Annotated in this window: 52 protein-coding genes, 1 tRNA gene, 2 pseudogenes and 1 CRISPR repeat array (1 of these 56 running past the window's edge); of the genes and pseudogenes, 35 read left to right on the top strand and 20 right to left on the bottom strand. The window is 40.6% G+C overall.

Translation table 11 applies throughout. The features are described from left to right. The 4 genes from RG963_RS05370 to nifB form a co-directional block, all read left to right on the top strand. Nucleotides 1-385, top strand: partial view of a DUF366 family protein gene (locus RG963_RS05370; RefSeq protein WP_310575247.1) — the 3' portion only. It extends 176 nt beyond the left edge of the window; 385 of the gene's 561 nt are visible here — the last part of the coding sequence; its start codon lies beyond the left edge, outside the window; its stop codon occupies nucleotides 383-385. Further along, complete coding sequence (locus RG963_RS05365) at nucleotides 385-1,152, top strand: 7-carboxy-7-deazaguanine synthase QueE (protein ID WP_310575246.1); 768 nt, start codon at nucleotides 385-387, stop codon at nucleotides 1,150-1,152. Before RG963_RS05370 ends, RG963_RS05365 begins: the two co-directional genes overlap by 1 nt. A gap of 70 nt (nucleotides 1,153-1,222) precedes the next feature. Further along, complete coding sequence (gene queD, locus RG963_RS05360) at nucleotides 1,223-1,576, top strand: 6-carboxytetrahydropterin synthase QueD (protein ID WP_310575245.1); 354 nt, start codon at nucleotides 1,223-1,225, stop codon at nucleotides 1,574-1,576. Nucleotides 1,577-1,963: 387 nt separating this feature from the next. Continuing rightward, the gene (gene nifB, locus RG963_RS05355) at nucleotides 1,964-2,935 is read left to right on the top strand and encodes a nitrogenase cofactor biosynthesis protein NifB (protein WP_310575244.1); all 972 of its coding nucleotides are present in this window, start codon (nucleotides 1,964-1,966) and stop codon (nucleotides 2,933-2,935) included. Between the two features lie 132 nt (nucleotides 2,936-3,067). Here nifB and RG963_RS05350 read toward each other — a convergent pair whose 3' ends face one another. After that, entirely contained in the window at nucleotides 3,068-3,244 is a 177-nt protein-coding gene (locus RG963_RS05350; protein ID WP_310575243.1) for a 4Fe-4S binding protein, read from the bottom strand. 394 nt (nucleotides 3,245-3,638) lie between these two features. Between RG963_RS05350 and RG963_RS05345 the strand changes: the two genes are divergently transcribed. Further along, the gene (locus RG963_RS05345) at nucleotides 3,639-4,619 is read left to right on the top strand and encodes a methanogenesis marker 2 protein (RefSeq protein WP_310575242.1); all 981 of its coding nucleotides are present in this window, start codon (nucleotides 3,639-3,641) and stop codon (nucleotides 4,617-4,619) included. A 125-nt stretch (nucleotides 4,620-4,744) separates the two neighbouring features. Here RG963_RS05345 and RG963_RS05340 read toward each other — a convergent pair whose 3' ends face one another. Continuing rightward, nucleotides 4,745-5,050: a hypothetical protein gene (locus RG963_RS05340; protein ID WP_310575241.1), complete on the bottom strand. Its 306-nt coding sequence runs from the start codon at nucleotides 5,048-5,050 to the stop codon at nucleotides 4,745-4,747. A gap of 492 nt (nucleotides 5,051-5,542) precedes the next feature. On the opposite strand from RG963_RS05340, the gene RG963_RS05335 reads away from it, so the two are divergent. The 5 genes and pseudogenes from RG963_RS05335 (at nucleotide 5,543) to RG963_RS05315 (ending at nucleotide 7,776) form a co-directional block, all read left to right on the top strand. Then, nucleotides 5,543-5,857: a DUF5611 family protein gene (locus tag RG963_RS05335; protein ID WP_310575240.1), complete on the top strand. Its 315-nt coding sequence runs from the start codon at nucleotides 5,543-5,545 to the stop codon at nucleotides 5,855-5,857. Nucleotides 5,858-5,921: 64 nt separating this feature from the next. Then, nucleotides 5,922-6,434: a chorismate--pyruvate lyase family protein gene (locus tag RG963_RS05330; RefSeq protein ID WP_310575239.1), complete on the top strand. Its 513-nt coding sequence runs from the start codon at nucleotides 5,922-5,924 to the stop codon at nucleotides 6,432-6,434. A 186-nt stretch (nucleotides 6,435-6,620) separates the two neighbouring features. Continuing rightward, a tRNA-Thr gene (locus RG963_RS05325) sits at nucleotides 6,621-6,692 on the top strand. Nucleotides 6,693-6,759: 67 nt separating this feature from the next. Then, nucleotides 6,760-6,999 (top strand): annotated as a pseudogene (locus RG963_RS05320) (DUF4277 domain-containing protein); the annotation flags it as partial. A gap of 204 nt (nucleotides 7,000-7,203) precedes the next feature. After that, nucleotides 7,204-7,776: pseudogene (locus tag RG963_RS05315) on the top strand (hydrolase). Nucleotides 7,777-8,548: 772 nt separating this feature from the next. Here the strand turns inward: RG963_RS05315 and RG963_RS05310 are convergent. Then, nucleotides 8,549-8,854 carry a DUF2551 domain-containing protein gene (locus tag RG963_RS05310; protein WP_310575254.1) on the bottom strand — a complete coding sequence of 102 codons (306 nt, stop codon included), beginning with the start codon at nucleotides 8,852-8,854 and terminating at the stop codon, nucleotides 8,549-8,551. A 1,098-nt stretch (nucleotides 8,855-9,952) separates the two neighbouring features. On the opposite strand from RG963_RS05310, the gene RG963_RS05305 reads away from it, so the two are divergent. The 4 genes from RG963_RS05305 to RG963_RS05290 all read left to right on the top strand — a co-directional run bounded on the left by RG963_RS05305 (nucleotide 9,953) and on the right by RG963_RS05290 (nucleotide 14,273). Further along, nucleotides 9,953-11,194 carry a cation:proton antiporter gene (locus RG963_RS05305; RefSeq protein WP_310575238.1) on the top strand — a complete coding sequence of 414 codons (1,242 nt, stop codon included), beginning with the start codon at nucleotides 9,953-9,955 and terminating at the stop codon, nucleotides 11,192-11,194. A 604-nt stretch (nucleotides 11,195-11,798) separates the two neighbouring features. Then, on the top strand, nucleotides 11,799-11,972 hold the full coding sequence (locus RG963_RS05300) for a hypothetical protein (protein ID WP_310575237.1): 174 nt from the start codon (nucleotides 11,799-11,801) through the stop codon (nucleotides 11,970-11,972). Nucleotides 11,973-12,732: 760 nt separating this feature from the next. Further along, nucleotides 12,733-13,266, top strand: coding sequence for a hypothetical protein (locus tag RG963_RS05295; RefSeq protein WP_310575236.1), 534 nt, complete (start codon nucleotides 12,733-12,735; stop codon nucleotides 13,264-13,266). Between the two features lie 620 nt (nucleotides 13,267-13,886). Then, entirely contained in the window at nucleotides 13,887-14,273 is a 387-nt protein-coding gene (locus tag RG963_RS05290) for a hypothetical protein (protein WP_310575235.1), read from the top strand. A 302-nt stretch (nucleotides 14,274-14,575) separates the two neighbouring features. On the opposite strand, the gene cax is transcribed toward RG963_RS05290, so the two are convergent. The 10 genes from cax to RG963_RS05240 form a co-directional block, all read right to left on the bottom strand. Next, nucleotides 14,576-15,640: a calcium/proton exchanger gene (gene cax, locus RG963_RS05285; RefSeq protein WP_310575234.1), complete on the bottom strand. Its 1,065-nt coding sequence runs from the start codon at nucleotides 15,638-15,640 to the stop codon at nucleotides 14,576-14,578. Nucleotides 15,641-16,220: 580 nt separating this feature from the next. Further along, on the bottom strand, nucleotides 16,221-16,484 hold the full coding sequence (locus RG963_RS05280; protein WP_310575233.1) for a hypothetical protein: 264 nt from the start codon (nucleotides 16,482-16,484) through the stop codon (nucleotides 16,221-16,223). Nucleotides 16,485-16,565: 81 nt separating this feature from the next. Next, a CRISPR array of direct repeats spans nucleotides 16,566-20,750; the repeat unit is 37 nt; unit sequence GTTTCAATCCTTGTTTTAGTGGATCTTGCTCGCGAAT. A gap of 113 nt (nucleotides 20,751-20,863) precedes the next feature. Beyond that, nucleotides 20,864-21,541, bottom strand: coding sequence for a CRISPR-associated protein Cas4 (gene cas4 / locus RG963_RS05275; RefSeq protein ID WP_310575232.1), 678 nt, complete (start codon nucleotides 21,539-21,541; stop codon nucleotides 20,864-20,866). Nucleotides 21,542-21,559: 18 nt separating this feature from the next. Then, entirely contained in the window at nucleotides 21,560-21,850 is a 291-nt protein-coding gene (cas2, locus tag RG963_RS05270) for a CRISPR-associated endonuclease Cas2 (RefSeq protein ID WP_310575231.1), read from the bottom strand. A 73-nt stretch (nucleotides 21,851-21,923) separates the two neighbouring features. Beyond that, the gene (gene cas1, locus RG963_RS05265; RefSeq protein WP_310575230.1) at nucleotides 21,924-22,895 is read right to left on the bottom strand and encodes a CRISPR-associated endonuclease Cas1; all 972 of its coding nucleotides are present in this window, start codon (nucleotides 22,893-22,895) and stop codon (nucleotides 21,924-21,926) included. Further along, entirely contained in the window at nucleotides 22,883-23,542 is a 660-nt protein-coding gene (locus tag RG963_RS05260; RefSeq protein WP_310575229.1) for a CRISPR-associated endonuclease Cas6, read from the bottom strand. Before RG963_RS05260 ends, cas1 begins: the two co-directional genes overlap by 13 nt. 8 nt (nucleotides 23,543-23,550) lie before the next feature. Then, entirely contained in the window at nucleotides 23,551-25,965 is a 2,415-nt protein-coding gene (gene cas3, locus RG963_RS05255) for a CRISPR-associated helicase Cas3' (RefSeq protein ID WP_310575228.1), read from the bottom strand. Nucleotides 25,966-25,977: 12 nt separating this feature from the next. Continuing rightward, nucleotides 25,978-26,742, bottom strand: coding sequence for a type I-B CRISPR-associated protein Cas5b (cas5b, locus tag RG963_RS05250; RefSeq protein ID WP_310575227.1), 765 nt, complete (start codon nucleotides 26,740-26,742; stop codon nucleotides 25,978-25,980). 1 nt (nucleotide 26,743) lies between these two features. Beyond that, complete coding sequence (gene cas7b, locus RG963_RS05245; protein ID WP_310575226.1) at nucleotides 26,744-27,805, bottom strand: type I-B CRISPR-associated protein Cas7/Csh2; 1,062 nt, start codon at nucleotides 27,803-27,805, stop codon at nucleotides 26,744-26,746. A 2-nt stretch (nucleotides 27,806-27,807) separates the two neighbouring features. Further along, nucleotides 27,808-29,736, bottom strand: a complete 1,929-nt coding sequence (locus tag RG963_RS05240) for a TM1802 family CRISPR-associated protein (protein ID WP_396654689.1) — start codon at nucleotides 29,734-29,736, stop codon at nucleotides 27,808-27,810. 305 nt (nucleotides 29,737-30,041) lie between these two features. Here RG963_RS05240 and csa3 point away from each other — a divergent pair, with 305 nt between their 5' ends. After that, nucleotides 30,042-30,644 carry a CRISPR-associated CARF protein Csa3 gene (gene csa3, locus RG963_RS05235; RefSeq protein WP_310575224.1) on the top strand — a complete coding sequence of 201 codons (603 nt, stop codon included), beginning with the start codon at nucleotides 30,042-30,044 and terminating at the stop codon, nucleotides 30,642-30,644. Nucleotides 30,645-31,283: 639 nt separating this feature from the next. On the opposite strand, the gene RG963_RS05230 is transcribed toward csa3, so the two are convergent. Beyond that, entirely contained in the window at nucleotides 31,284-31,994 is a 711-nt protein-coding gene (locus RG963_RS05230; RefSeq protein ID WP_310575223.1) for a DNA alkylation repair protein, read from the bottom strand. Nucleotides 31,995-32,122: 128 nt separating this feature from the next. Here RG963_RS05230 and RG963_RS05225 point away from each other — a divergent pair, with 128 nt between their 5' ends. Continuing rightward, nucleotides 32,123-32,617 (top strand): GNAT family N-acetyltransferase, encoded by a 495-nt coding sequence (locus RG963_RS05225; RefSeq protein ID WP_310575222.1) that lies wholly within the window; start codon nucleotides 32,123-32,125, stop codon nucleotides 32,615-32,617. A 159-nt stretch (nucleotides 32,618-32,776) separates the two neighbouring features. Here the strand turns inward: RG963_RS05225 and RG963_RS05220 are convergent, their stop codons facing one another. Further along, entirely contained in the window at nucleotides 32,777-33,136 is a 360-nt protein-coding gene (locus RG963_RS05220; RefSeq protein ID WP_310575221.1) for a hypothetical protein, read from the bottom strand. Nucleotides 33,137-33,755: 619 nt separating this feature from the next. On the opposite strand from RG963_RS05220, the gene RG963_RS05215 reads away from it, so the two are divergent. The 5 genes from RG963_RS05215 (at nucleotide 33,756) to RG963_RS05195 (ending at nucleotide 40,390) form a co-directional block, all read left to right on the top strand. Next, nucleotides 33,756-34,583: an ABC transporter ATP-binding protein gene (locus RG963_RS05215; protein ID WP_310575220.1), complete on the top strand. Its 828-nt coding sequence runs from the start codon at nucleotides 33,756-33,758 to the stop codon at nucleotides 34,581-34,583. A gap of 302 nt (nucleotides 34,584-34,885) precedes the next feature. Further along, nucleotides 34,886-35,674 (top strand): DUF1638 domain-containing protein, encoded by a 789-nt coding sequence (locus RG963_RS05210; protein WP_310575219.1) that lies wholly within the window; start codon nucleotides 34,886-34,888, stop codon nucleotides 35,672-35,674. Between the two features lie 215 nt (nucleotides 35,675-35,889). Further along, nucleotides 35,890-37,680, top strand: coding sequence for a glycosyltransferase family protein (locus tag RG963_RS05205; RefSeq protein WP_310575218.1), 1,791 nt, complete (start codon nucleotides 35,890-35,892; stop codon nucleotides 37,678-37,680). Between the two features lie 100 nt (nucleotides 37,681-37,780). After that, the gene (locus tag RG963_RS05200; protein WP_310575217.1) at nucleotides 37,781-38,785 is read left to right on the top strand and encodes a galactose-1-phosphate uridylyltransferase; all 1,005 of its coding nucleotides are present in this window, start codon (nucleotides 37,781-37,783) and stop codon (nucleotides 38,783-38,785) included. Nucleotides 38,786-39,142: 357 nt separating this feature from the next. Next, the gene (locus RG963_RS05195) at nucleotides 39,143-40,390 is read left to right on the top strand and encodes a glycosyltransferase family 4 protein (RefSeq protein WP_310575216.1); all 1,248 of its coding nucleotides are present in this window, start codon (nucleotides 39,143-39,145) and stop codon (nucleotides 40,388-40,390) included. 93 nt (nucleotides 40,391-40,483) lie between these two features. Here the strand turns inward: RG963_RS05195 and RG963_RS05190 are convergent, their stop codons facing one another. The 3 genes from RG963_RS05190 to RG963_RS05180 all read right to left on the bottom strand — a co-directional run bounded on the left by RG963_RS05190 (nucleotide 40,484) and on the right by RG963_RS05180 (nucleotide 42,974). Further along, nucleotides 40,484-41,116 (bottom strand): DUF2150 family protein, encoded by a 633-nt coding sequence (locus RG963_RS05190; RefSeq protein WP_310575215.1) that lies wholly within the window; start codon nucleotides 41,114-41,116, stop codon nucleotides 40,484-40,486. Nucleotides 41,117-41,189: 73 nt separating this feature from the next. After that, a complete protein-coding gene (locus tag RG963_RS05185; RefSeq protein ID WP_310575214.1) occupies nucleotides 41,190-41,639 on the bottom strand; it encodes a UPF0179 family protein in 450 nt (149 codons plus the stop codon). A 264-nt stretch (nucleotides 41,640-41,903) separates the two neighbouring features. After that, nucleotides 41,904-42,974 carry an NAD(P)-dependent glycerol-1-phosphate dehydrogenase gene (locus tag RG963_RS05180; protein WP_310575213.1) on the bottom strand — a complete coding sequence of 357 codons (1,071 nt, stop codon included), beginning with the start codon at nucleotides 42,972-42,974 and terminating at the stop codon, nucleotides 41,904-41,906. Nucleotides 42,975-43,590: 616 nt separating this feature from the next. On the opposite strand from RG963_RS05180, the gene RG963_RS05175 reads away from it, so the two are divergent. From RG963_RS05175 to RG963_RS05130, 10 genes are all read left to right on the top strand, one after another. Next, nucleotides 43,591-44,448 (top strand): DUF63 family protein, encoded by an 858-nt coding sequence (locus RG963_RS05175; protein ID WP_310575212.1) that lies wholly within the window; start codon nucleotides 43,591-43,593, stop codon nucleotides 44,446-44,448. Nucleotides 44,449-44,524: 76 nt separating this feature from the next. Further along, complete coding sequence (locus RG963_RS05170; RefSeq protein WP_310575211.1) at nucleotides 44,525-45,262, top strand: stage II sporulation protein M; 738 nt, start codon at nucleotides 44,525-44,527, stop codon at nucleotides 45,260-45,262. Between the two features lie 359 nt (nucleotides 45,263-45,621). Continuing rightward, nucleotides 45,622-46,785: a formate--phosphoribosylaminoimidazolecarboxamide ligase family protein gene (locus RG963_RS05165; protein ID WP_310575210.1), complete on the top strand. Its 1,164-nt coding sequence runs from the start codon at nucleotides 45,622-45,624 to the stop codon at nucleotides 46,783-46,785. 373 nt (nucleotides 46,786-47,158) lie between these two features. Beyond that, nucleotides 47,159-48,385, top strand: a complete 1,227-nt coding sequence (locus RG963_RS05160) for a translation initiation factor IF-2 subunit gamma (RefSeq protein WP_310575209.1) — start codon at nucleotides 47,159-47,161, stop codon at nucleotides 48,383-48,385. Beyond that, a complete protein-coding gene (locus RG963_RS05155; RefSeq protein WP_310575208.1) occupies nucleotides 48,382-48,747 on the top strand; it encodes a PIN domain-containing protein in 366 nt (121 codons plus the stop codon). Before RG963_RS05160 ends, RG963_RS05155 begins: the two co-directional genes overlap by 4 nt. Before the next feature lie 61 nt (nucleotides 48,748-48,808). Beyond that, nucleotides 48,809-49,393 (top strand): DNA-directed RNA polymerase, encoded by a 585-nt coding sequence (locus tag RG963_RS05150; protein ID WP_310575207.1) that lies wholly within the window; start codon nucleotides 48,809-48,811, stop codon nucleotides 49,391-49,393. 26 nt (nucleotides 49,394-49,419) lie between these two features. Continuing rightward, complete coding sequence (gene spt4 / locus RG963_RS05145; RefSeq protein WP_310575206.1) at nucleotides 49,420-49,605, top strand: transcription elongation factor subunit Spt4; 186 nt, start codon at nucleotides 49,420-49,422, stop codon at nucleotides 49,603-49,605. 1 nt (nucleotide 49,606) lies between these two features. Continuing rightward, entirely contained in the window at nucleotides 49,607-50,194 is a 588-nt protein-coding gene (locus RG963_RS05140; RefSeq protein ID WP_310575205.1) for a GTP-dependent dephospho-CoA kinase family protein, read from the top strand. Then, complete coding sequence (locus tag RG963_RS05135) at nucleotides 50,175-50,480, top strand: 30S ribosomal protein S24e (RefSeq protein WP_310575204.1); 306 nt, start codon at nucleotides 50,175-50,177, stop codon at nucleotides 50,478-50,480. The genes RG963_RS05140 and RG963_RS05135 overlap by 20 nt, the downstream gene beginning before the upstream one ends. Before the next feature lie 21 nt (nucleotides 50,481-50,501). Further along, the gene (locus tag RG963_RS05130; RefSeq protein ID WP_048137678.1) at nucleotides 50,502-50,651 is read left to right on the top strand and encodes a 30S ribosomal protein S27ae; all 150 of its coding nucleotides are present in this window, start codon (nucleotides 50,502-50,504) and stop codon (nucleotides 50,649-50,651) included. Nucleotides 50,652-50,717: 66 nt separating this feature from the next. Here RG963_RS05130 and RG963_RS05125 read toward each other — a convergent pair whose 3' ends face one another. Continuing rightward, entirely contained in the window at nucleotides 50,718-50,879 is a 162-nt protein-coding gene (locus RG963_RS05125; RefSeq protein WP_310575203.1) for a hypothetical protein, read from the bottom strand. A 107-nt stretch (nucleotides 50,880-50,986) separates the two neighbouring features. Between RG963_RS05125 and RG963_RS05120 the strand changes: the two genes are divergently transcribed. The 4 genes from RG963_RS05120 (at nucleotide 50,987) to RG963_RS05105 (ending at nucleotide 56,955) form a co-directional block, all read left to right on the top strand. After that, nucleotides 50,987-51,148 (top strand): hypothetical protein, encoded by a 162-nt coding sequence (locus RG963_RS05120; RefSeq protein ID WP_310575202.1) that lies wholly within the window; start codon nucleotides 50,987-50,989, stop codon nucleotides 51,146-51,148. 438 nt (nucleotides 51,149-51,586) lie between these two features. Next, nucleotides 51,587-54,643, top strand: a complete 3,057-nt coding sequence (locus RG963_RS05115; protein WP_310575201.1) for a tetratricopeptide repeat protein — start codon at nucleotides 51,587-51,589, stop codon at nucleotides 54,641-54,643. Nucleotides 54,644-54,770: 127 nt separating this feature from the next. Then, the gene (locus tag RG963_RS05110) at nucleotides 54,771-56,408 is read left to right on the top strand and encodes a bifunctional N(6)-L-threonylcarbamoyladenine synthase/serine/threonine protein kinase (RefSeq protein ID WP_310575200.1); all 1,638 of its coding nucleotides are present in this window, start codon (nucleotides 54,771-54,773) and stop codon (nucleotides 56,406-56,408) included. Then, entirely contained in the window at nucleotides 56,401-56,955 is a 555-nt protein-coding gene (locus RG963_RS05105) for an XTP/dITP diphosphatase (RefSeq protein WP_310575199.1), read from the top strand. The genes RG963_RS05110 and RG963_RS05105 overlap by 8 nt, the downstream gene beginning before the upstream one ends. An 86-nt stretch (nucleotides 56,956-57,041) precedes the next feature. On the opposite strand, the gene RG963_RS05100 is transcribed toward RG963_RS05105, so the two are convergent. Beyond that, a complete protein-coding gene (locus RG963_RS05100; protein ID WP_310575198.1) occupies nucleotides 57,042-57,401 on the bottom strand; it encodes a hypothetical protein in 360 nt (119 codons plus the stop codon). Nucleotides 57,402-57,671: the final 270 nt, after the last annotated feature.

The following is a 57,671-nucleotide window of genomic DNA, read 5'->3' as shown; positions in this document are numbered from 1 at the left end:
CTGGTCCGAAGATATGGTAAGTTTTATCATTGAACATTTCGACTCCGTTGACTTGAAACTGGTCTATGCGCGGCAGCGTCTTTTTACTGCCATTGTAAGAGAATACCTTGCCGGGATCGGTGTGGAGACGACCAGACAGGGAGATGATCTTTTCCTGAAAGGAAAAAAACTGACAGTATCGATTGCCAGCGCCTCTGCGGTTTCTCAGAAGATCCACTTTGGCATTAATGTTTCTCATGACGTATACGGAAATATGAAAGAAGCAGGGATAGGAGAAGACAAACAGGTTGTAGGCTTCATGCAGGCAATAGGAGAAGCGTATGTCTGTGAGTTTGAGGATATAGAAAAAGACCTGAGAAAGTCCAGGCCTCTGGGAGTTGTGTAATGTCAGCTTCGGACCATACGTTTGCCCCTATAAAAGAGGTTTTCTGCTCTGTTCAGGGAGAAGGCCCGTATGTTGGCACAAGGCAGGCTTTTGTCCGTTTTTCAGGCTGCAACCTCAGTTGCAACTACTGTGACACTGACTTTGCAAACCCTGGAACATGTGATTATGAACAGGTGGAAGGAAGTGGCAGCTTTGAGAAAAGCCCCAACCCCGTAAGTACGGAGGAGCTGGAAGCTATGCTGCAGCCTTTCGAAAAGCTCCATTCAGTATCCCTGACAGGAGGAGAACCTCTCTTGCATGCGAATTTCATAGAAAAGCTGAATTTATCCTCACCTCTTTACCTGGAATCCAATATGACCCTGCCTGAGCATGCCAGAAAACTGAGTGGAAAGGTCACTTACGTTTCAGGGGATTTTAAACTCCCCGAAGCTATTCGGAGTATCTGCCCTGAAACCCGGGAAGCACATGTGGAAAATACAATAGAATGCTTCAGGCTCCTGAGAAAAAATAGCTCAAGAGACTGCTTTTGCAAGATCGTTATAAACAGGGATACAAAATCAGAAACAGTAAATCTGGCCGTAGAGGCTATAGCGGCTTATGTGTCCTGTGTAATTCTCCAGCCTGAGACGCCAATCGGCAGTGAGGTAAGGAATACGAAATTTACACAGGCATCGGTGCAGAACATTCTGAAACTTCAGAAAAACCTGCTTGAAATGATAGATACACGGATCATTCCCCAGACCCACAGGATGTGGGGTTGCTTATAACCGAAATTAGGGAGAATGAAAAGAGCATTAAAATAAGAAAGGGATGCTTGACTGAAATGGGGTGCATCAAATGGCAAAAATGAGATTGGGAGTTATTGATTATATCGACAGTGCCCATTACCTCCCAGGGCACGGAAAATGCGGAAGAATACACGGCCATACGTATAAAATCGAGGTCGTGGTAGAAGGAGAGGTCAGAGAAAATGGGATGGTAATCGACTTTTACGACCTGAAGAAGGGAATCAAGGAAACCCTTCAGGAATACGACCATATTCTGTTAAACGAAATTATAGAATTCCCCAGTTCCGAATACCTCTGCCAGCATATCCACTCCCATCTTCTGGAAAGGTTTGGCTTTCTTCTTAAGGTGAGGGTCTGGGAAGGGGAAGGTAAATGGTGCGAAATGGATAATTTCTCAGAATGAAAAAATTTAACAATTCTTATCATTCCTTTCACTATCTTACTCCGGATAATACCAGGTTTAACCGGGCTCCCGGTAATAAATTCAATCTGGCTATCTCCGTTTCTCCGGATGGAAGAAGAAACTCGATAGTAAGTTTAAAAAAATTCACTGGAAAGCCTGTTATATACCGTGTTGAGATTTTATATAATTAGAGAATTTTAACAACTGGTGTTTTTAGACTTGAAATCGCAGGAATCCCGCGAAGATATCTTAAACATAATTTAGGATTCCGAAGAGATTCCACAATGTATATCAAGGGGCTGGATTATAGTTTGCGTTAGACATCCAAAAACCCCTTTATACTGAGATCCTGCTGTACTTTTAAACTCCAAACGGAGGGGAACACATTTGCCAGAAGAAGAAAATCCTATAAATGAGACAGATAACGGCCCTGCATTTGACGAGGAACTCCTGAGAAAGATTGCAGAGCACCCCTGTTATGACAAGAAGGCCCAGCACAAATACGGGAGAGTTCACCTGGCCGTGGCTCCGAAATGTAATATCCAGTGCAACTTTTGTGTCAGGGAATTTGATTGTGTTAACGAGAGCCGTCCAGGGGTTACGAGTAAGGTCCTGGCTCCGCAGGAAGCCCTTGAAAAGACAAGGCAGATCCTGGCAGACTATCCTTTCATCAAAGTCGTTGCAATTGCAGGCCCAGGCGATCCTCTGGCTAACGAGGCAACCTTTGAGACCTTTGAGCTGATAAGAAAAGAGTTTCCTGAAATCACGCTCTGCATGAGCACAAATGGGCTCTTGCTTACCGAAAAATTGCAGGACATGCTCCGTGTTGGAGTTTCTACATTAACGGTAACAGTAAATGCAATAGACCCCGAAATTCAGGCAAAAATAGTGGACCATATAGTATATCACGGGAAGGTTTACAGGGGAATCGAAGCCGCACAAATCCAGATCAAGAACCAGCTCGACGGCATCAAAGCGGCTGTTGATGCAGGCGTGGTTGTCAAGGTTAACACCGTGCTAATTCCTGGGATCAATGATAAACACGTAGTCGAGATTGCTCGAAAACTCAATGAACTCGGGGTTTATATAATGAATGTTATGCCCCTGATTAACCAGGGGGCTTTTGCAGACATTGAGCCACCTACAGCAGAAGAGAGAAAAGTTGTCCAGGAAGCGTGCGAACCCTATGTTATGCAGATGCGCCACTGCAGGCAGTGCAGAGCTGATGCCTACGGACTTCTTGCTCAGGACATGTCACAGATGAGTGAAGAGCGCAGAAAGGTCATAAAAATCGAGACAAAAGAGGATATGGAAAAAGCAAGAAAAGTTCTTGAGGAAAACGGGAAAGAAAAAGCTTGAGAAAAAATACGAATTTCTAAATTAAATCTCAAATCAGTAATTTTTAGCCCTGGAATTGAAAAAAGTTATAAAATCAGAGATCTAGAAAGGCGGAGTCAGAATACTCCGCTTCTCAGACCGATTTTAAAAACGTTACTCGATAGTGATTGCATTGTTCGGGCAGGCATCTTCACATGCGCCGCAATCGAGGCATTCACTTTCATCTACAACTGCAATATCTTCATCACTGAGGGAAATTGCAGCTGCGGGGCATTCGTCTACACAGCTTCCACAGCCTGTACAGGAATCGGCATCAATTTTTGCTACCATGTTTTTCACCCATAATTTTATCAGTAAGAGATTTTCATATATTTGAAATCATATTAGGTTGGCATAATAGGATAGAATAATTTAATAAAAAGCTGTCGCTTCTTTTCTGCAGAACAAAGAAAAAAGAGATAAAGGATAAACTGGATAAGTACTCACCAAAATATCTCAGGATTCTTTTAACAAAGGAAAAAAGGACAGGTATATTCAGAAGCCATGTTTGTAATTCGGTGTTGATTATTAATTCGATACTGGCACCATGGTTTGGGCATTCTCTTATGATTGATCTATCATCTGTTTTCGTAATTTATTGTGAGTTCATCGATAGTTTACTACCAATGTTGTTTGTATTACTGATATACTCGTATCAATTAAAAAAACAAAAGGAAGCCTGACATTGAATCTGGAAGAGCTTGCAGAAAGGATAAAAAACTTCGAAGGGGTTACCCGAAAAAAACAGATTGAGGACATTGTTTCGATTTTCGAAGCCGTCCGCCCTGAGTATCAGAATGCAATCGTCGATTTCGGAGACGATGCGGCAGTTATCGATATAGGAGGAGACGATGTCATCCTCTTTGCAGCGGATGGAATATGGGGAAGGCTGCTGGATGCCAGCTCCTGGTGGGCGGGCTACGGAGCTGTAGTCGCTAACGTAAATGATATCGCAGCAATGGGTGGAAAGCCTCTTGCTATGGTAGATATAGCCTCTTCAAACTCCGAGACAGCCTGCAGGGAACTCATGGAAGGCCTTGCTGAAGGGGTCAGGAAATTCGGAGTCCCGGTCGTAGGAGGGCATGTCCATCCTGATACACAGTATAATTCCATATCAGTTGCCATTATCGGGATAGTTAAAAGGGACTGTGTAATCCGGAGCGACACGGCAAACCCGGGAGACCTCGTTATTGCAGCTTACGACATGGACGGAAAAATAGGGCCAAATTCCCCTTATAGCTGGGACACAACATCCTTTAAAGAACCGGCAGCAATCAGGGAAACCTACCTTGTAACCCAGGAAATAGGAAAGAGAAAACTTGCCACTGCAGGCAAAGACATAAGCAACCCTGGACTTATAGGGACGCTTGGAATGCTCTGCGAAACAAGCGGCGTTGGCGCGTCAGTGGATTTAGAAAAAGTCCCTAAACCTGAGAATGTAGATTTCGAACAGTGGCTGAAAGTGCACCCCGGAACAGGCTATGTTTTTACAGCAGATCCGGAAAAAGCAGAAGAATGCGTAAATGTATTTGAAAGTGCAGGGCTTACAGCTGTGATTATCGGAAAAATAGAGAGTGGCTTAAAACTCGATATTTATGATAAAACAGGTAGAGTAACCGTATTTGATTTCTCAAAGGAAAGTATTACAGGCATCGGTTCCGAATAACCGGGACCCTCCTGCCTGCTGGCCTTTACCTGTTTTTAGATCTCTTAAAAAGTTGCTATTCGAGTTCTATTTTTCAATCAGGGTAGTTGATGTTCTTCCGGCCATTTGCCTAGAACTTAATAGGATTACTTGTTTTCTATCCAGGCCTGCATTTCTTCGTAGAGGAACTTTTCAGCAGCCTGAACATTCTCAAGAGAGCCACGCAGAGCCAGAAGTTCTCTTTCTTCACTGTTTGCTACGCTCACAAACATTTTCCGGGTTACAGGTTCAAGACCAAATTCTTCAACAATATCATAAATAATGGACAAAACCGTGCCTGGGGGAATTATCAGGTCATACAGTTCTTCGCGTTCCAGATCGCCGTATACTTTTTTGTCTTTTTCAAGCTGCTTTGCGGCAATTAATTCTTCCAGATTTAGTATTTTGTGCATCCTGAGGTCACCGTCTTCCTATTTTTCGATTTATCAGCTTCTAATCTTTCAGACCAGAAGCACATCAAAGTCAAATAAAGCGGGTAAGTTTTTGTATGCGCATCGTTAAAGCAATAGATCAGGGAGATTAAAGTAAATAGTCGATATGTTAAGTACTTAACCTACTCAAATATATTAAATGAATAGTCAGAATATTAAGTAATTAACTAGTCAAATATGTTAAATAAATAATCAGAATATTAAGTACTTAACTAGTCAAATATGTTAAATAAATAATCATAATGTTAAGTATTTAACCAGATATCTTTTTTGAACTCAGGTTAAATTAATAACCAGTGTTAAATATGAGCAGAACTGAACTATTAGAAGATATACCCTGAAATTGTATCCTTTCCGTGATTAATCGGAGGTACAGAATTAAGGAAAAGATTCTAAGCAGATCGATTCTAGCAAACTTTATCTGAGATGAAAATTTCTTATAAGAGGATACCAATGCAATTGTATAAATTAAAACGCGGTTTTAAGCCTGATATTGACAGGATTTACTCGGTAATGGAGGAGTGTTTTCCCGGAGAAATCTCCAGAAACGGAGAATCCCTTGAGACGTCCTACGGAGCTATGTCAAATATAAAGGTCCGGATCGAGAATAAAATGCTTTATGTGGACACGGTTTCCGACAAAGCCGTAAAAGATGACGAAACTGTCCTGCAGACCAATAAGGCCTTCCGGGATTTCCTTTACAAGGCTACCGGATACACTGCAAAAGAGCGCTTAAAAAATGCCAAAAAAGAAGTCGGAGAGGAGTAAAACTCCTGACGACTCATTCCTGTTTTAATGCTTCCATTACCTAACCCTACCTTGAGGTATCTTTTTGAGCATAGATTTTCTGGAAAAACTGAAGAGCTTTGAGATCCCTACCTGCCTTCGGGTCTGCTGCGGTACCGACGGTTCAGTAACCTTTCTCCTGGAGATAATGACCCGAAAACCGGTAAGTGTAATAACCGAGTCCCAGTACACAGTTAAAGCCGACAAAGAAATGGCTACCTTTCTGGGAGTAGAAGAAGGCAGTGAGATAAATAACAGAGTCGTCCGGCTTTCTGCAGGGGGTACGGTCTTTGTCCATGCAAGGTCCCTATCACCACTTGAACGCATGCCTGAAACCATGAAAGAACAGCTTATGCGTGCGGATATTCCTATAGGCCGGATTCTGCGCAGCCACAACCTCGAGACCAGGCGCGACATGGGCGAACTCGAAGTGCTAGAAGGGGAACCTACTTTCGACGGCATACCTGTCCTTTCTCGTTCCTACAAAATAGTTCATAACAACCACATCCTCATGTGGATTAATGAGCGCTTCCCGATAGATGAACGCTGGAATTTATAACGAAGAACGAAAAATGTATAATAAGCTTTAAATATACAGATTTTTTTGAAGCCAATCCCTCAATTTATTTGAGATATATTTGGATATCTTCAGACAGTAAGAGGATATTTTCCCCTATCTTCTGCTGTCAGTCGAAACCTTTATATCTCTGCTGTGATATTTTGGGGATGCTCTTTGAGCAGTAGTGCCTTGGTGGCTTAGGGGTATAGCGCGTCCTTGGTAAGGACGAGGTCGCGGGTTCAAATCCCGCCCGAGGCTCTTTTTACTTATTTTTGTTTTTCATTATATCCTAACTTCCGCAGCTTTCTGATTTCATTATGCTTGTATAACACGTTCTCTTGATCATCACGGGACCGTTTCTGGAATTTATGATGAACTTGAAAATAGAAAAGTGGTTGGCGAAGTGCTGTCCAAACTTGGGCAGCACAAGTTAGTTCATTCTATTGTAGTAAAAGCAATGCTTCTCAATTGTTTTGGTTTCACTAATTGTCCTGGTTTCACTAACAGTCACTTTTACACGTATTTTCAGTACCTTAAAAGTCTTCCAATTGAAAGACTTTCAGGCTTGTAGGCGCAGGGGTTGCAAAACTCAGAGAAAAAGACGAGAGGCAAACTCTAATTGCAGATTTTCCATAAATAAAGTGTTCTCAAAGCAATTGCAAACGTATTATAACTCAGTAATTTTAAGCGTACTCTCTCGACAACGACGTATAATTCATCGCCAGAGTGAATAAAAATAATTTGATGCTAATTCTGATATGGTGATGGTATGCCGGAAATGGTTATTGATAAAGCCAAAACAGCCCTTGTAGTCATAGACTTACAGAAGGGAATGGCTGCACAGCCGACAAAGCCCTATCCTGCACAGGACGTTATAAAAAATGTCTCGAAGCTCCTAAACATATTTCGGAAAAACGGTATGCTCGTGTTCCTTGTGCATATCATACCAACAAAAGAGACAATGCTCAATGTCTTAAGCGACGAGTCCTCCTCGAGTTCCTCAGTCCCGTCTCCAGACTGGTATGAATTTGTGCCTGAAATTTCCCCGACTTCAACGGATGTCATTATCGTCAAAAGGCAGTGGGGGGCATTTTATGGAACCGACCTGGAACTCCAGCTACGGCGACGTGGAATGAACACGATCGTACTCTGTGGAATTTAAACCGACGTTGGTGTCGAGAGTACAGCACGTTTTGCCTATGAGTATGGTTTTCAACAGATTTTTGCCGAAGATGCCATGACCTCCAGGTCTGAGGAACAACACAACGCCGCAGTGAACTTCATATTCAAAAGAATAGGCCGGGTACGGAAAACGGATGAGATCCTCAAAGTTCTCCAATAAGGGCTAATACCAGCGTTGCTTAAACCAGACGCAAAGTAGTTAACTTATTTTTCAGGAGAGAAATCTGAAAATCAGTATCCTGAGGACTAAGCTTCTAACAGGATTTGTTATTTCTCCGATATACAAGGAGCTCACCCCAAAACTCAAAATCAAGTCTCTAACTCCTGTATTCAGAATTATCAATCGAGTTTAAGATTATGGAAAAAATAGTTATGAAACGTTAATGATTTTAGAATGAAATCGGTTTTGGGATGAGCTCATAGTGAAATGTGAATATATAATAAATATAGTCTTCAAAAAAGGATATAATTAATAAACACTGTCTAAATTTTTGAAGAAACATAAGTAATTAATTCTATCCTTTTTTGGATCACTGTTTTACTAATTGGGTAACTAATTCTGCAAGAGATTATCAAAGAGTATATACTCCACTCTTGCAGATTTATGATATTAACATCCCTGTAATTTTCTAAAAAACAGAATTGGCTCCGTGACATCAACTCTATTCTTTAATATATAAGAGCCAATTTTGTTTTACAGTAAAAAATCTGTATCAGACGGAAAAACCTCTGGTGCGCAATACAGCTGGTCTTGTCTGCTTATTTTGGAAGCCTCCATATCTCCAATCTACCAGTTTTTATATTAAGTTGACCAGAGCATCCCAAAACAAGATTCAAGACCTGTAGTCGCACCATGCTTCTTTTGCGTCTCTGCAGGACAGATTAAAAATTCGAACAGTTCTCACCTAAAAATAGACCGCAATAAAAGTGGCTCAGTAATTCTCAAGCACGGAGCCGACAATGTTTTTGTAACTCTCTTTAAGGGAATAGACGTTGTGATCCCCGGTGACATTTATGCTAAGGATCCCGAGCCTTGTGTTCATAAGCCCAACCATAGCTGACACTCCCCGGTAGCTTACCTCGAAATTTCCTTTATCCAGGTAATCGTAAACTTCACCGGTGGTGAACTTGTCTCCGGTCAGGAAGAGGTTGAGCACAACCTTGCGTATCCCGTTTTCATCCCTGCCGAGATACTTTATTAATCTCGCTCTTACCCTTTCTTCCGCAGTTTGCAGTATCGGACACCTCAGTTAATGATAATTGAATTATATTGATCCAGTACTATATTACTCACTATTCTTCTACTTTATAAAAATATGCGACCTCCAAGTAGGGGCGCTAAGAAACGAATACCCTATATCCTTATCGTTTATATATTTTAGGATTGCCTTTTTGAATTATTTATATAAAGTATAAATTTAATGCTCATACAAGAATTTCAGCATGCTGTCAACAGTGACGAATAATCAAGGTTTTATCTGGATTTTCAGCGGATTTGAATTTTTCAATCTCACTACTTAGAAAAGTTCGAGGATTGTGAACCATGTTGAAAAAGGGGGAATTATTTATATGAGATTTAAGTTCACAAAACTTGAGCATAAACGACAATGCATATAACAGGGAAAAACGGGAATGCCACCATTAGGTGTACTCCACTAATTCCAGAGTCTTTTTCCTACCTCTCTCAAGACCCAGGTAAGGGGCAGGAAAGCCGTCAACTTTCCCTATAAAGGTAATAAGTTAAGTTAAAAATATATATTAACTTATAAATTCCTATTTTATAGGAGAATAAAAGGTGTATCTAACCGCGAAAGTTAAAACATATCCAACAAAAGAACAAACAGATGTTCTCTGGAAACTTTCAGATAAATGCAAATTCCTCTAAAATTTTGCTCTAGCTGAAAAGAAAGATGCATGGAAAAAATAGGACAAAAATGGGTCTGTAGATCAAGCAAACCAACTTCCTGAACTTAAAAAGAAATATCCTCAATACAGATAGTTTACTCAAAAGTCCTGCAATCTATTCTAAAAAACTTGATGCAAATTATAAGTCTTTCTGAATCCTTTTCAAATTTGATAAGATTTCAATCACAGGAGAAATATAATAGTTGTTTCATTCATCGATAAACAGTTGGATGAAAGAATCTGTGAGAAGAAAGAGAACGAACTACAGCTCAATAAACAGCCTATTATTACGGATTCATCTTATACGTTTCAGAAAAAAATTGTGAATGCAAAAATATTTACATAACAATTGTTTAGAAGCAATTTATGGAACCATGGCTACATCATTTTCAAAATAGCCAGGCGAAATGTAAAAACATTGGTGGGGTTGTATGGCGCCAACAGATATGATAATATTTTTCCTTGAGATCGCTGTGATGCTTTCTATGGCGCTTATATGCGGTCAGGTGATGAGTAAGCTTCGCTTTCCGGCGGTATTCGGAGAACTCTTTGGAGGTATCATTCTCGGCCCGACGGTCTGGGGATGGCTTAGTCCCGACACCTATAACTGGATATTTCCAGAAACAGGCGCAATTTTTCAGGGAAGGGATGCTCTCATCCAGATTTGCATGCTTTTCTTTTTATTCGCCGCAGGCCTGGAAATGAATCTGAGCATCATTAAGAAAAGAGGCACTAATATAGCTTGGGCCAGCTTAATGGGCATAACGATACCATTTATATTGGGTTTCGGGACGGTTATTCTATTCCCGGACCTGTGGAAAGAACACTTCCACGGCCGGATATTAATTTTCTCGATGTTCATGGGTACTGCACTGTCAATATCGGCCCTTCCTGTCATTGCGAGAACTCTCATGGACCTGGACTTGATGAAAACGGATATGGGAATGATCATTACCGGCGCCGCAACAGTCGACGACCTCGTAGGATGGGCTTTATTCGCTTTTGTATTGAGCAATTTCGCTCACGAGAGCTTTATTAATATTCCACCTTACATGACTTTAATTCTGTTGTTTTTGCTATTTGGTTTCATGCTTACGATAGGCAGGTTCCTGGCGCAGAGAGCTCAAAAATGGTTCAAATCATATCTACCCTGGCCTGGAGCGTTTCTCGGAATAACGACGGTCCTTATATTGTTGGCTGCGGCTTTTTCTGAAGTGATCGGGATACATTCCGTTTTTGGCGCTTTTTTGGTGGGCCTGGCATTTTCCCAGAACCTGGAGAAACGCGACGATGCGCATGAGATGATCTATCAATTCGTCATGTATTTTTTCGCTCCTCTCTACTTTGTCTCAATTGGGCTGCGGGCAAATTTTGTGGCATCCTTTGACCTGACCCTGGTGCTGACAGTCCTTATCATTGCATGTATAGGTAAGATATTTGGTGTGACGCTTGGCTTGATGATTAGTAAGATGCACTGGAAGCAATCTATTACCATAGGTTTTGCTATGAACGCACGGGGTGCTATGGAGATGATACTGGCTACCGTCGCCCGGGATGCGGGACTCATCGATGACCGCTTATTTGTGGCTTTGATTATCATGGCACTGGTTACATCTTTTATAAGCGGTCCGATAATCAGCCGGTTAAGCGGTATCAATCTTTCCGAATTCTGAAACACTATCAAATCTTTTCAGAATCAGAATGTATCAGTTTCAATTCTTGTATTGCGGATCTTGCCTCTTTTAGTAGCTTCTGGATTTTGAAGGTTTACAAGGCATCAATAACTTTTTACCTTTATTGATTACGAAAACTAACATATCGTTTTCTTCCTTGTGGAGTTATCCTTGTGGAGTTATATGTATCCGAATTGTGGAATCAATTTGGGAATTCGACTTCCTCTAGATCTGATATAGAAAGGTTTAACGATGCAACCACTATTCTTACCTTTAAGAATTGTTTAATTTTGTATATTTAGAGCTTGAAGTTAAAACGGCATTTAAAGGTAACTATGTATTCTTTCCCATTGGCTGCCAACTTTGTTTCCTCCAATTGGTGATCTGGTTAAGGAGGGCTCTGTTACAGGCTCGATGCTTTAGCATGGAATCATTAACTATCGTTATTATGTAGCTTTATGCAGCCAGAGCGATAGAGATAATAAGTACAGCAAAGTAAAATTACAGTAAAATGGATATATAAAAGATGCAAACGTATTTGATTTATATGTAAAAGTAGTATCATGACTTAAGGGGCATAAGACGTAGTTATTAGGCGGATACGATGCAAAGTAATGATCTTATTAAAGAGCAGGTATTACAATTAAAAATAGAAATCGCGCAGTTAGAAGTAGAGGCCAATAAACTAGAGACTATGATAAGTGAAAAAAAATATGCTTTGAGTAGATTATGTGAACTTTTAGAAATACGGGGAGTTTCTTTAAACGATGATGGGTGAATGTATTTAAATCGGGTCCTCAAAAAATGATTACTTTTTAAGAGTTAGTAAGCCTTATTTCGTAGATTAGATGTGGCGCTAGTGCTTTCCCAACAAAAACAGATGATAAAAAATATATTTTTCATTACAGAAAGAAAATATCCTTAATTTCCACTTTAAAGCATTTTTGGCCTTCATTTTCAACAATTTATTTTGTAAAACGGAAAAAGGAGCTGTTGCCCTAATTACAAAAAAAATATGATTTGTCCAAAAAGAAATCTCTACTCTTGCCCAAATATTATTTTTAAAGTTTAATCGAGTTTATTTTCCTCGAAATTGGATTTTAAAAGTGAACTTTTATTCAGGGAATTCTGGTTATAGATCTATTACCTAAAATAAGCATTCATAATTCTCAGTTTACACTCTGACTTTGGAAGACCCTATATTTAAAGTAATTTCGATTCTTGTTCTAGTAATTCTTGCTCGCGGGTCATCTGTATAAGTCTCTCTTCACGTTTTTTATATATCAATCTTTTTTAGTGGTTCTTGCCCAGGAACCTTTTAAATTATTTGAGGATTTTTTAGGCAGTCATCAATAGACCTGTTTCAAAGAATATCGTGTGGATTATCTATTTTTGACACAGAAACTAAGGGATTCTCATTTGTTTCTAAGAGATTCTCATTTGCTTCAAATTTTGTAAATATATAAGGAGGGAATAACTTATGATGGAGATTACTTTATAGAAAAAGATATAAAGTTTAATAGAAGCGAGATGAGAAAATGAAACCCTCTATTTTGCTATGTACTGTTTTTGTACTGTGGTGTATGTGCTCGGGAGGAGCAGCAGCCGCGCAGATTACAACAGTTAACCCACATATAGGAAATACATACGAAGTGGGAGCAGATGGACAAAAAATTTCCTTAATAAATTATAAAAATGCTTCTGATCCTACATATACAAAGCTTGTAGAGTTTATTAAGGCAGACAAAACCGATGAACGCCTGTATAGTTCAAAATATATGTGCTCCGACTTCGCGGAAACAGTACACAATAATGCGGAAGCAACAGGAATAAAAGCAGCATGGGCATCAATAGACTTCAAAAAGGGCATTGGTCATGCCTGCAACGCTTTCAATACAACAGACAAAGGATTGGTTTTTATTGATTGCACAGGCTCTCCGCGCAAATCGGCAGGCTGGGATACGACAGTCAAACTGACTGTTGGAAAAAAGTATAAACCGAATTCATTATATCCCCCGATCTATACATATAGCGACATGGGAACTGTGAGAAAATATTGTATTTACTGGTAAAAACCCAGATCAGGAGATTTAAAATAAAATAAGTACGGAATAAGGTTTATAATCATTTTGATGGATCTTGTTTTCGAATGAAGTGGCCTTTCCGGCGCGTTTATTTTGTCACTTTCGATATCAAAAGAATCATTCAGGATCAGAGACGTAGCCGAAATAAAAAAAAGTTTAGAAACCCTAATACAATTTCTGTTATGGTAGGGAGTTTGCCTAATGCCAATAATTCCCTTAATATCACGCACACTCCTGCAGTAAATGACAGTTCAAAACGGAATAAGCGAAACAGCCCTACAATTCTTGTTCTAAACATAACAGTATTTCCTCTCAAAATTTACTCAATATTTGCAGCCCAACTATTGAGTATACGGAGTGTTTCAATCCTTGTTTTAGTAGATCTTGTTTACGAATAGGGGGTTAAAGGAAAGATATGATTAAAGAAATATAAATATTAAAATAGATGTAAACTTTATTTATTTTTTTGTATGAAACCCTTTAACATTTTATTAATCAGCACACTGCTTCTATTCCTTATGGCAGGATACGCTTCGGCTTCCTTTACGACGGTACATCCACATGAAGGAAGGACCTACTGGACTGGTGCGGATGGTCAGTATATTTCTTTGATAAATAACAATGCTGCAAAGAATCCTACTTATGCACAGGTTATAGCATTCATAAAAAAAGATAAAACCGATCAAAGAAAATATGTATCTGAAAAATATACCTGCGGTGACTTTGCAGAAACTGTACACAATAATGCAGAAAAAGCGGGATATAAAGCGGGTTGGGTTCCTGTATATGGGATAAACCACGTCTGCAACGCATTTGATACAACTGATAAAGGAAAAGTGTATATTGATTGCACCGGTTCAAATGGTGAAAAAGGTATCTGGGACACATCAGTAAAAGTAGCAAACGGAAAAACGTATCAGAGAGTTTCTTTGTTTAATACGAAAGTCCATATTTTCCCGAGTGGTACTGTTAAAAAGTATATAATTTATTGGTGAGGAGGTTAAAACCTTCTCAAAATTACTATCCTGTGATTTCTGACACCGGTCAAAAACAACCAGTTCTGTGTATTCATATCTCCCAGCCTCTTCGATTTGAAGAATCAGCCCACAGTTAACCGGTTTCAATCACTTTAAGGGCTGATTTTAACTCTTAGCCGGTTTTAAAGCCTTGAGTAAGGACCAAGTTTCAATCCCTATAAGGGCTCTTATTTGAACAAAGGGCCCATAAAGTCCCAGAAGTTCGGTAATCTTCCCGGTGTGTCCTGACTGTTACGTTTCCGTTTTTTCGTTTTTATATATTATGGATGGAGGAAAAAAACAACGACCATTACTCCATATGTCCCAAGAAGCTGTAATCCTTCAAACCAGTTGCTTTCTCCATCTTCAGTGATGGAATTTACCACAAGTACGGAAAGGATTATGGCCGCAAGTTCGAAATTATTAAAAATCAAACTCATCGGGGCTCCAAGGAACAAGCTTGTAAATACCAGGACCGGTACGACGAACATGGCTATCTGAGTTGCTGAGCCGATGGCAATCTGAAGGGAAAGGTCCATTCTTCCTTTCATAGCGAGGGTAATAGCCGAAACATGCTCCGCGGCGTTTCCGATAATTGCCACAAAAATTACTCCGATGAACAGTTCTGTCCAGCCGAGACTTTCAACAAGCGATTCTATGGAGCCGACCAGAATTTCACTCATAAATGCAACTGAAATGGTTGAGGCGAGAAGAATCGCAACAGATTTTTTGATGCTCCATTTGGCATGGTATTCTGCCATGTCTTCGGTGTACAAATGCTTATGAGTGTAAAGCGAGAAAAGCAGACTCGCAAGATATGATAAAGCCATAACAACAGCAACCGCAAGGCTCAGGTTCTCGACCGTCGCGGGTGAAGGACTGTTTGAGGTAAGAACAAAAACGGCCGGCATGACAAGAGCAGCAATTGCAAGAAGAAGAGTGGAGCCGCTTGCCTTGGCTGCTGTTGCATTGAATTTCTGTTTTTCTTTTCGGAGGCCTCCGAAGAAAAATGCCATGCCTAAAATCAGAAGAAGGTTTCCGATAATAGAGCCTGTAATGGACGCCTTAACCATTTCGGAAAGTCCTGCCTGCAGGGCGAAGATACTAATGATTAATTCCGTTGCATTTCCGAAAGTGGCGTTTAACAGTCCCCCCAGCGCTGAACCGGTATACGCCGACAGTTCCTCCGTGGATTCGCCAATAAATTTCGCAAGCGGAATGATCGCAAATGAGGATAAAATAAAAATTCCGATCGGTGAAATATTAATAAATTCGGCAACAAGCGTGAGCGGTACAAAGATCAGAAGGACTTTGAAGATTTTTTCCAGTATGCTTGTATTTGTCATTTTTAACGAACCTCTTCTGTCACTTGACAGAAAGCGAAATAGACGGGGACAGGAACCAGAGGGGCTTCTTATAAAATGGGGTCACGAAGAAAAGTGTGTGAAAGCCTGTAGTGTCTGTTTGTATGGTGGAAGTAAAATGGTATTAACTGCTGAGTAAATGGCTCTTCCGAGAAATAAAACATAGATTTCAGGGAGAGCTTATTATTTGAGGTATAGTTTTTATTTAATAATAATGTTTCCAATATTGTCCCGGACCCCGAACAGTCAATGTTTCAATCCCTCTAAGGTCTGATTTTAACCGGCTCTTGTTGTGTATTATACTTGGACACACTGACACTTCAATCCTTGTTTTAGTGGATCTTACTCGCGAATAATGAAAAGCAGTTTAAACAGTTGGAACAGTCTTTGTTTCAATCCTTGTTTTAGTGGATCTTGCTCGCGAATTCCTGAATTTTTGGAAGATTGTTATAAAGGCCATTGCGAACAGTGCGAACACAATGACAAACTTTTTGGAGAAATCTGTAACTACAGGACTATCCACTTTGGCTTAACTTAAAAAAAATGATTTAAGTGGTGGTAGTTATACACTTCCGCCACAATCACGTACTGCATCGTTTAATTTTCCGACTATAATCGCACAAGGTAGAACGAATGGCTTATCTGTAACAGCGAGTGTAAGAGTTGTCGTTCCATCCCATAAGAAGTGGCCTTTCACTCCATATCCTTCAATTTCTCCTTCATTTCCTGAAGGTACATTTATACCTACTTTTCCAAGCATTGCTTTCAAATTATTGAATACAGTTGGTGTAATTCCTTTATACGTTATTGGTTCACATTCACTCATATTTTCCCCTCCTTAAATTATAAACGTCATTTATAATGTTTTTTTAATATTTATAAATAACTAGTGATAAAAAAGATTAAAAGTTTCAATCCTTGTTTTAGTGGATCTTGCTCGCGAATCAGCTTTCGCCCCCCTCAAAAACTTGACCATTTTATAGGTTTCAATCCTTGTTTTAGTGGATCTTGCTCGCGAATGTCCTCCGATTCTTTCTTGTTTACCAACGTCATTAGTTTCAATCCTTGTTTTAGTGGATCTTGCTCGCGAATTGTACCATTGGCAACATCCGCAGAGAACGTCCGAGGTTTCAATCCTTGTTTTAGTGGATCTTGCTCGCGAATGTGGTCATAAATTTGAGAATATTCCAACAAATATTGTTTCAATCCTTGTTTTAGTGGATCTTGCTCGCGAATATCGACATACGTAATATGCCCACACCGTAGACATTGTTTCAATCCTTGTTTTAGTGGATCTTGCTCGCGAATCACTGTTGCACAGATCGCTTGTCAAACTACATGTATTGTTTCAATCCTTGTTTTAGTGGATCTTGCTCGCGAATTTCCCACGTTAAATTGAAATTAGGAGTCCATTCTTGTTTCAATCCTTGTTTTAGTGGATCTTGCTCGCGAATACTTTCCCCCGCATTAGTGAATACCTCAACATTAAGTTTCAATCCTTGTTTTAGTGGATCTTGCTCGCGAATCCGGTCGTCACTTCAGAGCCAGATGAAAAATATAAGTTTCAATCCTTGTTTTAGTGGATCTTGCTCGCGAATTATGAAACTGAACTGTTGGGCTTCCCGAATACAAAGCGTTTCAATCCTTGTTTTAGTGGATCTTGCTCGCGAATAATGACTAATCGCCCTTCAAGAGATCAAAATTTCTTAGTTTCAATCCTTGTTTTAGTGGATCTTGCTCGCGAATGGTAAACCTGGCAATCACGACACGAAGGACGACTTAGTTTCAATCCTTGTTTTAGTGGATCTTGCTCGCGAATAAAACGATGAATTAATAACCCATCCCAAAACTACATGTTTCAATCCTTGTTTTAGTGGATCTTGCTCGCGAATCTGTGTTTGCATGTGTGTATTTTGCACGGCCCAACATGGTTTCAATCCTTGTTTTAGTGGATCTTGCTCGCGAATGTGATTTTTGGAACTGCCATTACTGCCAGAACCGTAGTTTCAATCCTTGTTTTAGTGGATCTTGCTCGCGAATAGGTTCAAAGTGAGATGCCCGTCTTCCACGTATGTCGGTTTCAATCCTTGTTTTAGTGGATCTTGCTCGCGAATGTCATTTGCAGACTACGCCTTGTGTTTAGAGGAGTTTCAATCCTTGTTTTAGTGGATCTTGCTCGCGAATAACCTGGATAATTAGGGTTATCTCCTGGTTCGGGGTTTCAATCCTTGTTTTAGTGGATCTTGCTCGCGAATATGAAATCGAAGCGATTAAGGAGAGTAACTTTAGGATGTTTCAATCCTTGTTTTAGTGGATCTTGCTCGCGAATTACTTCCCAGTCATCTCCATATTCATTGTTTTGTTGTTTCAATCCTTGTTTTAGTGGATCTTGCTCGCGAATGCTTTTTCAACAAGGAGAAGTCCCCCTGTAGCTGCGTTTCAATCCTTGTTTTAGTGGATCTTGCTCGCGAATTTGAAAATATACAGAGATCAGCATGGAAATTATGGTTTCAATCCTTGTTTTAGTGGATCTTGCTCGCGAATTGACTCACGCTTTAACACTCCTCGAAAATTCATACGTTTCAATCCTTGTTTTAGTGGATCTTGCTCGCGAATAATTTGTCAAGTTGACCGATTACCCCGACACCATCAAGTTTCAATCCTTGTTTTAGTGGATCTTGCTCGCGAATTCATTAGTGTTAAATTTAGTAAGGATATTTTGAAGATGTTTCAATCCTTGTTTTAGTGGATCTTGCTCGCGAATTCGGGGGTAAAAATCCTTTTGTCGTACTTCCAAATTCAGTTTCAATCCTTGTTTTAGTGGATCTTGCTCGCGAATCACATACTATTTTTCCCACACATTAGATCAATTTATGTTTCAATCCTTGTTTTAGTGGATCTTGCTCGCGAATCTGCTCTGCCTAACCCTGCTCCGTAAACATCATGTTTCAATCCTTGTTTTAGTGGATCTTGCTCGCGAATCTTGAGAGGGTGCCTGATATCATTATGCAGATATGTTTCAATCCTTGTTTTAGTGGATCTTGCTCGCGAATTTAGTTTTCTCTTCATCTACGTGAAAACGTTCTAAGTTTCAATCCTTGTTTTAGTGGATCTTGCTCGCGAATAATAACATGGAACTTCCAGAATTACTCTCCAAATTGTTTCAATCCTTGTTTTAGTGGATCTTGCTCGCGAATCGATGGCCTGAATGTATGCCGAAATATCAACGTTGTTTCAATCCTTGTTTTAGTGGATCTTGCTCGCGAATCTGACAAACCGAGCGCGTAGTCGATTCTGTCCGTATTGTTTCAATCCTTGTTTTAGTGGATCTTGCTCGCGAATTATCGCCTGTATAAAGTTGTGCCGACTGTGAATGTTTCAATCCTTGTTTTAGTGGATCTTGCTCGCGAATTCACAGGTCTATGTTAGTGTGTGCTGCTTATATTGGTGTTTCAATCCTTGTTTTAGTGGATCTTGCTCGCGAATGTTGGGCAGAATATCCAGTTCGTGATAGGTACATAGTTTCAATCCTTGTTTTAGTGGATCTTGCTCGCGAATGTAAAGCAACGTAAAATAAAGTTAAACCAATTGTTGTTTCAATCCTTGTTTTAGTGGATCTTGCTCGCGAATAGTCTCAATCAACCATGAAAATAACCACGATTGGGTGTTTCAATCCTTGTTTTAGTGGATCTTGCTCGCGAATATGACGGCGGTGAGCTAAATGGTATCTGGAACACTGTTTCAATCCTTGTTTTAGTGGATCTTGCTCGCGAATCGATCGCCCGGAGATAGGTCAACATGTTAATTCCGGGTTTCAATCCTTGTTTTAGTGGATCTTGCTCGCGAATCGAAGTTACATTTAATGAGAGCACTGGATTCAGCATCAAAGAAGTTTCAATCCTTGTTTTAGTGGATCTTGCTCGCGAATTTTCTTTAAATTTGTCCTCTGTTGAGAATTCCAAATGTTTCAATCCTTGTTTTAGTGGATCTTGCTCGCGAATATCTTCTCTAATATCTTCCCCGCCGTCATTATACAAGGTTTCAATCCTTGTTTTAGTGGATCTTGCTCGCGAATCTCTTGTTCTTCGTCTTCAGCGGCTTGTATACTATGTTTCAATCCTTGTTTTAGTGGATCTTGCTCGCGAATTTTATTACCTGCTTTTCTCCTGTTTGTTTTGCAGTCTGTTTCAATCCTTGTTTTAGTGGATCTTGCTCGCGAATATCTCGTGGAAGTATGAATATGAATTAACCGTAAGTTTCAATCCTTGTTTTAGTGGATCTTGCTCGCGAATAATAATTTCATAACTAAATCATGTTCTCCTATTCTGTTTCAATCCTTGTTTTAGTGGATCTTGCTCGCGAATTCAGTATTGATATTATCATCAGGATAGACAGTATGTTTCAATCCTTGTTTTAGTGGATCTTGCTCGCGAATATAAGCCTGCAAGCCTGAGAGAAAAGCCTTAATTTTTGTTTCAATCCTTGTTTTAGTGGATCTTGCTCGCGAATTTTAAATGGTCAAGTGTCCGTATTAATCCGTTTTCGTTTCAATCCTTGTTTTAGTGGATCTTGCTCGCGAATCACGAAGCAGGACATTATTTAACCGCGAAACTGTTGTTTCAATCCTTGTTTTAGTGGATCTTGCTCGCGAATAACGTGACGAGAAGCTTATTCGAGATTACAACGAAAGTTTCAATCCTTGTTTTAGTGGATCTTGCTCGCGAATTTATGGCTACTTTTCCCCCAGGAATAACAATTGATGTTTCAATCCTTGTTTTAGTGGATCTTGCTCGCGAATTTGGTAATAATGTGGTATCTCTCAACTATGAAGGATTTTCGTTTCAATCCTTGTTTTAGTGGATCTTGCTCGCGAATAGTTAAGTCAAGCTTTGCCATAGTCTGCACTGTTGGTTTCAATCCTTGTTTTAGTGGATCTTGCTCGCGAATAGATTCAAAAAGGTGCTATCAATCCATTTGTGTCGGTGTTTCAATCCTTGTTTTAGTGGATCTTGCTCGCGAATACCGTACTTTGATTTTGGCAGTTCCCGTCAATTTGTTTCAATCCTTGTTTTAGTGGATCTTGCTCGCGAATAGGGCAAAATTTTCCGTTTTTTGACCAGAAAAGGCCTGAAATACGCCCATTTTCGGGACTAAAATTCTTGCTGGGAAATTATCAAACCCTTTATAAATACAAGAAAAATCTATTCATACGCAGATATTTCGATAACAGCAATCTACGCATTTTCTAGAAGATGTTGATGTCTTAGGATATAAGCCTTTTTGAACGATATCGAGTATTTCCTGTATTATTGCTTCGGCTTTTTTGAAATCAGAGGTAGTAACTTCTATTTCTTTGACCAGGCTGTTGCTGCGTGTAAAACAAAGGTATGCACGGTTTACTTCAATATTGTAATTTTCCCTGATTAAAAGTGCCTGCAAGACCAGTTGAAACTTATAGGTTTTAAAAACTTTGTCTTTGTATTCGGCAAATTTGTATTCAAGGGGAGCTGCTGTTCCGTCTTCCAGAAATAGAACCTCATCAACAATTCCTTTTATATGGTTTTGTTTTGAAGCAATAAAAACGTCACTTTCTTTCTTGATACAGTCTAATCTTTTCCGCACATAATCTCTGTTTGTAAGCTTTCTTGTCTCATGAACCTCGCGGCCTTTTAAAACTTTAAACCGTTTCTCTTGATGTTGTGGGATGTCAAGGCAGTACATGTAATAAACGAAGCGGGGGCAGAATAAATACTCGAGTACATCTGAAATTGTAATTATAGTTTCTGTATCCGTTTCGGTACTTGGCTCAACAACCATTTCATTGCCTACTTTAGAGCTTGGTTCAGTACCTTCTTCTTTTTCAAGGAATTCAGAGTTTTCCATAATTTCCTCAAACGGTCGTCAGAAGAATTTTGTTAGCACTTCATCGCTGACAAGTTCCTTGTCAAAGGCCTGACCGATAAGCTGGACTTTTTTAAACGACTGCTCATCCATGGGGAAAATGTATACCGAATCCCTATCAGTGTCGATCAGTTCTTCACATTCAAGTCCAAGGGAGTCTCTGTCGGTTGTGTTCAGGTCTCCAAGAAATACACTTTTCTGGACTCTATAAAGGCCATAACTTTTACAGCGATCGCTGACTTTCTGACGGACTCTATTTTCCGTAATATCATATATTACCCAGACAAGCAAACCCGATTCCCTCTACTCTTATTTTTACCGGATATTACGTTATTAGTTTCACGAACTTGTTATGTTAAAATTTTTATTTCCCAATCAGGCTGTTTGCAATCCTGTGGCAGTCGAACTGAATTGTGTTTCCGATTTTTATATTCCTGCCATGGTAAGTTATGTCTTTTTCAAAAGTTTCATTGACAGCCTGGATCAGGACAGCTTTTCCTTCTTTATTAAGAGTCATTCCGTTTGGAATTTCATCAAAAAAGCTTTCAACCACCTGTTTCTTCGAGAAAAGGTTGAAAACAGTTCTGTCGATGTGGATACGGTACATTTCAATCATGTCAAACACAAAAGACTTTTTATTGTAATCATCAGTGTGATTGAAACCCACATAAGGATCAAGCCCTGCTATAATGCACGCTTTTTCAACCTTGGAATATAAAACCCCATATCCGTAATTCAAAAGACAATTGAATTCATCCTTCGCGGGGTTCCGGCTTCTTCCATTGAATTTCCACTTATCAGGCAAAAGGAAACTCAAAGCCTCAAAATAATGCCTGGAACCCATCCCCTCAAGACCCATGATTTTTCCGCGCAGCTCATCAAGGGTTCCCTCAAGTTCTTCAAGCTGGGCTTTCAGGTCTTCAATTCCAGATATATAATCATCGAGTTCATCCTTATTTTCAGGCCGGTTCTTTTTGAGGTCTTTTAAGAACTGAACCTGATTCTCGACTTTCTGCTCAACCCAACCCTTCGCCAGCCTGAAACCCTCCGGCTTATCAGAAATCTCAAGCTGTTTTCTCCTTATATAAGTCGTGCTCCCAAGCTTTGAATGCCATACTCTCCCATAAGGATCCCCGAAGTTGTCCAGAAAAACGATATCTATATTGTTTTCCACAGCAAATTTGATCGCATCAGTGGTTATGGTTGCAGAAGTCGTAATTAATATACTGTCAACTTTTTTTTCGGAGACTTCAAAGACCTTGTCCTCATTTTTAACCAAAAAACAATTGTTCTGCTTTTTCAGAAATGAACCGTGCGTATTAATTACAAGCTGCATCTTTTCACCGTTCCAAAACCGCGAGATACGGATTTTCCAAGGCCGAAAGAATCAGGAATGAGGAAATTTACCATGAATTCTCCTTTAAACGTGGCAATCTCCACTCCCTTCATTCTACCACTGCTAGGATGCAAATTTGTCTCGCATTTAATTTGCCCCGGAACAGTATAACCAAGGGACTTGGACATAGAAAGGATATTTCCGACCAGAGTTTTTCGAAGTAGTTCTTTTTGTTCGGTGGAACCTATCTTCTTGTATCTGTCAGTGAAATTTTCCTGATTAAGAGCAAACCAGGGAGTTTCAAAGCTGTAGGTGTGAAATTTGTCCGAAAGGCAGAACTCTTCGTTCTTGTATGAAATCCCCCTTTCAACAATTTCATAAACATTGTTTTTAAGCCGGATTTCATCATACTTGTCATAAATTTCAGTTAAAACATCTGCTCCGTCATTGATCCCAATAACTGTTGGCGTTTTGTTGATCATTTTGTACTGAACAAGAGGATAGTTGTAAATAAATTTGTCAGTATTGTGCTGATGAAGAAGAGAATAGTCATTGAACTTTGTGGCAAAGAAACCCCTAAGATGACTTGAAGAGCCTCTTATTGGCTGAGTAGATATGAGAGTCAGGATAAAAGTTTTGAGTAGCATATAAATCATTATACATTTAAGGTATGATTTACTGTATTTTTGAGATCAACATCAAGCCCTACATTACATACATCATAAAATTTAGTATCTAGAACTCTAACAAGTCCTTTAATTTTTTCTTTCGTGATATCATCTGGATCTAAAGGTGTCCATCTCTCAAATTCAACACTTATAGAATTCGCTGCTATTCTTTTCCCAAGCCTTTTCATTTTATAGCGTCTTTCCCATCTGTTTTGTATTGAGAGGGCATTTCTTATTTCTGCTGGCAATTCGTCATCTAACGAAGAAACTATGAACTGTTCTTGATGTACATCTCCTCTTAATAACTTTTTGATACTAACCGTAGAATTATTATACTTATGAGTGTATTGAGCAAAAGCTTCTACAATCTTCATTGATCTTCCTAATCTATTTTTTACCAATTCAAAATACTCTTTTCCATGTTCGTAAAAATCGCCTTCATTTATTGACAATGAGTTTTTCATACTGTAGGCAGTACAATCGAGAAGAACTTCATCATAAATACTTTCTGCAAACAGTTTGTCTTTATCAGATTTAAGCCTGATAATTTCAATTACCCCTTTGCTTTTTTCTCCGTTTCGATTACATCTCCCACAAACTTGAAATATTGAATCTAAAGGCGCCCAGTCACGAATAATATAATCAACATCAATGTCAACACCAGCTTCAATACACTGGGTAGTTACAATCAGAGGGTTTTCTTCCTTTAGCAGATCTTTCATTTTTAAAATTCTCTTACTCCTTTGTGAGGGTGCAACAAGCGACGATAAATAGAGAATTGGTCTCTTAACAATTTGTTTTGTCTCAATCATATCTTTGATTTTTTTAAAGACTAATTTACTTGATTTTTTTGTATTAAGAACAATCATTAAAGACTTATCTGAGTTAGTATCCAAAAAAGAAGGAATTTCAGATATAAAGTCTTCAACTGATTTAGGTGTTGGATTTATATTAAGCGTTACACGTTCTTTGTCTTTAAAATAACTCTCATGGTTCGGAACTCTTTCGATCGGGCCCTGAAAAAAATCAGGCTGTGTAGCAGACATCAATAAAATATGTGAGTTCCCAACCTCTGCAATCTTTTTAAAAAAATATTCGAATGGTTTCCATAGATCAGATGGAAGAGCCTGTATCTCATCAAATACTATTATTGAATTGAATAGATTATGAAATCTCATAAGATGTTTAGCTTTTAAAGAGAATAAAGAATAGAGTAATTGATCAAAAGTCGAAACAATAATCTCAGAATTCCATACATTTAAGAAAAAGTCAATCGAATTATCACTCAGTTCTTTATTGTCAATCCCATTTTTATATTCAAAATCTGCTATTGAATATCGAGGCATATAAAGTTTGCTTTGATGTTTTTGGTATAATTCAGCCAAAAATTCCTTGTATATTTTGTCAGTTTGCTCTATAATAGATAAAAATGGAAGTGATACTATAATTTTAGGCAAGAACCCGCTTTCTGTATTTATTCTATCTCTAAGCTTCAAAGCCCAGGATGCCGATAACAATGTCTTTCCAAGTCCTGTTGGTAATGTAATAGAATGAATTCTTTCATTTAAAGGAAATGTATATAGAGATGAAATAGTTTGAGTATATGCTTTATTACGCTCTTCATCTATTGATTTCTTGCTTTCAACTGTTTTTAGATAATTATCTACGATATCACTTGGTATGTCTATAGGTTCTCGATTGTACTGTTGTGGATCGTCTAAAGCTAGGTAGGCTTTGTCGGATTCTAGAAGAACTGAATATAGAAGTAACGCTAAGATTCTATGCTCAATTTGAGATTCGATATTCATTCCCTTATATTTTCTATCAAATTTTCTTAACTTGCTACCTATTGATTCAATTGTTTCAATAGAAAAATCATCACATTCAAATAATTCTAATCCAGAAAATTCGTAAGTAAATATTTCAGCAATTACATTGTTAATTTGAGTATTTAATAGATTAAAACTTGAATCTATTGTGTTTAAAACATCGTCAATGCTTTTATATTTTCCATGATGCCCTTCTATCGCTACAAATACAGCGAATGGCAAAAAATGCTTCCAGTGATCTTCAAGTTCGGGGTTTTTCGAAATCCATTTCTCTGTCATATACCAACCAAAAAAAGCCGATATAAGAGAATGAGACTTATTTTCCTCCTTTCCGATGTACTTTGTCCCATTTACTTTACTTAAGATATACTCTTGAAAAAAAGACGTACTTTTTCCAAAGTCGTGTGAAACAGCAATTAGAACACTTAGATCCTCAATTTGCTTTTTTGAAATTCCATTAAAGTTAAGTAACTTATTGCTAAGAAGATACTTGCTCGCTTTACTAACCTGAGTTATATGATCATATAACTTTAATGGATTATCTAATGAATGAGATATCAAAATGTGTTCCAATTACATATCACCTTACAAAAAAGTAATTACCTTATCTTCAAAAATATAACCTGAATTTTTCATCTTTACAGGAATTGGATTTGAGGTCCAATTCACAAGATAAGTTTTATAATTGAATGTTCTTTCGGGCGTACTAACATGAGGTACCTTCAACTCCTGAATATTATATCCATTAGACGAGTTTATTTTATCAATCCACAGTGAGCAATCATCTTTATTAATAACTGTAGAAACTTCAGCTTCTCTTGCTCCCAAAGGCTGTGCATAACCCTCCGAAACATATTCTATTTGTGCTAGAAACTCTGACAAGCCCATGCATGGAGTATAAACATATCTTTGTGCCTTAAGGCGGGATATTAACTCATCCATAAAATTATCCATGCTGACATAAATCAAGTATGATGGATTTTTCAAGAGCTCCATAGGGATTATTGCGACTTTATTTGAGTCAGAAATACAATTTGGTATTTTTAGCTTTTTACTCTTTTTTGAAATTTTTATTGAATAATTTATATCGCCAGAACTAGTTTGTCTAAAATTAGATACGTGAGTGAAAGTTTCAACCTGCTTATTGAGTGAGATTCCAATCTTTGATTTTTCGGTTGAAAAAGTCTCTGATACCTTTTCTTTATTAATACCAAGAATCGCTCCAAGTAATCCTGCAATGGCGGTTCTTGGCGGAAAAGGATAAGAAAAAGAAGATACATTGCTATAAGGTCTACGAAAGTGACCATTCCTCGAGAAAAAATTAAAAGAGACTATCGGAATTTGCTCCATATTATGCCTCAGTTTCAGAGAGTTCATCTATATTTAGATCTTCTACTCTTTCCTCACCCATAATTTTTTTTAAGTTTTGGACAAAATCTGTAATGTAGAGTTCCTTAAATTCCGGACAAGCACAGTATTCGACCCTCTCAATTTTATTTTTGGCTTTTGTTATGGATTGAGTCAGCCTTGTGAAATCAAGAGTGTACTCCCCAGTCTTTCTAATATTAATATCCTCTTTAATATCTGAAATAGGTTTCAGAGTAACTTTTTCTTCTAGAGCACCGATATGGTATTCAGTTGAAACTTCTCTTTCTTTGCCATTTTCCTTGATTATTACCTTCTCTTTATAAACGATATTTAAGAGAAGCCTTGGTTGCTGTCCTTTTTTTGTACGGGTATTAGCAGATGAAGATTCTCTGACTCCTTTCCAGAGAGCAACCTTGAATTTATGTAAATCTTCCTCTGATAATCCAGTTGTTGCCGCCGAATTTTCATTAATGACCCCATGAAAAGCTATTAATCCATAAGGAATTGCATAATAGGTTGTAAAGGTTCCTTGCTTTTGCTCAGAATCATCAGCTTCACCCTTAGATCTGAATATGCTTGTACCGTTAAAGTTTATTTCTTCTACTTGATTCAGAGTTTCACCAAAATTAATCTGAATTGGGCCGGTTATTTTGCTAGTTTCACCCCATTCAGGTGGAGCGCTTTTGAAGGCGAGAGGGCTTCCAAACATCCTAAGATCGATGAAAGTACTCGTCAGAATATTCATCAGATCTTTACCTTCAATTTTTCCATCTTTTATTTTAGACTCATTTTCTGTCAGGCTATCTGTGACTCTGTCCGTAAGGTTTACAGTTTTGGTACCCAACTTAGTAACCAAAATATATTTTTCACCTTCAGTTTGTATTAGATAATCTCTTATAAATCGTTTAAGTCTCACATCCGTAACATAACATTTTCCAGTTACGTTATCTATACGTGGTCGGTTTTCATCAGGGTCTCCATTAGGATTACCATTTTTAATATCATACAAAAAAAGAAACTCGTTTCGATTCTTTATTTTTTCCATTGTTATTCACCGTCCTTTTGAATATTTTGTTTATTCTCACCATTTTTGCTAGGAAGGTAATAATTTGATAGACTTTGTCCCAAACATAAATAGTAAGGAATTTCTTTTCGGCTTATGTTCCAATCCGAAATGTCTGCTCCAAGTGCTGCTATAGCTTCAGCTACCCCTCTCATTTCATTTGACCAAGCACTTTTAGGAGTACTGTAATCATCCAATTTACTTTTAGTTTTGATGAATATTTCCATCAGATCTTGAGAATTTAACTGAAGCCCTTTTAACCATTTCAAAGCATTAGTGGAAACTCCCCTTGCCATCTGAAAACTCACTAATTTTCCAAAAAGCAACCCAACTAAGAAAGCAAACTGTTTTTCTTTTGTGTTTATACCATTAGCTTCCTTAGTAAAAAAATCATTTAGAGGTTTCAACCCATCATGCTTTTCAAGATATTTACTTATGAAATTAGTTCCTGAATTCATTTCTATCACATCTAACCGCTCCAAAAATAAGAGTAAATGCATCATCTTGGAAATGTTATCTTGAATTGATCTCATTGGCTTTTTATCACTAAATTCAGACAATGAGCCCAAAAAATCGTATGAGAGTTTTGACGAAAACTCAGTAATTATATGTTTCAAAGGGTATTTCCTACTCAAAAGTATCGAATTTAAAAGTTGTAATGTGTCGACAGAGTAAGATTTGAATTTCTTCCTCCCGACACTCTTTTCTTTTAAATATTTAGGAGGTCCAAAAATATCTGAAATAATTTCAAGTTTACTATCAAGATTAAGTTTATTTAATTTCCAGGGATGTATATCCACAAGGTCATTATGAATATTATTAACAACTTCAATAGATTCTGAGATTTCTGAGAGCCTTGAAGGAAGTATGCCAGGTATAACTTTGCGGATATTGTTTACACTTTGTCCCTCCACTTCTCCAATTAGAAAAGTAACTGTCGCTATACCTTTGTTTTCGGATAAATCTTTCAAAATGTACCTTTCCGTTTGCTTTGCACCATTTAAATTTATTCTTTCAAAAGAGTTTTTGAGAATATCTAATCCTTCTACTTTATCTTTACTTTCCACTAAATGAGGTATAATTAAAACCCTATGACCAGAAATTTTTTGGGTAAGAATCGGAAAAGCATGAAACTTAGCTACGTATAAAGTTTCTGCGCATGGTGCACAAATAGGAAAAGCCTTTGTAGCATTTTCACTGTCTACTCCAGGAAAAAACCCAGATTTATCTACATTTGCAATATTTATTCCAACTCCAGATAAAACATTAGGAAAAAGTTCCTGATTTTCATTACATAAACTACAATTAATTTCTGGACTACTAAAAGATTTAGCTTGCTCAGTTTGATATATCTGTTTCTTGCTTTCAAGTGCTAAGTTAAGGATAGCTTGCATTTCAGAATTATATTTACCATCAAATTTTACCGAAAAAACTTTTAAATTTTTATTTTCTTTAGCCCATTTTACAGTATCATAAAATGAAAGCTTCCTTAGCCCTCCATTTTCATCAATTTCTCCACATTCGATATCTTTAGCTGTATAAATGGTAACAAGATCTAGAAGCCAATTGGATTTGTCTTCTTTTGATTGTTCAATTATATTTTCCACTGTATACTCTAGTTTTTTGTTCTCCTTCTTTGGATTTTCTTTCCAAGTCGGAGTGATATATGCACCTCTTGGAGCCGTTTTCAAAAACAAGTATTTCCATGAATCATCGGAAATTCTTTCCACTTCAAAAATTACCTTACCTTTATTAATCGAAAAAATACCTATATTATCATCTTTTAATATTTCAAATTGAAGCTTTGCGTATTTACCTTTTGAGATCGCTTTTTCTCTCTGTTTTAAGAAATAATCCGTTGTATCTAAAGCATTAAAATCGAATTCTTCAGGAAATTCTTCTATCAATTTCAAGATTCCAAGGTTCTTGATAGCATGGAGCATTCAGTTTCCCCATCAATTTATCCAAATACCCTCAATTTTCTATACATTGGTAACAAAGTATATTATTAGTCATGATCTATTTTAAAAATCAGACTTGATTTATTACAATTGTTATTTCAAAGTTAAACTAAACTTGTGAACTATAAACATTCATTATTCACATAATATATATACATTTCTAATTTTAATTATAATAATAAGCGTATTAAATCAACAAATGTGGTATAACATATATAGTAAAACATTTAACCCAATGAAGCGATACTAAACATCTAATGTCGAAGCTTACACTCATCTCCACAATCTATTCCCTTGAGCCTGTTATTATCTGCGTGACCAGGCTTTCCCCTTCAAAGATTATATTGCTGTCAGAAGAGGGGGCGAATGAAAAAAAACTCCAGTCTGAAGAAATAATCGAAAAGACCTTTAAAAACGCGCTTGAAGTTGAGAAAAAGTATACGGCAGTCTACGACACCGTGTGCGTAGCAAAAGACGTTGCTGAACTGATTGAACAGGAACATGACAGGGGCAATCAGGTAATTGTCAACGTTTCGGGCGGGCGGAAGCCCCAGGCTTTTGGAGCGCTTTTTGGGGCGTATGCAAGGAATGCTATGGTGCAGAGAGTTGTGTATGTGACCGAAGAAGACAGTCTCATGATTGATTTTCCGGTGCTGAGTTTTAACCTCTCGGAAACAAAAAAATTGATACTTGAACAAATTAAGAATGGGATCTCTTCGGTAACACAGATTGCGGCAACTGCTGGAATTTCAAAGGGAATGACTTACAACCATCTTCGGGAACTCAAAGCAATGGGGTACATAGCAGACGGAGAAAACGGATATATCATAACCGATGCCGGAAGAATTGCATCAATCTGATTTGAGAAACAGGATTCGAAAGACCTTTCCGCTGAGATAAGTTAAGGAATACCTGCACTGGACTAAATAAAACTATCAAATGGGTTATTCTCTTATTTTTCTCCCTGAGAATTCACATTTTATCTCAATAAATGAAAAATAAAAGTATTGGATGTCCGAAAGTACATAAAAGGGATTTAACAAAACCAGGCTGAAGAGAACGTTGTTATTAAAAGTGTTCTGAATGTTAAATTTGTATCACGGCTGGGTAAATAGAACAAAATACGTGTGAAGATATCCTTTAAACTGTAACGTAGACCAAAATTGTGTGAATGAAAGTTCCTGCAGAGAATTAAGCTGCAGGCAAAAGATACAGGAATGAAAAGGGGCATCCGGGGGATAAGGGGCGAAGATGCAGTATGGGGGTACTGTGTCGGAAAAACTCCTTACTCCCTTAACTTTGCCAATTTAGTTCTCCTTTTTTCCACTCTTTTCTCGCTATTCTGTCTTTTTAACTCAACTCTTACTTTTCTTCTAAATTTTATTTTCTAATTTTTATTCTCTAAATTTTATTCTCTAAATATCTCAATCTCCTATTACTGCAACTTTTAATTGTCGCCGATTTTCCGTAAAGTTTTAAGTCTCTAATTTTATCGCCAGTTACTTCTCCATAGCTTTATCTCTCAGATCTTTTGGGAGTTTTTCGATTGCGTAGCGCAGGGAGGTTCTGGGCATATCTTTTTTGTTTTTCATGACATATTCGAAGACTTCCTGCCGGTGGGCTTTGCTTGCTTCTTTGAGCATCCAGCCGTAGCCTTTCCGGACCAGGTCGTCCTTGTCTTTCAACAGGAGGTCTGAGATTTCAAAAATATCATTCAGGAAATTGCCTTTTCTGGCAGGGAGGATCAGGGTTACTGCAGCCGCACGCCTTACCCACCTGTTGTCCGACCCTGCCCAGGTCTTAAGGTTTGCCACATAAGCCGGAAATTTCTCTATAAAAGAACCCACTGAGTGGTTGCAGAGGGTGTCGCATTTAGCCCAGTTGTTGACGTACTTTTCAATCCAGTGTTCAAAGGTGAAAAAATCATCTTCAGAGTAATCGTTTCTTACCTGATAAGCCCATTCGAATGCAATATAGGCTTCTTCGCAGTAGTCCGACTGAAGGAGTTCTTCGCACAGGGTAAAAATCTCTTGTTTATTTTCCGATTTTATTTCATTAAAATAATTTTTCACAATTTTTCTGACAAGCGCGGACTTTACCCCGTAGTATAAGACTTCTTCCTTAAAAAAACGCGAACAATTGGCTTTTGTCTTCTCATCCACACTCAGGGCTAAGTCGTTTCTGATCCTGGCTACAATATTGGGTTCCACAATTCTCTATTTAATTAGAGGTATACTTATATTTTATTTTTTGAGAATACGGGGAAAAATAAAAAGAAATGAGAACATAAAAAGAGAGCTTGAAAACGTTTTTCATAAGGGAGATTCAATCTGTGTTTATGCCCGAAGTAAAAATCCGTCCTCAGGAACTCTTTGATGCCGAACGTTTCTTTGAGATAATCACACATACGAACCTTGATTTCATTGAGTTTCCCATAAAAACACTTGAAGAAGAAATATGTATTTTGCAGCTGAACGAAGCTAAAAGAAAGGCTAACTTTGAGCATAATTATTCCATTCTTTATTATGGAAAACTTGTGGGGGCGTGCGGAATAAGAATCGACCAGCACAGACCCTGGATAGGGGAAATCGGGTACTTCATTGATAAGGACTATCAGGGAAAGGGGATTGCAGCTGAGGCTGTCAGACAGCTTGAGAAGGTTGGATTTGAGAAACTGGACTTGCAAAGGATTATTATCCTTATGGATACCCGGAACCTGGCAAGTGAGCGCGTGGCCCGGAAGTGTGGGTACGAAAAAGAAGGAGTCATGAGAAAAGTCCACAGGGTTGGGGAAGATTATTACGACTGCTTTCTGTACGCGAAAACCAGGTAAGTAAGAAGAGCTGTAGATTGAAAGCAGGCGGATTCGAAAAATAGTAAATGGAAAGGCTGGTAATTGAGGAATAAGGCCAGCAAGAGAAAATAAGTTCAGATTAGCCTGTGAAAAAAAAGAAAAGAAAAAAATGAGGCATTATTTGCGGATCCTGTTAACTCAGACAAGCCCGAAAACCTGTATAAGGCTGTTCCCATACCAGATGACCATAAGGTTGTTTATGGTCACAAAGATGCCGATAAATTCTATAAGATGTTTCGTAAGAGCCCATCTTGTCTTGGATACTTTTATTAAAGGGGCTACATAGAAAAGCAGTAGAATAAAGCCTATTTTAACAAGCAGAAGGTGATAGATTCCGTAATTTTCCAGAATCATGGCAGGAACCGGATTATACTCTGCGCCGATGGGCAGAGCGTAAGCAGTAGAGGTCCAATCTCCTATTACATAGAAAAGGATGATAAAACGAACCTCGTAAAGGTAAGAACTGAGCGAACTCCGAATATTATAAACTTCCAACACGAAACCCCTCCGAACTCCTACGTTTTTCGGTAGAAGCAAAACTATAGTATAAGATTATATAAATGCAAGAAACAAACACAAGAAACTAAAATAGAGGTAAACAATTTTGAGGGAGTGCCTGCCAAAAACCTTAAAAAAATACAGGACATGAGAAAAGCCTTAAAAATGATGTAAGGAGATTTAAGGGCTCCGATAAGGAAATAAGCAGACTGAAGTTGGTTTTTTTGAATCATGCTGAATAGCTCAGAGTCAAACCTGAATAGCTCAGAATCAAACCTGAATATTTTTACAAATTTTCGCAAAATTCTTAAGAGCCGGTTTCAGGCAGGTTATCTCAAGTTTCTTGAGCCGGCTTTTGAAAGTCCCTTAAAAATCTCTGCCAGCGTTATCTGTGTTTATAATGTATTGAGTGGATTTTATGTCGCTATGTTATAGAGTTTTGATTGAGTTTTTACTGCCCCCCATTTTTTCGTGATTATAAAGTATCGAATTAGTTAAGTGTAAATATTTAAGTTTGAAACTACAGGTTGGTTTATACAGGTTGGTTTGTTTACAGGAAAATTGAGCGGAAGCTTAAAGTTTAGAGCGTTATTGAAAATCTCTCCAAATTTCAAAATAGATGATAAAAATGACTCAAAACAGATACTGTCCAGGGAAGGATAATTCCCCTTCCCTGCTTGAATTAAAAAACGTAACTGTCGTTAGATGCGGTAAAAAAATCCTTGATTCAATATCTCTTTCTATTGAGCAGGGAGAACATGTTGCAATTATCGGGCCCAATGGTTCTGGGAAATCGTCCCTCATCAAGACATTTACAAAGGAATATCATCCCCTTGCATCAGCCGACGGGCTTGTCCTGAATATCCTGGGCAAAACATCCTGGAATGTTTTTGAGCTCAGAAAATTACTGGGAATCGTCTCTGGAGATCTTCAGCAGACGTACTGCCGCCAGGTCAATGTGCTGGATGTGGTAATCTCAGGGTTTTTCAGCAGCATAGGAATTTACTACAACCATAAAGTTACCCCTGAGATGGAAGCCAGAGCCAGGAAAGTCCTTGAGTTTCTTGAGATTACTCACCTTGCGGACAGGTTGATGTGCGAACTCTCCACAGGAGAAGCCAGGAGGGCGCTTATAGGAAGAGCCCTTGTGCATGACCCGCAAGCCCTTGTTTTAGATGAGCACACAAACAGCCTTGACCTGAAAGCCATCTACAGCTTCCGCGAAAGCGTCCGGAAAATTGCAGGTTCAGGAAAAAGTGTAATTCTGGTCACACACGCCCTTGAAGATATCATTCCTGAGATCAACCGTGTAATCCTTATAAAAGAGGGAAAAATCTTCAGGGACGGAAAAAAAGAAGAAATCCTGACAGATGCAAATCTCTCGGAACTTTTCTCCCTCCCCGTCGAAGTCCAGGAAAAAAAAGGTTACTACCAGGCCCTGATCTGAAGAAAATTATTCCGCAGCCGCCGCCGTTAAACCATGATCATATAACACAGACCTTTTGAACCGACAGCTCAGGCTATAGAGTTAAAGAAGAAAAAATGAGAAAAATTCCTAACGCAGGCGCATCAAAATAACCTTATATTAAAGTCTGTATTTTAATATTGAAGAGAACATATTTGCATTTTAATACACTTGATTATATAAAAATAACTCAGATATTGTAATAATAGATCGAATGAGTTGAATATTTCACGAAAACCCGAAAATACCCTCAGTTTCCAGGGAAAAAATAGGAGAAATTGCGCATGCCAGTAATCAGTATTATCGGGTGCAGAATGTTCGAAGACGAGATAATGCACCTGCTTGAAAACGACCCTGAGATTGAAAAAGTAATTGTCGTGGAAAACAATGACTGTAGCGGCCTCAGGAAAAAAATGCTGGAAGCAGGGGTCCCGCATAAAGTGCTCCCTGTTGAAGAAATCCCGGAAAAGCAGAAAGAAAAAGGTTTCACCCTGAACATATACATGCTTGAGCTTGCCCTGCACGCAATCCCTGAAAACCTTAAAAGGACGGTCTATTCAAAAGTGGAGGCAATGGCTCCGCACTCGGACGGAATCTTGCTCTTTTACGGACTTTGCGGAAACGTGCTCGGGAAAATCGAAGAGGACTTCAAGGCCCTGGATTGCAAGGTCAGAATTCTAAAAGAAGAAAACGGGGAAATAGTGGACGATTGCATAGGTGCCGTGCTCGGAGGCAGGGGACAGTATCTCAAAGCCCTGAAAAGCTGCAGGGGAGTAGGAACTTTTTTCCTAACTCCTATGTGGGCTGCAAACTGGAGGGAAATGATAAGAACTGCAGGCTTGAGTAAGAACCCGGATGATATCAAAATGTCGAAATTCGTCTTTGATTATGCCGGATACAAAAAAGTTGCAAGGATAAACACGGGTCTTGTCTATGAAAAAGATTTCGAAGCCTGCGTCAGGGAATTTTCCAGACTCTTTGAGTTTGAGATTACTGACCTCGAAGGGACCATGAAGCTTGTGGAAAACTGCTATGCAAAAACAAAGACTTCGGTACTTGATTCCACTGCCTGAGAAATTCCTTTTCCCGTACTTACTCTCTGCCTTTCAAGCCTTTTATTTTTTCAATATTTTCATCAAGGTCTCCTGCCCCTAATTTCAAAGTATTTTTTTGTATCTCTTATAGCGCCTTACATGTTTCTTTTTCGATTGATAAGTTTTAATATTCACAGGCGAATTAAAATATAAATACAGAACTGAAAGGCAAAAAGACCCTGGAGGATTCAGGTGTGGGAAAGAATTTTGTAATAATTGCCGGAGAAGAAGCAGGCCCTAAATCAAACAAAATGGGCGGAATCTGGAATGTCATTCATGAAGAGGCACATACCCTTGCGGCTCTTTTCGATTCCGGCACATTGGATACAAAAGAAGAGAAAGAGATTCTTGTTGCGGGTCCTTATTACGGGCACAGGGGTGCTGACTGGAACCGGGGGCTGAACCGGATTACGAGTATGGAGGAGTTTAACCCGCTACATGTTGGAAGGGTACTTCAAAAAAGCCTGGAATCTCTCGAAAAATCAGGCATCAAAGTGTTTACAGGAGAAAAACTGGTAGGGAAAAACAGGGTAGGCTACCTGCAGTTTCAAACCTCTGATTTCGGGAAGATACGCTCAACATACATGGGAAAGGAAATGACGCTCGAAAGCAGGATAAAAGCTGAAGCCTACGAACACCTAGGGCTTGATTCCCTGAAATATGAGAGCATGTCAAATGGCCCGGAATATACCCATTATCTTTCCCTTTCCTATGCGATTTCCGAGCTTATCCGATTTCTAGTAAGTTCGGCTTCGGAAAGTGCCGAAACCGAAGAAACAACTTCAATTAAAGGTTTTAGCCCTTGCCCTGGAGTCTCCCTGCACTGCCATGAATTCGGAGTGTTTTATGCGCCAGCCAGGCTAAAAAAACTTGGTATTCCGGTAAGTACTGTTGCAACCCTGCATGCGACTCTGCCCGGAAGGACTGCAGGATACAATTCCATTCAAAAAAGGAGGAACAATGACAGTACATGGCCTCCCGGAGTGCCGGAAAACCTGGCTGCCCTCGAGGCCCTTGCATTATATGCAGATACGATTACCGCAGTAGGAGAGTCTACAAGGCAAGAAGCCAGGTTGTTTTACGGGATTAACGGGATTGTGATCAGAAATGGAATAACCATAGAATCCGATAAAATAGACTGGAACCTGAAAGAAGGATGCCTTGAAAAAATCAGAAAGTTCCTTTCCGAAAACCTGTACAAATATCACGGAGGGGAAAGGATAGAACCCGAAAAGATAATCCCGATTTTCACAATTTCCCGCCTGGAAGTAGAAAATAAAGGATATCCGGACCTTCTCGATTCCCTTGTCGCTCTTGAGCATATAATAAAGAACAGTATTCTGGAAGGGCATATGCAAGAAGGAATCAGGGTAATCTGTTTCCTTGTTACTGCAGAGGGACCAAAAACAAATCTTCCTGCAGGATTTCCTGTCAACCTGCCAAAAGAAATACTTGCAGGAAGTGAACTGAAGATTCAGCAGATGATCGAGGAAAAAGGGCTGGATTTTCCGAAAATGGTAAGGGGAAAACGCTCGGTTGCAGCCCTTCTGTATCCGCAGATTCTCTCAATATCTGATGGAGGGCTCGGTATGGAAGTTGAGGAATTTATGGCAGGTTGCTGTGCAGGCATTTTTCCCTCGCGCTATGATCCCTTTCTACTCACAGGGCTTGAAGCCGGAAAAGAGGGAACCCCGAGCGTGGTCAGTCGGGTTTGCGGTTTCAGCGACGCCATAAAGACAATCGAGTCCCTTATAGAAGTACTCGGAGGAGTGGTAGTCGTGGACAATATAGATCTCTCCTATTATGAGACAGTCCTTGATTATGCCCTGGCAGTCAGCTATTTCACACGGAATTTCATAGATGACAGGGTAAAGTACAAACTCCTCTGCAGGGAAGCCTTTCTCCTCGCAAAAGATATGGACTGGAAAGTTCCTACTGAACAGTATTATGAACTGATAAGCGGGGCTCGCTTCTGCAAACAGTAAAATGCTGCAGAAGAGAAAAAGGATACTTAAAAGTGTCAGAAAAGAAGTTAGTCAGGAAAGAAAGAAAGAGGAAAAAGAAATATAATGGGGTTTTCCTGAAATGCCAGAAATCAGAAAGCATTATTTTCTTTCCGAGTACTGCATAATTGCAGAAGAAAGAGCTAAAAGACCTTCGGACTTTGCAGGCGCAGCTGAAGATTCCGGGAAAAGCGGCTCTGAAAACTGTATTTTTTGCGGGGGAGAAGAGGAAAAAACTCCCCTTGCCACTGCAGTATATAAAAATAGGAAAATCTTTGCCGACACTTCCGAAGAAAGAATACGCAACTGGGATTTCCGCTGCTTTCCAAACCTTTACCCTGCCCTCTCATCTGTTCCGGAGCATCCGGAGCATCCGGAAATTGGCTTGCATGCGGAACCAGGGTATGGCTTTCACGAAATTATTGTAGAGTCGCCTTTGCATGGGAGAAAACTTGAGGATTTTTCAGATCCTGAACTCTCAGGGCTCATGCACGTCTATAGAGACCGTACATGCAACTACATAACCCGTGAAAAAATACTCTACGTCTCCCTATTCAAAAATTCAGGAAAAGCAGCAGGTGCTTCCATTAACCACTCTCACAGCCAGCTAGTTGCCCTGCCTTTTTGTCCTCCCCAAGTAGAGAGGGAATTGAAGGTTATCAGGGAAAAAGAAAGATGCCCCTATTGTGCTATGTTTGATAAGGAAAAGACTTCTTCCCGCCTGATATTTGAGAACAGCGAATGCATAGCTTTCACTCCTTATTCTTCAATGGGGCCATTTGAAGTATGGATCCTTCCGCGGAAACATGTCAGTTTTCTTGGAGATTGCAAGGACAAAACTCTTTTTGCCCTCGGAGACATTCTAAGAGACGTCCTCAAAAGTTATAGGAAGGTCCTTGGAAACCTGCCTTTCAATCATATGTTTTACCAGCTTTTCAAAACTCCCGAATATCACCTGAACCTTCGGCTACTTCCGAGACTTACCATTAATGCGGGTTTTGAACTGAATACAGGAACTTATATCAATACGGTTTCCCCGGAAAGGGCAGCCTCTTACTTGAGGGGAGACCTTACGCCCGGAAAATGAGCCTGTATGAGAAATAAGCTCAAGAGAGGAAGAAGATTTTATTATTTCCACTTAAAAAAGTATGAAAAATTCACAGATATATTTATCTACCATTAAAAGAAAATGAAGTTAAGAGAGTATAGAGACCGTATCCTTAATACGAAAACCGCCTTCGTACCACATAAATAAGGTTATACCCCTTTTACCATTATATAGCAATCGAAGGTTTAAAAGGCGTATGTAAGGTTATAGCAGGACGGTCGCGATCTGAAATAGTAAACTGGAGGATGTAATGATTACAAAAGGAAAGGGGAAGCCTGCATTCTTCTTCACTGATGTCCTTAACTCTCATTTTGACAAAAAGGAATAAGTGAGCCTATGAAAAAGATTCGAATAGGAATGTTTACCTGGGAAAGTTTGTATTCGATACGTGTAGGAGGAATCTCACCCCATGTATCCGAACTCTCTGATGCTCTTGCAGCAGAAGGACATGAGGTCCACCTGTTTACACGAGGCCGTGAAAACAACGATGAGATCATCAATGAAGTCCATTATCATAGGATTGCCTGTGATCAAAACGGGGGAATAATAGAACAGATGAACCGGATGTGCGAAGGTATGTATTGCCGGTTCCTGGACGTGAGAAAAAATGTAGGAAAATTTGATGTTCTTCATGGGCATGACTGGCATCCGGTAAATGTTCTCTGCAGGATAAAAGCCCAATTTGGGCTGCCCTTTGTGCTAACCTTCCACAGTACTGAATGGGGACGCAATGGAAATCGCCATGGGGACTGGTGGGAAGCAAAGGAAATATCACACAGAGAGTGGCTCGGAGGATACGAATCTTCGGACGTGATTACGACCTCTACGGTATTGAAGAAAGAAATCCAGCATATCTACAAAATTCCCGATTATAAGCTATGGGAAATCCCTAACGGTATAAACGTGGGAAAAATAAAAAGACAAATCAACCCTGGAAATGTGAAAAAACACTACGGTATCCACCCATGCCTCCCAGTTGTGCTTTTCACGGGAAGGATGTCCTATCAGAAAGGGCCTGACCTGCTTTTGGAAGCTGCGGCAAAAGTCCTCAAGAAAAGAGATGCCCAATTTGTGCTCATAGGAGAAGGGGACATGCGCTCTCAGTGTGAAAATCAGGCCCAGAAACTTGGCATAGGAAATTCATGCAACTTCCTTGGATATGCCCCGGATGACACTGTAATAGACTGGTTCAACGCCTGCGACCTTGTGTGTGTACCCAGTCGGAACGAGCCCTTCGGAATCGTGGTGCTTGAAGCCTGGGATGCAAAGAAACCGGTAGTTGCAAGCGATGCAGTCGCTCTTGTGGAGAATTTCAAGACGGGAATTGTTGCTCATAAAGAACCCTCTTCTATCGCCTGGGGCCTCAATTACGTCCTTGAAGGGCTTGGCCATAACAGAATGGGGGAAAAGGGAAACGATCTCCTCAAAAAAAGATACAACTGGAAAACAATAGCTGAAAAAACTCTCGAAGTATACGAAAAGGTGATTGAAAAGCAGGAATCCGGGCAGGAGAAACTGGTTGAAAAACAAGAATCCGGGAAATGCTGCGCATCAAAGCTTGAAAACATTGAACAAGCTTTTTAATATTTAAAATAAGATTTAATTTTTATAAATTTAAAAGGACTTCCACATTCCAGAAAAACTGGAAAGGGAATCCTTTGTTTACAGAAGAATTGTTTAGGCAGCGTCCTCATCATCTTCTTCGTCAAATTCCTTGTAACTGTCGCTTCCTACCATTGCAGCCGAGATAGAATCAATCCCATCAAGCCATTCTGCAACAATGCCGTAGGGAAGTTCGGCCATAACCTCTTCAGGCAGGCTTTTCCCTTTAAGTACGATTGCACCGCACTGTGCAGTATAATCGAGGGCAAGTTCAAGGTTGTCCGAAGATTCAGCGTCAATAGCTGCTTTTACAAGTTCTTCAATGTTTGATCCTTCGTCGTAGTCACCCATAATATAGCATTCAAAGGCGACAAGCGCCCCCATAAGAGAAGTCTGTATCGAGTCTATCATAAGGTCGATATCTTCGGAAATAGGTTCGACCTCGGAAAGTACGATGTCCCGGATCTCCGCCAGAATCTCCAGAGCTTTTTCTCTGGAGAGCATACCTTTTTCAAAGCGTGCGGTGAATTTTAGGCAGGCAAGGATAACATCGTCAACCATATTGACGAAGATGGCACTTTCCTTTCCGGCTTCTTCTTCCGACTCCTTGATTTGGAAACCGCTCTCTTTTGCCCTTCCGAGCCAGTTTTCCCAGCGCTTTTGGGTATAAAATTCAGAGGGGACCTGGTTCATTTCCTTTTCAGGCACTTATAACACCACTTCAACCTTTTGTATTTATTAATAATCAATCTTACTATTACTAAAATATGTTTGTTTACATTTACCAGGCCAGTTTCACCTTTTTCAGAGAATAGTTGGCTTCGCACTTGGAATCAAGGCTTTCGAGAACCTCTACAATTTTGCATTTGTCTCCTTTTGAAAGCCCTTCAGGGTGACAGACCTCATACACCCCGCACTCCCTCTTGCCGCACTTTGGAGGCTCATACATAATTTTTGCCCCATCAACTGCCTTTCTTGACTCTATTGTGGTCAGGATAGGAGCCCTGCTAACGTCCACGGCCAGTACACCACTATCATGCAGGAAACATTCATGAATATCATTGTTCCTGATTCTCTCGACCCTGTACCTGCGTTCTGGTTCAAGGTTAAGGCAGGTATTCTTTAGCCGGCATTTTTTGCATTCAGGCATCTCACCCTTGAATATGAATTCCAGCCCTTCCCTTGCAAGCCGTGATCCGATAAGTGTTATTTTGTTATCGCTTTCTGTCATAATAACTCTTCCATTTGATTGTTTTCGGGCCTGTGCCCCGTCTCTCAGGGATGTCTGGAGCTTATCCCGAAATAATTTGAAATTCAATACTGGATTCGATTTGTAATACTTTTTAATTGGGAATTAAGTGATTCCGGATTAACCGAGTTTCCTTTAGCCGGATATGAGCCACTGGATTATTAAATGAAATCTTAACTCCAGCCTTAAGCTTTGTACTTTAAACAAACACTGATTTTCTACTTCAGCCTGAACAAGAATAACTTTTCAACTTATGACCTTTGTGATTCTTGCAACTTTCTCAGCAGCAGATGGAGTAAGGCCGCTCCCGAGAATTGTATAACGTTCAGGGCGAATGCTGTGTGCATGTAACAGGGCTTCAATTATATATTTATCTTCTATACCCAGTTCTTCTGCAGTTACAGGAGCCCCGATCTTTTTTAAGGCTTCCCTGATTTCCTGCCAGTTACCCCCGTGGAGGTACATCATCATAATCGTGCCAACACCACATTGTTCTCCATGAAGTGCGGATTTTGGGGCTATCCTGTCAAGGGTATGGCTAAACATATGTTCGGAGCCTGAAGCAGGTCTTGAAGAGCCTGCAATACTCATTGCAACCCCGTTCGAAACCAGAGCCTTTACTACAAGCCTTGCCGACGTCTCGTGCTGGGGCTTTATCGAATCTGCATACTCGATAATTACCCTGGCAGCCATACGGGAGAGGGCTGCAGCATATTCTCCAAAATATTCATTCCTGAGCCTGCTTGCAAGTTCCCAGTCCATTACTGCCGTATAATTGGAAATTATATCTCCACAGCCAGCTGCAAGGAAACGGAAAGGAGCTGCAGAAATAATTTCCGTGTCTGCGATGACTGCAATCGGAGCCTGGGCCTGTACGGACGTACTCTTTCCATTGTCCACAATTGAGGCGCGGGAAGATGCAATACCATCGTGAGAAGCTGCAGTCGGCACGCTGATAAAAGGAAGTTCCAGCCGGGTCGAAGCAAGTTTTGCAAGGTCAATAGACCTGCCGCTTCCAACCCCAAGGAGAAAAGTCGCTTCTATTTCAAGGGCTTTTTCCATGACCTTTTCAACCTCCTCCATCGTAGCTTTGCACGTTATAACTGTTTCCACGCTGCTACCCGCGCTTTCAAGGAAGTTACTAACTTTTCTGCCTGCAATATCCCACGTAGTGCTTCCGGTCACGATCAGCGCATTTCCTTTCAGTTTCAGGTCCCTGCAGACATATCCAACTTCCTCAAGCACGCCATGCCCTACGAGCACATCTCTGGGAAGCTGCATCCATTTTGCGCTGTTTTTGTCGATAGTCAATTTCATACCCGCATATATATTTGATCATGATAGATGGTAAATTGGCTCTTGTAAACCCGAATATACGCAAGAAGTTACACATAATCCAGTTGTTGAAGGTTATTTGCTTACCGGCAGATTAACATATATCAATCTTTATAACAGATAGCTCAGTCCGCAGATTGTACTTCACACCGACAGGTTTCGATTATCAGCAGACTACAGTATATCAGGCACATAAATTAATATGCAAACTTAATTCATTAACTTAATTCTGATCAGTTCCAGTATGGCGCATGTTTCAAGTTGATTATCAGAATTTGCTTAGAATTCATTCAGATAATTCTCCATGCTTACGCCATTTTATTATGTGTGCACATGCTATTAGGAGCTATATAAATAATTATAAAAATTGAGTAATATATTAATATTAATCTTTATTATCAACCTTTATAATACTGTTAGCCTTTATTGAGATAAAACCTTCCGGAAAGAAATATCTGCCATTAAAACGAACACCGCACGCTAGAGATAAAATACTACCTTCTTGATTAAGGAAGTAAGTTCGACTGGAAGTAAGTTCGACTTATACACAGTAAGTATTAATTGTATTAGGATATTGCCATTTTGAATGAGTGATAAGATGAGTTTTTTAATAGATAAAATATCACAATTTATCAGTACCTATTATCTTGATCCCATAAGGGGTGACGAAGGGTATAATCCCGTAAACACCTTTACCTGGGCAGTGATACTGGGTATTTGTATATTCGGGGTTTTCAGGCTTCTCGAGAAATTGAAGGTAAAAATCACACCGCGCTTTATTGTTTCTGTCCTGCCTTTCGTGCTTGCGGGCTCTTCCCTGCGCGTACTTGAGGATTCTCCTGCAGGCATAATTCACCCGCCATTAACCTATCTTTTTATAACTCCCAATATTTACTTTTTGGTTTTTGCGGTAACCGTAAGCTGCCTCTGGCTTTCCATCCGGCTGCAAAGAGCAAAGCTGGTAAAGGATTTTCATGTAATCTTTGCAGGCTTGGGACTTATATGGTTCTTCGCAAATCTCATTATCCTCCTTCATTTCGAGAACATCGTAGCCCCCTACGTTCCCTTATTCGTACTTGGGGCAGGAACAGGCCTGACCTTTGCCTTTTACCTTGTTGCCCGTCATTTCAAATCCTCAATATTCACCGATCCCCTTAACCTTTCCATCCTGATGGCCCATTTTATGGATGCTTCTTCAACGTACATTGGAGTAGATATGCTGGGATACTTTGAAAAACATGTAGTGCCCACTTATCTTATCGAGCTGACTGGCACCGCATTGGTTATGTATCCATTGAAACTTATTATCTTTACAGGGGTTATTTACATGCTTGACACTCAATTTGAGGATGATAAACGTTCTCAGGACCTCAAAATGCTAATTAAAATGGTCATTTTGATCCTTGGGCTTTCCCCTGCAACCCGGAACACTATCCGGATGATGCTGGGAATCTGAGACAAAATAGATATGTACGGGCGCCTGCGGTTCGAATTAAGATCAAGCGAGATGAAAATCACTGGTGGGGATAAGTATGGAAAGAGAGGAAGATTATGTAGAGGAGAAACAAGCGAGAGTACAGACAGAAACTCCTGAAGGGGAGATAGAAAATAGGGGATACACTAGAGAGGAAAAAGACTTTCTTACCGGAAACAGAGTAGTAGAAGTCTGGTCAGAAGGCGGAAAAAGCTCAAAAAAAGGATTTACCGGGTACTTACACCTTATTTGGCCTTATTTCCTTTTCATAACCTTTGTATTCTTCGCATCCCTCATTGCAGGCTATGTCTCAGTTGCAAGTTTCCCTGATATGGCTGATAACCTGATTAAAAGTTTTAGTTCCCGATTCGGGCCGCTCCAGGAAATGAAGCCTCTTTATATACTGTTTGTTATCTTTCTTAACAACGCCTTTGTAAGCCTGCTTTCTCTGGTACTCGGGCTGGCGCTGGGAGTTCTTTCAATACTATTTATCGCCTTTAACGGATATATAGTGGGAGTGATCTCGAATATCGTAGCACAACAAAAAGGACTGCTCTTCATTGTTCTTGCCCTTCTCCCTCACGGGATCATAGAGTTACCTATGGTTTTCCTGTCCGCAAGCATAGGACTTCGGCTCGGACTCCAGGTATTTTCTGCCCTTATAGGCAGGCCGACGCAGATTAAAAAGGAGTTTAAGGAAGGGCTCCAGTTTTATTTCCACTGGATCCTGCCTCTTCTTTTCGTTGCAGCAGTAATTGAGACTTTTATTACCCCGCTTATCCTGGGTCTAATTTAAGGAGCTCAAAGAACTAACTAGTGTTGCGTCAACGGCAAAATGTCGTATAAATCGACTGCAACTATTCAGAATCCTTAAATCTTTAAGGAGTGACGCGACACTGGATAAACCGAAAAGGTTCAGAGACCTTTTTTGGTCTACCCTTCATTATATAAATGATTACTTCTATTAGAAAGGGTTTTAATAGGTAAAGCCTTTAATGAGAAAAAACCCTATCAGGATTTCTATTTCATAACGCCTGGCAATAACCGCCAGGCCTGTACTTCGAGAAATCTCCACTCGAATATCAGGTTTGAAAAAATCATACCTATCACCATTTCACTGAAAGGAAATACTTTCAAAGCCAAGGAACATCAGATATGATCGACAGGAACGAAATAAAGGAAATCGTTGAAGGTTACTATGCGCAAGCCGATAAGATAAAAGTAGGGACTATAGCTTCTCATTCAGGGCTCGACATTTGCGAAGGGGCAGTTGAAGAGGAATTCAGAACCCTTGCTGTCTGCCAGACTGGCAGAGAAAAAACATATAGCGAATATTTCAGAGCCCAGAGAGACCCTTACGGGAGAGTAAAAAGGGGAGTTGTCGATGAGGCCGTTGTTTTTGAAAAGTATAACGAAATCCTCCTTCCTGAGAACCAGCAGAAACTGATTGATGAGAATGTGCTCTTTATCCCTAACCGTTCATTTACTTCTTACTGCAGTATAGATGAGATCGAAGAGAGTTTTAGGGTGCCTCTTGTAGGAAGCAGGAATCTTCTTCGGAGCGAAGAACGCGGTGAGCAACAGAGCTATTACTGGATTCTGGAAAAAGCCGGGCTTCCTTTCCCTGAAAAAATCGAATCCCCGAAGGATATTAACGAACTGGTGATGGTCAAGCTCCCACATGCTGTAAAGAAATTGGAGAGAGGATTTTTTACCGCTTCAAGTTACAGGGAATACCTGGAGAAGTCCGAAGCCCTCATAAAGCAGGGAGTTATTACACGAGAAGCCCTGGAGAATGCCAGAATAGAGCGTTATATCATAGGCCCTGTGTTCAACCTTGATATGTTTTACTCTCCAATCGAGCCCGAAATGAGTAAGCTGGAACTTCTTGGCGTTGACTGGCGTTTTGAGACCAGCCTTGATGGCCATGTAAGGCTTCCTGCCCCGCAGCAAATGGCCCTGGCCGAACACCAGCTAACTCCTGAATACACGGTCTGCGGGCACAACTCTGCAACCCTTCGCGAGTCCCTTCTCGATAAAGTGTTTGAAATGGGAGAAAAATATGTAAAAGCGACTCAGAAACATTATGCTCCTGGCATTATCGGACCTTTCTGCCTGCAGACCTGTGTGGACAAGGACCTTAATTTTTATATTTATGACGTGGCCCCAAGAGTAGGCGGCGGGACCAATGTGCACATGTCAGTCGGCCATTCTTACGGCAACTCACTCTGGAGAAGACCAATGAGTACTGGAAGAAGGTTAGCCCTTGAGATCAGGCGCGCCCTGGAACTAGAGAAGCTCGAAGCTATCGTCACATAAATTTATTAAGGCTTTCCGGCATTAGTAGATATGAATTATGCAGGATACAGTAAACTTTAAAAGTATCGCCGGAATCTGCAAGATTCAAGCAGCGATAAAAGATTTAATCACAGTATCTGCCCGGGTTTCCAATTGTGGAAATCCGGAATCTACTCTGTAGACCGGGGGAGGATTCCGGGTTCATTTTAAAGCCCGCACTCAGCAAAAATCCCGCTTTAATTTATAAGTTACATTACAATTACAGATCAGATGAGTTTAGGGTTGGAATATACGGACCCGCTGGAAAAAGCAATGCAAAATTCTTACGGTACATATTTCGGATTAAACCTGCCTTATATCGGATTAGTTTCACTTTACTGGAGGAAATTACAACTTGAGTCAGCCTTGTGTTAATATCGGCATGGTAGGCCATGTCGACCATGGAAAAACCACACTTGTTAAAGCCTTATCTGGCGTGTGGACAGATACGCATAGTGAAGAAGTCAAAAGAGGGATTTCTATCAGGTTGGGGTATGCAGATTCCCCATTCATGAAGTGCCCTAAATGCCCTGCTCCTCAGTGTTACACTGTAGAAAAGACCTGCCCTAACTGCGGAGAAAAGACGGAAGAACACAGGACTGTGTCTTTTGTAGACGCCCCAGGGCACGAGACCCTGATGGCGACCATGCTCTCAGGAGCTGCAATTATGGACGGGGCAGTGCTGGTAATTGCCGCAAACGAAGACTGCCCGCAGCCCCAGACAAAAGAACACCTGATGGCTCTGGATATAATAGGCATTGAAAATATTGTTATAGTGCAAAACAAGATTGACCTTGTATCCAAAGAGCGCATTATCGAGAATTACCACCAGATAAAGGAATTTGTCAAAGGCACGGTCGCAGAAAACGCACCTATTATCCCGATCTCTGCCCAGCAGAACATCAACATCGATATCCTTATCGATGCTCTGGAAACCCAAATTCCTGCTCCTGTCCACAAAGTGGACAAGCCTGCAAGCATGTTGATTGCGCGTTCTTTTGACATTAACAGGCCAGGAGCTTCAATCGATGAAATCCGCGGAGGAGTCATCGGAGGCACCCTGACAGAAGGAGTACTTCACCCTGGAGACGAGCTGGAGATAAGGCCAGGAATTAAGGTTACAACCGAAGGCAGTACAAGGTGGGTTCCCATTCTGACAACTGTTTCATCTATCTATGCAGGCGCGACAAAAATAGAAGAAGCAACACCAGGAGGGCTTTTGGCTGTCGGAACTTATCTTGACCCTACCCTGACAAAAGGCGATTCTTTAACAGGACAGATTGCAGGCGCACCCGGTACCCTTCCTGAAACCAGGCACCAGTTTGTCATGGAGTTACACCTGCTCGACAGGGTTGTAGGAGTTACAAGGGAAGAAAAGATCAATGAAATCAAGACCAGTGAACCCCTTATGCTCAACATAGGAACCGCAACGACTGTAGGAGTGGTCACAAGTGCCAGGAAAAATGAAGCACAGGTGTCCCTCAAGCGCCCAATCAGCGCAGCCATCGGGTCAAGGGTTGCTATCAGCAGGAGGATTGACTCTCGCTGGCGGCTCATTGGAGTAGGAGTAATTAAAAGTTGAAAGTTATAATCGATACTAACGGGTTCATGATCCCTGTCCAGTTCGGAGTGGATATTTTCGAAGAACTGAAAAGGCTGGGATTTAACGAATTTTATGTGCCTGAAGCTGTAGTATTCGAAATAGAAAAACTCATAAAGCGGGAAAAAGGTTCGGACAGAACAGCTGCAAAGGTCGCCAGATCCATGATGGGCAGGTGCGAGCGCATAGCTGCTACAGGGCCTGCGGATGATGTTATTCTCAGGCTGGCAAAAGAGATGGGATCTGCTGTTCTGACGAATGACATAGGGTTAAAGCGCAGGCTTGCCGAAAAAGGGGTCCAGACCGTGTCCCTGCGCCAAAAAAACAGACTGGATCTTGTCTGAAAGACCCACAGGATTTTTTCCGTGCAGCATTGCAATTGATTGTGTTTACGGGTGATTAGAGATGTATAAAATGATGAAACTCGTTGATACGGTCCGTATCCCTCCTACCCTTTTAGGGGAAGAAGTGATGCCTACTGTTAAAAACGCGTTAAGAGAAAAACTTGAGGGGCAGGTTGACAAAAAACTTGGTTCCCTCGTCGCGATTTGCAAGATCGACGAGATAGGGGAAGGGCACATTCTCGTAGGAGACGGGGCAGTATACTACGATGTGACATTCGAAGCAGTAATGTTTGTGCCTGAGCTCCAGGAAATTATTGAAGGTGAAGTAGTCGAAGCTGTCGGTTTCGGAGTTTTCGTAGGAATGGGGCCGATGGACGGATTACTTCATGTCAGCCAGATCACTGATGATTTTATGTCATATGATGCCAAAAACGCAAGGCTTGTGGCAAAAACAGGAGGTAAGTCCATTGCCGAAGGGGATCATGTAAGAGCCCGGGTTGTTGCTGTAAGCATTAACGAACGGGAGCCCAAAGAAAGCAAAATAGGCCTTACCATGCGTCAGACTGCTCTTGGAAAGTTGCAGTGGCTCGAAGAAGCCCGTAAAAAGAAGCAGCCTCAAGAAGTTGGAACTGAAGAAACTGCCTGAACGAAATATAAAGAAGGGAATTTACAATGGCAGAAAAAGCATGTCGACACTGCATGAGAGTTCTTGAAGGGCAAAACTGCCCGATTTGCGGGACTTCGGACCTTGCAGAGGAATGGAATGGGCTTGTAATTATTCTGGATGCTGAACGCTCAGAAATAGCAAAAAAACTTGGGGTTGACATTTCGGATAAATTTGCCCTGAAGGTGCGCTGAGTTGAGTGTTCATATAGAGCTTCCGAGAGAACTTCGCCCACTTATGAAAAAACCCTTGGGTATACTCTACAGGGGAAAGGGCAGGGATACTATAGAAAAGTTTGTAGGGGAGCTTACAGGCTCCACAAAACTTATATCCGTAGGGGATGTTACTACCTTCCACCTGCTCGAAGCCGGCATTTTTCCGGACATCTGTATTGTGGACAACCGCACCAAAAGGAAACCAGTATCCACACATATGTCGGCCCGTAATATGGACAAGGTCTACGAAGAAGTATCTGTGGACAACCCTGCAGGAATAATTACCGATGAGTTGATTAAAACCCTTTGCGAAGCGTTTGCCTCCGAAAAACCTCTCCGGATTTTTGTAAGGGGAGAAGAGGACCTGGCAACACTTCCTGTGATCCTTCTGGCTCCTCTTGATGCTGTCGTCCTGTACGGACAGCCCGATGAAGGCGTGGTCTTTGTAAAGGTCACTGAGGAGAAAAAAAGGGAAATAAGGGCCCTCTTTGAGAAGCTCATCAATAAAAATCAGAATTATGAATTGGATAAGATACGGAGAATTTTAGATGGACATAAAGATCCTTAAAGACAAGAAAAATGCACTTTTAAACAGAAGGGAACTGGATTTCATAGTGAAATATGAAGGTTCGACTCCTTCCAGAAGTGACATCAGAAATAAACTCGCTGCAATGTTGAATGCCCCGCTTGAGCTGCTCGTAATCCAGAGAATCAAAACAGAATACGGCATGCAGGAAGGCAAGGGCTATGCCAAACTCTACGAAGATGCAAACCGCATGAAAGAAGTAGAGCTGGAATATGTCCTTAAGAGAAACCCTGCCCCGGGAGCAGAAACTGAGGGAGAAGAGGCTTAAGCCTTATAGAGGTGCATATACATGGCAGTAAAAGATTACTACAAAGTCCAGGGCGACTCCGTAACTAGACTCAAACAGTTCTGTCCCAGATGCGGACCCGGTGTATTTCTTGCCGAACACAAAAACCGCCTTGCCTGCGGAAAGTGCGGCTATACCGAATTCAAGAAATAATCCGCTTCAAGAACTAATTTAATTCATTTTTCAACCCGAACCACAGGAGTCTTCCTGTGGTTCCTTTCACTCACATCCTCTTCCAGAGGAATATTTCTCAAACCTTTTTTTGTAGATTTTTACAATATATTTTGATCTTTTTCTCATGCTTTTTTCATTCAAGTTTTCCGCAAATCTTTTAAATTCTCCGGACCCTGAAACTCGGAAAGCACAGAGCTTAATTTTCAAATTCAAGCCAGCGGACGGAAAACAATATATTTTTAGAGAATTATATATAGTCAAGAATATAACCCGGTGGCTGAGAAAATGCTGTCTGGCAAGAGAGTTGATAAAACATGCCTGAGGAAAATGCTAGAATAAAAATTATTACAATAAAGGACTCGCACATAGAAAATTTGAAAATCAAGGGATTCAGGCAAAACCCTCTTATCATAAAGGACCTGACTCTGAAAAATGTAAGATTAATTATCAGGTTGCCGCCAGAGAAGAAAGAGTGATAAAATGTATCCTCTTCAAATTCAAGGGAGAATTTTTCAACCAGAAAAATATGCAACAATTTTATCCTACATTTGGGAAGTTGAATGCGCCTTTTGAGCCTGTTTTTCAGACTTGGTTAAATTTTTAAGTTTTCCGCAAATATGTGAAATTTACTTTTTCCCATACAATTTGAAGAGGATACGATAAAATAGATAATCGGAGAAACTTCTATTTTTTCTCAATCTTTTATTTGCTCTTAGTTTTCGATTTGCTCTTAATTTTCTATTTACTCTTATTCTCTCCGTTAAATTTTTTCCTCATAGTAGAACTTCCCAGCTTGAGTTCAAAAGGGCGGGGCAAATAGCCATCCATAAATCAGTAACTTTCTTCTGCGCCCGTATTTATATTATGCATCATATATAATTAGATGAATTTTACTCAAAGATCTCTGAGGCCCTATGAACTCTCTTTATGCCAGAGCCTGGTACAGTAAAGCCCTTGCTCTTTTGAACCTGAAAAACCAGATTGGGTCAGAAAAAAATTTTGAGAAAGCGCTTGAGGCTTTCGATGCCGTACTTGAGGTAAACCCTCAGGATAGCATTGCGTGGCAGTACAGGGGAAATATACTTCGCTACCTGGACCGACCGAAAGAAGCTCTGCAAGCTTTTGAAAGGGCTCTTATTTTTGATCCTGAGAATGTTCCTGCCCACTACTTTAAGGGGCTTACACTCGGATACCTGGAACTGCCTGAACAGGCTCTTGAAGCTTTCGAAGGCGTGCTTGAGAGAGATACAAAACATGCAGGAGCTCTGTATTACAGCGGGATTGCTTTAAATCAGCTCTCGCGAAATGAAGAAGCCCTTGATGCTTTTACGAGAGCTGCCGAATTTAACCCCGGAAACCTGATGGCATGGTACCACAGAGGAGCAGCCCTGTCCGTCCTTGGGAAAAATGAGGATGCTCTTGAAGCTTATGGAAAAACCCTGATGCTGGAGCCTTCACATGCAGGGGCATGGGGAGGAGAGGCAAAAGCGTACCTTGCCCTGGGCAGAAGGAAAGAAGCTTTGAAAGCGTGTGAAAAGGCTCTGGAACTAGAACCTGCATCTGCAGTTGCCTGGGAAATCCAGGGTAGAATCTTCGAAGTCATGGGAAGGAAAGAAGAGGCCCTTTCAGCTTTTGAAAAAAATCTGATCCTTGAACCCGGAAACGCACGGATAAAACTCGAAAGGGGCAAACTTCTCGGAGGGCTGGGTAGGTGCCGGGAAGCCCTTGAGGCATTTGAAAGTGCTCTTCAGCTGGATAACTCTCTTATAGAGGCAAAAATCGGCAAAGGAAAAGCCCTACTGGCTCTTGGAAATTATCAGGAATCCCTAGACTCTTTCAGGAAAGCCCTTGAAGCTGATCCTGCCAGTTCAGAGGGTTGGGGAGGAGAAGGTAACTGCCTTCTGGCTCTCGGAAGATATTACGAAGCTCTGCATACTTATGAAAAAGCTCTTTCTCTCGGGCCTGAAAACAGCTGCATTCTTAGCGGCCTGGGAGAGATATACTATAAGCTTGAAGATTATTCAGGAGCATTGGAGACTTTCGGGAGGGCTATCAGGCTTGACCCTGAAAACCTCTTTGCCTGGAACGGAAAGGGAAATGCGCTCTGTAAAATTGGAAAATACAGGGAATCCCTTGATGCTTATAAGACACTTCTTGAACTTGATTATGAAAGCCTGCCTGCTCGCTATAACCGGGGAGTTATCCTTTCCCGGCTCAAACATCAGGAAAAAGGTTTTGGAGAGGCTCTTGAAAACCAGCTTCAAACAGCTTTTAAAAAATATATCGAGCTGTCAGGGAAACTGCCTGAAGGGATAATTGGGGATGAGGAGTGTAAATACAGGGGACTTGCTTTTGCCGAGCTTGGAGAATACAAGGAAGCTCTTAACGCTTTTGATAATGCCATGAGCACCAAGAATAGAGACTTCTCTCCCTGGATTTACAGAGGAATTGCTCTCATGTGTCTACGGAGGTATGAAGAAGCCCTGGAAACTTTCGAAGAGGTGGAAAAGGCTGTTTATGCAGCGGTAGAGACCGAAAAGTCTGAAAAGAGTGAGGAGAACAGGGAAAAATCCGGGATTTTGGACCTCACTGAAAAAAACTCCAGGGTGAAAATGCTCAGAGGTGCAAAGGGTTTTGCCCTGGATGCTCTTGGCAGATATGAGGATGCCCTGAAAGCCTTCGAAAGTGCCGGGGAACTTTCGGGAAACGGACAGATTGCATGTTCCGGAAAAGGCCTTGTTTTTGTGCACTACGGGGAATGGGAAAAAGCCCTGAAAGCGTTTGATAGTATCCTTTTTTTAGATCCTGAAGATACCCAGGCCTCGATTATGAAAGCTTTTGCCCTGATAAGGCTGCAGGAATTTGAGAAAGCTACGGCAGTCCTCGAAAAGCTCACAGCAGAGGGCATCTACTCTGATTTGCCCGCCTGCCTCCTGGGTTTTGCCTGTTCCAGGATGGAAGATTTCGAGAAGGCTCTCGGAGCTTACAGAAAAGCAATCCAGGCAAACCCGAAAAACTTCCATGCCAGAAACGGGCTTGCAGAGCTTTATTTCAGGCTCGGAAACAGTAGGGGCGCATTAAAAGAGCTCGACGCTTCGATTGCAGTAGCCCCTGAAAATGCATTTTCAAGAAACCTGAAAGGCAGAGTAGAGCTTGAAGAACAGGTCTGTAAAGATGCTCTTGAGTCTTTCAGGTGGGCTCTTGCCCTGGATTCGGAAGACTTGAAACTTCTGCTCTGGGACGCTTATGCCAGGTATATGTATGCAGAAGCATCTTTTGAAAAAAATAGTGCTCGTTTCAGGTACATGCTTCTCGCGGCCGCAGGAAAACTTGAAAAAGCAACCATTTGCCAGAAATCCAGAGATAACGAACTGAAAGCTTATTCTCTTTATTTCCTGGGACTTTTATACTGCAGAGCCCACTACTTCCGAAAAGCTGCAGACAGGCTTGATGAATGCCTGAAACTGAAAACTCCAGTCGAAGTAAAAAAGCCTGCATCTATACTCCTTAAAAGTATCCGCACAGGCCCTCTGAGACCTGTTTGGTGGAAATGGTGGCTTGATACTGAAGAACGCAGCCTGCCAAAAAAAGCAGGTTTCGGATTGATTTTCCTTTTTATATTCAGCCTTCTGCTGTCCCATCCCGCAGCCTCATCCCTCCCTTTCATATCCTGGCCCGCATCCTATATAAATCAAATTTTTTCTCTCGCGGGCACAGGTTACGTTTCATGGGCGCTTTACGGCAGAGAGTATGTAATCTTTATCCTGTTTTTACTTTATGCCCTTTTCCTCCCGGGGTTCAGGCTCGACAGGCAGAAAGAAGAGGAACTTGAGCTTGAAACGCTTACTCCTCCACCTCTGGATTTCGAGATTCCTGTATCCATTCTTGAGGAGTTTACTGAAAAGCGTGAAAAAAGCCTGTTCTCTCTCGAACCCATGCAAGAAAGCGTACAGAAACTCGGAAAGTTTTGAAGCCCTGAAAGAAAGCTTGAAAATTTATCTTCGGGATCTCAGAAAAGCAAATATATAAGATCTCTCCGGTATTATCGAAGGCAGTGACAGCAAGCAGAGGAAAAGGACTGGAAGGAGATCGTAAGCCTTGAAAAACACGTTTATCCTTGGGATCGAAGGCACTGCCTGGAACCTGAGTGCCGCAATCGTGACCGAGACAGAGATCATTGCCGAGGTCACAGAGACATATAAACCCGAAACTGGCGGAATCCATCCCAGAGAAGCCGCCCAGCACCATGCAAAATATGCAGCAAGCGTTATCAAAAGACTCCTTGAAGAGGCAAAAGAAAAAGGAGTTAAGCCTTCGAATATTGATGGAATAGCTTTTTCCCAGGGGCCTGGACTTGGGCCGTGCCTGAGGACGGTTGCAACGGCAGCCAGGATGCTTTCCCTCTCCCTGGGAGTTCCCCTTATAGGGGTCAACCACTGCATCGCCCATATTGAAATAGGGATCTGGAGAACGCCTGCGAAAGACCCTGTTGTTCTTTATGTAAGCGGAGCTAATTCCCAGGTCATCTCCTACATGGGAGGGCGGTACAGGGTCTTTGGAGAGACTCTGGATATCGGACTTGGAAATGCCCTCGATAAGTTTGCGCGGGGAGCTGGCCTGCCTCATCCCGGAGGGCCAAAGATCGAGGCATATGCAAAGAACGCAAAGAAGTATATCCCGCTTCCTTATGTGATAAAAGGAATGGACCTTTCCTTTTCCGGGCTTTCCACAGCATCCAGCGAAGCCCTGAAGAAAGCTTCTCTTGAGGATGTCTGCTATTCTTACCAGGAAACGGCTTTTGCAATGGTTGTGGAAGTTGCAGAACGCGCCCTTGCCCACACAGGAAAAAAAGAAGTTTTGCTGGCAGGAGGAGTAGGGGCAAACACAAGGCTGCGCGAGATGCTAAATGACATGTGCGAGGCCAGAGGCGCAAAGTTCTATGTGCCCGAAAAGCGCTTCATGGGAGATAACGGGACGATGATCGCATACACCGGGCTTCTGATGTATAAATCAGGAAACACTCTCTCGCTTGACGAGTCCCGTGTAAACCCTAGTTTCAGGACTGACGATGTAAAAGTGACCTGGATCAGGGAAGAAGAAATGAAAAAAGTCCCTGAGATCTCCCCTGAAACTTCACTCAAGATTGGAGAAATGCTGGATAACGGGGCTGAGGCTGTTGTTTACCTGGAGGAAGGGCCTGAAGGAAAGAAGGTGCTTATTAAGGAAAGAGTCCCGAAGGCTTACAGGCATAAAGAGATTGACGAGAAGATCAGGACAGAAAGAAACCGAACAGAAGCCCGCCTGCTGTCTGAAGCCCGGCGCAGTGGAGTTTCCACGCCGATTATCTACGATGTGGAAGACTTCAAGCTCAAAATGCAGTATATCGATGGAGTTCCTATAAAATACCTGATTACCTCTGAAATATCCGAAAAGGTGGGAGAACTTATCGGAAAACTCCACAGTTCAGGCATAATACATGGGGATCTGACCACCTCAAATCTTCTGCTTGCAGGCAAGAGGCTTTATCTCCTTGACTTCGGGCTTGCTTATTTTGACAAAGGCGTGGAAGCCAGAGGTGTAGATGTCCATGTGCTTTTCCAGACCTTTGAAAGTACACACCGCGCCCATGAAGCTCTTGTCGAGGCTTTCAAAAAAGGGTATCAAAGTACTTTTATAGATTCAGAGAATGTACTCAAGCGCGTTGAAGAGATAAAAAAGAGGGCTCGTTATGCATAAAATCGTGTTTGTTACGGGAAATAAAGGCAAGTTTGCCGAGGTAAAGGATATCCTCAAAACTTTCGGAATTGAAGTAATTCAGGAAAAAAATGGCTACCCCGAACTTCAGGAAGACGAGCTTGAACCGATTGCAGCCTATGGGGCACAGTATGTTGCAAACAAACTCAACATGCCTGTAATGGTGGACGACTCCGGAATTTTCATAAAAGCCTTAAATGGCTTTCCAGGCCCTTACTCTCGCTTTGTGGAGGACAAACTCGGAAACCCGAAAGTACTCAAACTGATGGAAGAAGAGGAAGACAGGGCAGCTTATTTTAAGACCGTAATCGGATACTGCGAACCCGGAAAAGAGTCCCTGGTTTTCCCCGGTATTGTGGAAGGAAAGATAGCATATGAAGAGCGAGGCACAGGTGGTTTTGGGTACGATCCTATCTTCGAATACCAGGGCATGACCTTCGGGGAACTTGGAGATGCCGAGAAAAATAAGGTTTCTCATAGGCGCAGGGCCATTGATAGTTTTCTGGAATGGTTTAATAGTAAAATTTAAAAGACCTGATAGTGATCTTAATAAACCTGCACCAGCAGAAAACTGCTTGCAAAAGAATACTTATATAACCGTTTCTATTTTTCACTTTATTCTTCCAGTTTATGTTTAAGCATACCAAGCGCCACACTGAGCTGATTTAAACCCAGCTTGAGGGCGATAGTAATTATCTTGTTATTCGAGGTATGGCCGAATTCTCGTTTGATTGTAAATAGATCCATAATACACTGCTGGTCCAGGATCAACGGGCCATCAAGCAGGTCTTTTGATGTTGAGCCTGTCTTTTTGCTTTTAATTTCAACTTTCCGTGGATCAATTTTTTGTCCACTTTCCGATTTTGCAGACCCACCTGCAGCCTCAAATGCTTCTGGATTCGGCCCGTAGAGGCATTCCATTTGCTGGAGGCAATGAGTCAGACAAACGTTTTTTATAAATTCTTCAACTTCCATTTGATTCAGAGCTGCATACTTCTTTATTTCAGAAAGCTGCTCTTCCGAAAAAGGTATACATAACAGGTTTTCTTCAGATTCTTCGTTTATCCCAAACCCTCCAGGTATTCTCCAGTCTTTCTTGCATCCTTAGCTTCTGTTATTCTTTAATTGCCCTTTATTCGAGCTTTCCTTCAACTTAATCCATTATTTATCCTTAAGTAATCTATTATTTATCCTTTAGTTTGCTCTTTATCCTTCAACTTTTCCTTTTAGTTTGTGATTCTAAAA

Source organism: Methanosarcina baikalica (assembly GCF_031461075.1).
Taxonomy (GTDB): domain Archaea; phylum Halobacteriota; class Methanosarcinia; order Methanosarcinales; family Methanosarcinaceae; genus Methanosarcina; species Methanosarcina baikalica.
This window is presented reverse-complemented; position numbering and strand designations above follow the sequence as displayed.

Coding starts and splice junctions, on each gene's coding strand:
- RG963_RS05365 (WP_310575246.1), top strand. CDS start 385: ATGTCAGCTTCGGACCATACGTTTGCCCCTATAAAAGAGGTTTTCTGC.
- queD (WP_310575245.1), top strand. CDS start 1,223: ATGGCAAAAATGAGATTGGGAGTTATTGATTATATCGACAGTGCCCAT.
- RG963_RS05350 (WP_310575243.1), bottom strand. CDS start 3,244: ATGGTAGCAAAAATTGATGCCGATTCCTGTACAGGCTGTGGAAGCTGT.
- RG963_RS05340 (WP_310575241.1), bottom strand. CDS start 5,050: ATGCACAAAATACTAAATCTGGAAGAATTAATTGCCGCAAAGCAGCTT.
- RG963_RS05335 (WP_310575240.1), top strand. CDS start 5,543: ATGCAATTGTATAAATTAAAACGCGGTTTTAAGCCTGATATTGACAGG.
- RG963_RS05305 (WP_310575238.1), top strand. CDS start 9,953: ATGGCGCCAACAGATATGATAATATTTTTCCTTGAGATCGCTGTGATG.
- RG963_RS05300 (WP_310575237.1), top strand. CDS start 11,799: ATGCAAAGTAATGATCTTATTAAAGAGCAGGTATTACAATTAAAAATA.
- RG963_RS05295 (WP_310575236.1), top strand. CDS start 12,733: ATGAAACCCTCTATTTTGCTATGTACTGTTTTTGTACTGTGGTGTATG.
- cax (WP_310575234.1), bottom strand. CDS start 15,640: ATGACAAATACAAGCATACTGGAAAAAATCTTCAAAGTCCTTCTGATC.
- RG963_RS05280 (WP_310575233.1), bottom strand. CDS start 16,484: ATGAGTGAATGTGAACCAATAACGTATAAAGGAATTACACCAACTGTA.
- cas4 (WP_310575232.1), bottom strand. CDS start 21,541: ATGGAAAACTCTGAATTCCTTGAAAAAGAAGAAGGTACTGAACCAAGC.
- cas1 (WP_310575230.1), bottom strand. CDS start 22,895: ATGCAGCTTGTAATTAATACGCACGGTTCATTTCTGAAAAAGCAGAAC.
- RG963_RS05260 (WP_310575229.1), bottom strand. CDS start 23,542: ATGCTACTCAAAACTTTTATCCTGACTCTCATATCTACTCAGCCAATA.
- cas5b (WP_310575227.1), bottom strand. CDS start 26,742: ATGGAGCAAATTCCGATAGTCTCTTTTAATTTTTTCTCGAGGAATGGT.
- cas7b (WP_310575226.1), bottom strand. CDS start 27,805: ATGGAAAAAATAAAGAATCGAAACGAGTTTCTTTTTTTGTATGATATT.
- csa3 (WP_310575224.1), top strand. CDS start 30,042: ATGTCGAAGCTTACACTCATCTCCACAATCTATTCCCTTGAGCCTGTT.
- RG963_RS05225 (WP_310575222.1), top strand. CDS start 32,123: ATGCCCGAAGTAAAAATCCGTCCTCAGGAACTCTTTGATGCCGAACGT.
- RG963_RS05215 (WP_310575220.1), top strand. CDS start 33,756: ATGATAAAAATGACTCAAAACAGATACTGTCCAGGGAAGGATAATTCC.
- RG963_RS05210 (WP_310575219.1), top strand. CDS start 34,886: ATGCCAGTAATCAGTATTATCGGGTGCAGAATGTTCGAAGACGAGATA.
- RG963_RS05200 (WP_310575217.1), top strand. CDS start 37,781: ATGCCAGAAATCAGAAAGCATTATTTTCTTTCCGAGTACTGCATAATT.
- RG963_RS05195 (WP_310575216.1), top strand. CDS start 39,143: ATGAAAAAGATTCGAATAGGAATGTTTACCTGGGAAAGTTTGTATTCG.
- RG963_RS05185 (WP_310575214.1), bottom strand. CDS start 41,639: ATGACAGAAAGCGATAACAAAATAACACTTATCGGATCACGGCTTGCA.
- RG963_RS05180 (WP_310575213.1), bottom strand. CDS start 42,974: ATGAAATTGACTATCGACAAAAACAGCGCAAAATGGATGCAGCTTCCC.
- RG963_RS05175 (WP_310575212.1), top strand. CDS start 43,591: ATGAGTTTTTTAATAGATAAAATATCACAATTTATCAGTACCTATTAT.
- RG963_RS05170 (WP_310575211.1), top strand. CDS start 44,525: ATGGAAAGAGAGGAAGATTATGTAGAGGAGAAACAAGCGAGAGTACAG.
- RG963_RS05165 (WP_310575210.1), top strand. CDS start 45,622: ATGATCGACAGGAACGAAATAAAGGAAATCGTTGAAGGTTACTATGCG.
- RG963_RS05150 (WP_310575207.1), top strand. CDS start 48,809: ATGTATAAAATGATGAAACTCGTTGATACGGTCCGTATCCCTCCTACC.
- spt4 (WP_310575206.1), top strand. CDS start 49,420: ATGGCAGAAAAAGCATGTCGACACTGCATGAGAGTTCTTGAAGGGCAA.
- RG963_RS05135 (WP_310575204.1), top strand. CDS start 50,175: ATGGACATAAAGATCCTTAAAGACAAGAAAAATGCACTTTTAAACAGA.
- RG963_RS05130 (WP_048137678.1), top strand. CDS start 50,502: ATGGCAGTAAAAGATTACTACAAAGTCCAGGGCGACTCCGTAACTAGA.
- RG963_RS05120 (WP_310575202.1), top strand. CDS start 50,987: ATGCCTGAGGAAAATGCTAGAATAAAAATTATTACAATAAAGGACTCG.
- RG963_RS05115 (WP_310575201.1), top strand. CDS start 51,587: ATGAACTCTCTTTATGCCAGAGCCTGGTACAGTAAAGCCCTTGCTCTT.
- RG963_RS05105 (WP_310575199.1), top strand. CDS start 56,401: ATGCATAAAATCGTGTTTGTTACGGGAAATAAAGGCAAGTTTGCCGAG.
- RG963_RS05100 (WP_310575198.1), bottom strand. CDS start 57,401: ATGGAAGTTGAAGAATTTATAAAAAACGTTTGTCTGACTCATTGCCTC.